Origin of the sequence: Sphingomonas paeninsulae, from assembly GCF_003660165.1 — a bacterium.
GTDB classification, from domain to species: Bacteria; Pseudomonadota; Alphaproteobacteria; order Sphingomonadales; family Sphingomonadaceae; genus Sphingomonas_O; species Sphingomonas_O paeninsulae.
The window spans coordinates 230,341-288,011 of sequence record NZ_CP032828.1; the positions used below are offsets into that span (position 1 = coordinate 230,341).

The following is a 57,671-nucleotide window of genomic DNA, read 5'->3' on the forward strand; positions in this document are numbered from 1 at the left end:
TGATCACCGGCTAATTGTCTTACATCTGTCCATGATTTAAGAGTTCTGAATCACTGATTGTATGGCACCATGTATTTAGGGGGACATGTTGCAGCGTCTAATAATTTATGCCTGCTGTTTTATATGATACTATTATGGCCGGGCTTCCTCCTGCGAGAGGCAATGCCGCCGCGTCAGCACAATGGCGGGGCCGCCGTTCGCGAGCCGGCGATTTATCCTCGACGACTCTTCTGCGATCCGACGCCCGCCAATTCATGCATGTTTAACGGCTGCTCAAAATATGCTAAAACGATGTTGTCCGGATCATCATGCGCAAAGCTGGGGCCGAATTCGTGGCGAGAGGAGAGGATGGAGTGGACATCAAGGCGTTGAAGGGCTTCACGGCGATCGCGAACTGCCGGTCATTCACCCAAGCCGCGAAGCAGCTGTCGATCACGCAGCCCACGCTTTCGATACAACTGAAACGGCTCGAGGATAAGCTTGGCTTTCACCTTTTTCATCGCTCGAAAAAGGCAGCGGTGGAACTGACGAGCGAAGGACGAAAATTCCTGCTCGAGGCCCATCACGTGCTTCAGGCCTATGACCGTGCCGTCACCTATGGCCGGGAGATTCTTGCCAGCAAAAGCGGACAGCTGACGCTGGGCGCTGAATCCTTTTCGCTGCACAGACCGGAGCGCAACGAGCTGGTGTTCGAATATTTGCGCTCCTATCCGGAGATCAAATTCCGCGTGATCAACGATCAACCGTGCGAACTTTTTTCCCAGCTCGAGGAGGGCACGATCGACGTCATGCTGTGCACCCGTCCCGATTGCCGGGAGAATCTGGAGATGCTGAAGATCTGCGAATATGACCTCGGAATGTTTCTGCCGATCGAGACATGGTCGGGCGAGGGTACCACGATTGATTTGCGTTCGCTCAGCGGCTCCAAGGTCCTGAACGTGAACAGCCGCTATCATCTGCCGTGGACATCCCGTCTATGCCAGTTTTTCAGCCAGTTCGGGATCGAGATCATCTCCCCACCCGAAGAGGGATATGAAGCGGTCGTGCGCTTCTCACAGATGCTCAGACTGCCGATGCTGACATTGGATCTGCCACCGCGGTTCAACGAAACACCCGCCGATATGGTGCACTGCACGTTCGACGGTGTCGCGCTGCCCATCGAGTGGTACCTGATCAAGAAGAAAATGACTCGCAGCAGGGCACTCGACAAATTATGGGCCATGGGCACGAAAATCGCCGATAACAGCGAAGCCGATCTGGTGCTGGCGCGATAGACTTACCTGAACAACTGACCGGCTGAGGCCGGTAGGATCAGGCGGAGGGGCTGAAGCTTTGTTTGGGGTATGTCGATCCAGATAACGCATGATGATGTCATCGGTGATGTCGCCGGACATTGTTGAAAAAGAGCCCTCAGCCAGAAGCGCTGTTCCCAGTAGCGCTTGCGAATATGCTCGAACTCCTGCTCAATATTGCGCGAAGAACGGCCCTTGGCGCGCCGGACGAAGTCGCTGACCGAGACGTGTGGGGGATTTCGACGAACATTTGGACGTGGTCGCTCGGACGCCATCTTCTGTCGGACGGCCAAGGCTTCGTCATCGGCCGCGCCTTGGCGAGGCGCCCGCATCAGGCGTTGCGCGCCATGCCTACCTTATAGCGAATCCCTATAAAAGCCTCCAAGAATAGCATTAGACTGGCATGTCGATTGCCCATAGCGAATTATTGACAAACTCGATTGGTATTCGTTCGCCTTTTGAGCGCATACAATATCAGTTCGTAAAAACGAAGAAATGAGGAGGGGATTTTGAGCGCTAGTACGCAAAATGGCCACGATATAGTATCCGTTCGCACTATAGCCAATGATATCAGCGCCGCGTTTCCCCTGATTTGCTCTGCCATGCGCAAGAGCTTTGGTATTGGCGGAAGCGTCACGCCATCCCGTGCCACAATGGCCATCTCCATTGCCGCCGCTACGCTGTCGGTTGCCGATCCCCTTTTTGCGCAGGCCAAGACCGGCGAGGCCGCTGGCGGTATCGAGGAGATCGTCGTTACCGCCCAGAAGCGCTCGGAACGCCTCCAGGATGTTCCCATCGCCATCACCGCGATCACGAGCAGCCAGATCACCGCGCAACATGCCGGCAGCTCCTATGACCTGACCGCCGTGGTGCCGGCACTGAATTTCGGCAAGGTGGTCGCCTTCGCCACCCCCTATATCCGTGGGATCGGCACATCGAGCGTGACGGCGGGGGACGAGCCCAGCGTGGCGACCTATGTCGACGGTGTTTACATGGGGTCCACCCTGACGGCCGCGCTGCCGTTTAACAATATCGATCAGATCGAAGTGCTGAAAGGGCCCCAGGGCACATTATACGGCCGCAACGCGATGGGCGGCCTGATCAGCATCAAGACGAAAGCGCCCTCGGACGTCCTGACCGGTTCCGGTAGCGTCACCGTTTCGAACTACTCGACGATAGAGACGGACGGCTACCTGTCCGCCCCGCTTGGACAGGGCGTCGCCGCGAGCATCGCCGTCAATTTTCGTAACCAGGACAAGGGTTATTTCCATAACGATTTCCTCGGCAATGACGTCGGCAAGGACGAATCTTTTTCGGTTCGCTCGAAATGGTTGTTCACCTTGTCCGAAGCGACGTCGATCACTCTGGCTGCCGATTACGCCAAGTCGCACCAGACCGTCGGTGCCGCCGCGTCGAATTATCCCGGGAGCATTCCCGCAGCCTCGCTGCCGCCGGCGAACGGGCAGTTCACGGATCGTCCGCGTCACATAACGACCTTCTTCAATCCGCGCTTCAATGTGAAGACCTATGGCGGATCGGCAACGCTACGCAGCGATATCGGCTTTGCGGACCTAGTCTCCATAACGAGCTATCGCAGGACGGTTCTCCATGAGACGCTGTCTGGCAACGGCACGAGCGCGGACGGCGCGGCTGCGGTCACGACGCCAGAGATCGGAACCGTGGCGCTGGCGTCGCTATATTATACGGTTCGCCAGAACACCCCCTATTTCGCGACGCAGGAACTGCAAATACTGTCGAAGGACAACGGTAAGCTGAAATGGATTCTGGGCGCCTTCGGGCAGCTCAGCAAAGACGAATATGCGCCGCTGCGCGTGGGTTTCACCTTCGGGCAGCCGATATTGTATCAACTTTCCTCAACCAAGACGAAGGCCCTCGGGCTCTATGGCCAGGCGACCTATGAGTTGACGCCGGCCTTTTCGCTGACCGGCGGCCTCCGTTACAATCTGGAGCATCGCAGCGCGGCGGGATCGCTCTTCCTGAGCCCGACCCCCGTCGGCGCTCCCGCGGCCGTGATGTCCAAAGGCAAGACATTCCGCGGCATTTCCTATCACGCGTCGGCGCAATATCGGTTCAGCCCCGAACTGATGGTTTATGCCTCGACCAGCAAGGGCTTCAAGAGCGGTGTCTTCAATATCACCAATGTCGATGCATCACCTGCTGTTAAGCCGGAAACATTGTATGCCTATGAAGCCGGCTTCAAGAGCAACCCCGCGGGCATCGCCCGGATCAACGGCTCGGTATATTACTATAAATACAAGAGCCTCCAGCAGCAGGTATCGCAATCCAATGGCCTCGTCGCGCTGGAGAACGCTGGCGGCGCGGACTTGCAAGGTGCCGAACTTGAAGGCGAATTGCGTCCGATGCGCGGATTGACGCTGCGTTCGGGCATTTCCTACGAGCATTCGAAGTACACGAAATTCGCCAATGCCTCGGTATTCGCCAACGCTCCGGGCGGCGGCTTTCTGGCTCTCAGCGAGGACGTGTCGGGCAATCCGTTAGTCCGGGCGCCTAAGCTCACATTTAATGCCGGCGGTACATTGGACGTTCCGCTCCCCGAGAATTTCGGAAAGCTCTCCTTGAACGGGAATCTCTACCATACGAGCAGGTTTCCATGGGAGCCGGGCAACCGCTACCGGCAAGATGGCTACACCACGATCGACGCGTCCCTCGGCTGGACGGACGAATCGTCTAACTTCCGCGCGAACCTGTGGGTGAGGAACCTCACCGACAAGGTCTATTATCAGGGTTCCCTGCCGTCGCAGCGGTTTATCTGGGTGTCCAACGCGCCACCGCGGACATTCGGCCTGACCCTCGGATTCACATACTAGGGCTCCGACGCGCGCGACTGGCCACGATCGGCACCCCTGGCACCCCTGACAGAGCGAAGGGTTCCTCTCCTGCCCTCACCGCTCTCCTGAAGGCCGCTGGGGCATGATCCAGCCCTTTACGCCTCCTGACTTCTTCCTCGCCTAGCCAGCGGCGGTTGCGCCGCCCCTGTGACGCAGAAGGCGGCACGAAACGAAGGTGCATCGGCCATAAGCCGGCGATAGCCGTAAGACCGTATGTCCGCCTCGTGGCTGAGGTTGGTTCGTCCTACGCTGGTGATCCGAGGGTCGCTCGGGTGGGCCGAGCCTATCCTCACACGAGGAGAACGAACCGTGGGACAGCTTACAGAAGTTTTCATCGGAATCGATGTCGCAAAAGCGCGGAATGCCATCGCGGTTGCTGATGGCGAGCGCCGCGGTGAGGTGCGTTTCGTTGGCGAGGTCGATGCTTCACTGGATGCAATGCGACGGATCCTTCAGCGGATCGCAGGGAAATACGATGTCGTGCATTGCTGCTATGAGGCTGGACCGACCGGATACGGGCTTTATCGCCTGATCACCGAGCTCGGCCATTCGTGCATGGTAGTGGCGCCCTCGTTGATTCCGAAGCGGGCGGGCGACCGGGTGAAGACGGACCGTCGCGATGCGGCAATGCTCGCTCGTCTGCTCGCGCCGGCGATCTGACAGCGGTATGGGTTCCCGATGCAGGTCATGAAGCGATGCGCGATCTCGTACGAGCCCGTGCCGCTTCGGTTGAGGCCCAACGCGTTCACCGGCAACAGGTCGGCGCGTTCATGCTGAAGCATGGTCGCATCTTTCCATGCAAGACGACGTGGGGCGCCCGCCACTTCCGATGGCTTCAGGAGCAGCGCTTCGATCATCCCGCTCATCAGATCGCCCTGCAGGAACTGGTCGATGCGGTCCGGGTCGCGAAGGAACGGATAAAACGCATCGAAGCTGCGATCGAGGAGTTCATGGAAAGCTGGTCGCTGGCGCCTGTCGTTCGCGCGCTTCAGGCCCTTCGCGGCGTCGAACTCATCGTTGCAGTGACGTTCGTGACTGAGATCGGCGATACGCCAGCAAGGACCAGGCCGAGACCAGCGTCCTGTTCGAACTGATTGCGGAGCGCTATGAACGCCGCTCGCTGATTGTTACTTGCAACCAGCCATTTTCCGACTGGAACCTGCTTTTTCCAAATGCCGCCATGACGGTCGCCGCCATCGACCGGCTCGTTCACCATGCCACTATTCTCGAGTTCAACACCGAAAGTTACCGCCGCCGTTCCGCCGCCGCACGCGCCACCACATGATTGTCGTCGATGGTTGTCGTTGTCGCAGGCACCCCGATACGGCATGGTCACCGCCATGTTCGAACCCCATGACTTCTTCGTTCGCGCCAAGGTCCACATCATCGGCATCGCGCCCCCTGTCCGGCGCACCCTCGAACTGCCGATGGACCTTAACCTCGCCCAGCTCCACGAAGTCCTTCAGGCCAGCATTGGCTGGACCGACAGTCATCTCCACCAGTTCAATATCGGCGGCCTGACCTACGGCGCCCCCGAGTTCGACCAGGACGGTGTCATGGATCAGCAGACCTTCGAGGCCAGCAGCGTTCGCCTCGTCGATTTCGACTATCCCTATGAGGCACCCATCCTTGTCTTTTACCTCTATGACTTCGGCGACAGCTGGGAGCATATTCTCGAGTTGACCCGCCACCCGCGCGAAGCCGGCGTCAAATATCCCCGCTGCACCGCCGGTTTACGGTCCGCGCCTCCCGAGGATGTCGGCGGCACATCGGGATATTCTGACTTTCTTGAAGCGTGGCACGATCCCCAACACGAAGATCACAAAGACATGCGCCGCTGGGCCGGACGAAGCTTCAATCCAGAACGCTTCAATCTCGATGTCACTAACAAGGCAATCGCACGTGCCATCCGGCGATCACGCGGCAGCTATCGTTTCCGGCATGAAGAATAACCGGCCATCTCGATTGTCGTTACCCGGTTATCAAAATTGTCGTTGCACACGCAAGATAGAGTTTCAGATCGGTGACGAATCTATCAAAGCGATCATGGTGCACCCAATGGCCCGCTCGCTCATAGCTGGTAACGCTGGCGTTCCTGAAATAGTCGGCACGGCCATCTAGGCCCGGATGCCGCGCGAAGCTGCTTGCGCCGTGAACGAGCCAAACAGGACAGTTGATCTCTTGCCATAGTTCGTGAAGCTCATCGTCGGTGATGCCCATCGGGAGCGAGGACCGCACATAGTTGTCGAACTTCCAGGAATATGTGCCATCCTCGTTGCGATTCATGCCGTGGATCATGAGGTGGCGGGCCCGGTCAGCCTCGAGATGCGGATTTTCCTCGGTCATCCGCACGAAGGCCTGATCCATCGTAGCGTAGCGACGCGGTGTCCGGGCGCTGAGTGCACGCCGTTCATCGATCCAGTCTCGCCAGACTTCGGCAGGCGGATTGGCTGCTCTTTCCTCAAGGGGGGATATGCCCAGCCCTTCGATGACGGCGAGTCGGCGGACACGATCCGGATACAGACCTGCATAGCGTAGCGAAATGGCACCACCGAGCGAATGAGCGACGATCGAAACCGGTCCGTCGCTTGTTTGATGGATAAGCTGCGCGAGGTCGGACACGTAGTAGGGCATGGAATAACTTCCGTCTGGTGACCAGGCACTGTCTCCATGACCTCGCAAATCCGGGCAGATAACGTGCCAGTCCGAACGAAGCTCCTGTGCGATCCAATCCCAGTTGTGGGCGTGGTCTCTTCCGCCGTGGACGAGAATGACCAACGGGGCATCAGGATTGCCCCAATCAAGATAATGAAGCGCCAGGCGCTGCGATACGAAACGGTGGGATGTCGGTCCAAGATCGTTCATGCGGTCTGCCTGCGGTCGTTGACGTTGATGGCTGAGGTCATCCACTGTCACCGGTGACGCACAAGTGACAGTACTCATGCTCCGCATCCAGTATTGTAGCTGATAGTTGTCGTCGTAATAAGCTTGCAGTCCGTGTAGCAGGGGACAGTCGGGAAGTAGGATGTGCAGCGGTCGAACGGTTTGATTGTCCCAACGTTTCGCTCGCGCTGACCGCCGACAAAAGCGTCGTGGCGGATCCGCGTTGCGAACGAGTCAGATGTGGGGGATCCTCGAAAATACAACAGAGCAATCCATTCGATTTCAGGCCGCCAACTCTATTCGGCATAAACATCAGCAGCCCACTTGGCGTCCGCTTGCCATGAGCACCGCAACGCGATCAGGCAATTAGACTGCGCGCTACGAGCAGCTTCATGACCTCGCTGGTACCTCCATAGATTTTTTGCGCGCGCACGTCGCCGTAGAGCCGAGCAATTCCATATTCTTCCATGAAACCATACCCGCCGTGTAGCTGCAAGCATTCGTCGACGATCTCGTTAATTGCCTGAGAACAATGCAGCTTGCACATCGCTGCTGTGGCGATATCAAGCTGATCGAGTACAAGGCGATCTAGACATGAATCGACAAAAGATCTCATACTTTCAAGTTTGGTCTTCGCTTCAGCAAGCTTAAATTGCGTATTTTGAAGGTCGAACAGTGTACCACCGAAGGCTTTACGAGCCGTCACGTGCGCAATGGTCTGATCCAGTGCATATTCCGCCAAACCAACACATCGGATCGCAATTGAAAGCCGTTCCCAAGGAAGTTGGGTCATTAGCTGCCGAAACCCTTGTCCTTCCTCTTGTCCGAGCAGGTTTTCCTGCGGTACGAACACGTCCTCAAAAAACAATTCGGACGTATCAGCGGCCTGTAAGCCTATCTTTTTCAACGGCTTCCCGCGGAGAAAGCCATCGGCGCCTTTTACTTCGACCATCAACAAAGAAATACCCCGGCTGCCCCCAGCCAGATCGGTTTTTGCTGCAACACAGACCAGATCTGCAGACTGCCCATTAGAGATAAATGTTTTTTGGCCGTTCAAGACGTATCCGCCCTGAACGGCATTCGCCACTGTCTTTAACTGCTTCAGGTCGGAACCCGCACCGGGTTCCGTCATGGCAATCGCTGCGACGGTCTGGCCACTACCCAGACCAGGGAGCCACCGGGCCTTTTGCTCCTCGGTTCCGTATGCCAGAATATAATGGCTTACGTAATTTTGGACGCTGATACCCCATGCAGCGTCGCCAGCGCGCCCTTGCTCAAGCAGTATCGCTGCCATGAACGCCTTACTGCCGCCGCCGCCAAATTCCTCCGGCATGGACGCTCCAAGCAGTCCAAGCTCTCCAGCTTTGTACCACAAGTTCCGGTCGATGCAGCCCTGTGCACGCCACCCCTCAAGATGGGGCACAAACTCCCGCTCGAAAAACCGTCGTGCAATGTCTTGAAAAGCCACGACATCGTCCGTCATCCAACGAGCACGATAGGGCTCTAATGTCATAACAAAATCTCCGCCCGGGTCAGTCGAGCCACCAAAATGCTTAATGAGCGTCCGGAATACCGTCACACCCAGTCATCCTAGTTAGACTCGTGCAGCGCCGATACGGCACTATTTTGTCCCTCGCAAACAGATTCGTCCGCTCATTCGTTTTCAGTGAGATAAGTTCTTGTGACCAACCTGGCAAATTTCGTATCATATGATCAGCCTGTTAAGCAGCGCGGACAGCGCTAACCTGAATCAGGACGTAAATTGCAAATAGCCTGCGGTCGACCGCTTCTCGATAGCCGAATGACAACAGCCTTGCCACGAAGACGCATCCCTCCCCCATGACGTTAAATGCTGGCGGAGGCGGCATCGAAAGCTTCGGCGTCGCTGGACTAACAGACTTCCACCACCTCCAAATAATGCGCGTTGCGGCCGAAACTTTATCGCGCGGTTACTGGACTTGGCGCCTTCCGCTGTACAGTGTGATGAGGCCCTTCAAAATGCACCATGCGTTTCGGCGGGCGCGATCAACGCCAGGACTCAATTGGCACCTTAAGCCCGATCACCTATAACCGGAAACGGTATGGCGGTTAGTCGTATGTCGCCTGGGCTCACATTCACGACGTGTACTAGCTTAAAACGCTCCCCGCTGGTCTCGATAGTTCATTTATACAATCAAACGCTTTCTGGATAGTTTTGGGGACGCAGGGCCGCGGATAACCTGAAACTGTCAGCGACCGACGACCGGAACCCTACAAAGCACTTGCCACCCGCCATCCGATTGACTAGATAGATAGCGTAGTTGGATAAGTGATTTTGGCGCCTGCTCGGAGAAGTAGGATAGGGGAGATTAGGATGAAGACGATTTTGTTGGCATCAGTTGCGGCTGTTGGAATTTCGACCAGTGCGGCCGCTCAAGACTCGGCGGTGGCAGGAACTCCCGTCGCGTCCGAAAGCCAGGTAGCTGACATAATCGTGACCGCCCGGCGGCGTGACGAAAGCCTGTCGAAGGTGCCAATCTCGATCGCCGTCTTATCGAGCGGAGCGCTCGAGACACAGGGGATACGGTCCGAACAAGATCTGCAGACGGCTGTGCCTGGTCTCCTCATACAACAATCGGGCAGTAGTAACTCGATTAATTACTCAATCCGTGGGCAGACAGTAGACCAATTTACTGGCTCGCCGCCAGCCGTGCTTCCATACATAAACGAATTTCAGGTCGATCCCGGCGCTGCCAGTTCCTTCTTCGATCTGGCAAATGTCCAGGTTCTCAAGGGGCCTCAGGGTACTTTGTTTGGTCGAAACACAACTGGCGGCGCCGTATTGTATACAACGGTACAGCCCACCGATAAATTAAATGGGTTCATATCCACCAGGATCGCGAATTTCGACGGACGACAAGTCACTTTTGGTCTGACGTTGCCGGTGGCACCGTTTGCGTCACTCCGATTGGCCGGCAACTACGGAGATGGTGGCGGGTACGTCAAAAATCTGGGGGCTTACGACGGTGTGCTCGGCGCAGGCGGTAACTTCGTACCACGCTCAGACCGTCTAGGGAATGACCGTAACAAGGCGATCCGCGCCACCCTTCTTTTGACCCCGACAGATGGCATCAAGAATACGACAATAGTTCAGGTTACATCCGACAAGGGGACAAGCGTTCCTGGCCTTCTGTATACATCCTGCGGATGCTCGCTTGATGCACCATTCGTAGCAGGCCAAACAGGACCGTTCTCAGGGCTGCCAGCTTACCTGGCCTGGCAGAAACGAACGAATACGGAAACATATTCCAACAGCACCTGGAAGTTTAAATCCAAGAGCCATTTTGTAAGTAATAACACCGAGATCAATCTGGGCGACAACTTGGTACTAAAGAATATTGTTGGCACGGCATACTATAACAAAAATTTTGAGGCGGATATCGACGCAACGCCTTGGCATATCTACGAGGCGGCCCAAGGATATCCTGCCAATCACATGGAGCATCGCCAATTCTCCGAGGAGCTTCAACTGCAAGGCAAGGCGTTCGACGGCAAGCTGCAATATGTGGCTGGGGTTTACTACTCCTACCTGCGCGATACCCAGGACGATCATCTTGTGGTGTACGGCGCAATACCCAGTCCCAGCATATATACCCTTAAGGATCAGTCCTACGCTGCCTTCGCGCAAGCAGCCTACAGTATTAGCAATCAGGTGCATTTAACCGGTGGGTTTCGGTACACTAAAGATGAAATCAAGGGTTTCGAATTACCGGGCAGCCAGTTCGCCCCAGGCGGAGCCGCATATTCTCCAACATATGACCAGAAACAATCGACCTCTTTTTCCAAACCTAGTTGGAACGTCAGTCTCGATTATCAGATAAAGCCGTCTTTGCTTCTCTACGTGACACAGCGAGGAAGCTGGCGCGCCGGTGGCTTTAATTTTTCAGCTCCGCCGGTCTCCACAGCGGGTAAGTTTGGTGGAAATCTCTTTCTTCCCGAAACCGCGAAGGATGTGGAGCTCGGTGCAAAATTCAACGGCAATATAAATGGAATGCGAGTTACGACCAATTTTTCGATTTATCGCCAATGGATCAACAATGTGCAACGTGCCACATTTATCTCCGTCCCCTTCCCTGCGGTGGTGACGAGCAACGTACCTAAAGCGCAGGTAACAGGGCAAGAGTTTGACTTCACGGTTTCGCCAGCGTCATGGTTGCACGTCGGCGGGCAGCTGTCGCACGTCAACGCCAAATTTACTGACCCCCTCGTGATCGCGTTCGGCCAGTCAATCCCTTACGGACCGTATGGCTTCTCGCCCAAGTGGTCTGGGTCCGCATTTTCTGAGATATCCCAGGAAATTGGTGATGGCAGCTCCGTTGCCTTGCGCGGCGACGTGTTCGCGCAATCCTCATTCTATTTCTCGAACGAGGCCAACACGTTTCTTCCAGGCACGAAAGTTGCAGGGTACGCCCTTGTTAATGGCAGGTTGAGTTGGAACAACATTCGGGGAACCGGCCTAGCTCTTGCTGTCTATGGAAAGAACCTTCTGGATAAGCGATATTTCGTCGGAGGCCTGGCTACAGGCGTCACTTTGGGGACCAACTCTGTCAATCCAGGAGTGCCACGTAGCTATGGGCTAGAACTGAAGTATGCATTTTGAACCGTCAGATACCCTTTCTTGTGACGACCTCGACAGGTTTAGGATCACGGAGTGCCATGCATTCAGAACGATCGGCTCCGGTCGTGCCCTTTGACACTGCGCCATCTATGACTTTTGAGTTTACCCGGCTGAATCGCGCTTTCTGCCGATCCAGATGCAAAGCTCTTCGAACGTCTGTTGTGCGAAGAGTGGTGCATCAATCCAAGAGGCTTATGGTTGCAAACCGCAAGGAGCGGATGGCGGGTTTGCCGCTTCGCCCGGTGCTATCTTTAAGGGTTCTCAAGAATGACTAGCGGAAGCGCGGATATGCCGGCCTGGATGGACGACGACCTCGTGATTTTTCGAGATGCCGTCGATCGCTTCATCGAGCGGGAATGCTTACCTCATCTTGAGGAATGGGATGCTGCCGGTGCGGTCCCACGCGAGATTTGGCGCAAGGCCGGTGAGGCGGGGCTGCTGATGGCGAGCGCACCCGCCGAGTATGGCGGCGGCGGAGCAAGCTTTGCCTATGATGTGGTCATCACCGAGCGGCTCAGTCGGTTCGGCGCTCACGGTTTTTCGATTCCGGTTCAAAACTGCATTTTCGCCCCCTATCTGGTTCACATTGGATCGGAGGAGCAAAAAAGGAAATGGATTCCGCGTTTTGCGTCAGGGGAATGGATTGGTGCAATCGCCATGTCCGAGCCAGGAGCAGGTTCAGATCTCAAGGCGCTCCGCTGTACCGCGGTTCGGGATGGTGACAGCTATATCATCAACGGGCAAAAAATATTCACAACGCTAGGAATGCAGGCCGATCTCCTGATGGTGGCGTGTCGCACAGGGGAGCAGGGAAGCGGCGGCATTTCGCTCTTTTTCGTCGAGACCAACGATTGTCCTGGATTCACCCGTGGACGCAAGCTCGATAAGATTGGGTTGAATGCCCATGCGACAGCTGAACTGTTTTTCGCAGACGTTCGAATCCCCGCGTCGAATTTGGTGGGAGAAGTCGAAGGTCAAGGCTTCACACAAATGATGTTCAATCTCGCTCAAGAACGGTTGATCGTCGCAATTGAGTCATCAGCAATGATCGAACGCGCCGTTGCTGAAACAGTCGCCTACGTCAAGGATCGCAAGGCTTTCGGCAAGACAGTGATGGATTTTCAGAACACCCAATTTGTTCTAGCCGACTGCAAAACCGAGAGCGTTGTCGGCAAAGCGTTTGTCAATCAATGTATCGAGGAGCATCTGCAGGGAACGCTGGATCCTGTGACCGCTGCGATGGCAAAGCTGTGGCTTAGCGAGACGCAGGGCAAGGTGATCGATCGCTGCCTGCAACTGTTCGGTGGTTATGGGTACATAAACGAGTATCCAATCGCCCACATGTACCGGGACTCGCGCGTGTCGCGAATCTACGGCGGAACGAGCGAAATCATGAGGTTGATTGTAGCGCGCTCGCTTCAGGCCAACGGCTAAGAGGATTAGAAATGAGCGATGTCATCAAGATGGAATTGGCTGCGGACGGTATATGCCGGATCGTCATGAATCGTCCGGAGCGCGGAAACGCCCAGAATAATGAACTGCTCTACGCGCTTGATGCTGCGCTGACGGAGGCGTCACGTGACGTATCGGTGCGGGTCATAATCTTGGCAGGCGAAGGGAAACATTTCAGCACCGGTCACGATCTCGGCGAGTTCGATCCGCTGCTCGAAGGCATTGACACGGTCGGCGTATGGGGCGGCTTCTCTATGCCGGCAATGGAAGGCTATATGGCCTTCGAGGAAGAAGCTTATTTCGGTCTCTGCTGGCGCTGGCGCAACATTCCCAAGCCTATCATCGCCGAAGTTCAGGGTAGGGTAATCGCCGGCGGCCTGATGCTGGCTTGGATCTGCGATCTCATCGTGGCAAGCGAGGATGCGACCTTTGCCGACCCAGTGGTGGCGGCAGGCCACAATGGCGTCGAATATTTCGCGCATCCATGGGAAGTCGGCGCACGGAAAGCCAAGGAGATGCTGTTCACCGGCCAGGGCATTTCCGCGTGGGCTGCAGAACGGTTGGGCATGGTGAACCGGGTGGTATCACTCGACCGTCTGACGGATGAAACGCTTGAGCTAGCCAAAATAATTGCCGAAAAACCCGTCATGGGCGTTCGGCTTGCCAAAATGTCTGTGAACCAAACGCAGGATGAGCAAGGCTTCTACAACGCGCTTCGCGCGGCAATGGGTCTGCAACATCTTTCACATGCGCAATCGTTTGCGGTGCACGGAAGCTCAGCCGATGAATCCGCCGCAGCGTTGATCCGCAAGACCTTAAAACTGCCCTTACTGCCTTGACATGCGAACGGCTGCTTTAAATGGACCCCGTCAAACGCTGACGGTGGACTTTGTCCTTAATCTAAAAACGCGTCGGCGCCAAACGAAAGTCGGGTTCGCTAGTGCGGCGTTAGCGCAAGCGATCCGCATCTGGAGGAAGCGTTCAAATTCCGTGCACGCCGTTCGTGATTTAGGACCGAGAGAATACTTCACCCCTCAAGTGAACGATGATCTCGGAATAGCCCTACCAGTTTTGACGCGACGGGAGGTGGCGTGGGATTTTCAGAATCTATCACCAGCACCGACGCAAAAATGCAATTTTAGCTGAGTTTGGAGTGAAAGATATGGACGTGGTCAGCAGATGCGAACGGACACAGACACCGGCCAATGTCGACATTGAGGCGTTGCGGGAAAGGTATCGCCAAGAGCGCGACAAGCGCGTGAGGCCGGAAGGCGACAACCAGTATATTGAGGTCTCGGAAGATTTTTCTGAATTCTTCGAAGTTGATCCATATTCGCCGGCGGTCGTACGCGATGCCATTGAAGAAGATACCGAGGTCGCCATTCTCGGCGGAGGATTTGCGGGCTTAATTGCGGGCGCGCGCCTTAAACAGGCTGGTATAAAGGATATCCGCATCATCGAGATGGGCGGAGACTTTGGTGGTACCTGGTATTGGAACCGTTACCCAGGCGTCCAATGTGATGTCGATGCGTATTGCTATCTGCCGCTTCTCGAGGAAGTAGGCTACATTCCGAAGGAGCGATATTCTTATGGCTCCGAGATTTTCGAACATTGTCGGCGGATTGGCCATCATTTCGGTCTTTATGACGGAGCCATGTTTGGGACGATGGCGCTGTCGCTGCGATGGGACGAACTGATTCAGCGCTGGCGGATAAAGACCAATCACGGCGATGACATCCGTGCCCGCTTCTTGGTAATGGCATCCGGTCGCTACAATCGACCTAAGTTGCCAGGCATCCCAGGCATCAAAGACTTCAAGAACCGCATTTTTCATACCGCGCGCTGGGATTATGAGTATACTGGCGGCGATGCTACCGGCGAGCTGCATAAGCTCGCAGACAAGCGAGTTGCGATAATCGGCACTGGCGCCACCGCCGTGCAGGTCGTTCCTTTCCTTGGTCAATATGCTAAGCATCTTCATGTTTTTCAGCGGACGCCCTCGTCGGTCGACGCGCGCGGCAACCGGAACACCGATCCAGACTGGGTGAAGACGCTGAAGCCAGGCTGGCAGGCCGAGCGACAGAAAAACTTCAACGCTGCCATATACGAAATGCTATCCCCAAATATGCCGGATATTGTTTGTGACGGGTGGACCGAACTCAATCGTAACATCCAAGCCGTTTTCGCCGATTCAGGCAACGCAGCGCCGTCATTAGATGAATACATGACGGTGCGCGAGCCGGAAGATTACAAAGTCATGGAGCGCATCCGCCAGCGTATTGGCTCCATCGTGGATGATCCCGAAACAGCGGAAAAGCTCAAGCCCTATTATCGATTCTTGTGCAAGCGACCCTGTTGGAACGATAACTATCTACCGACCTTCAATCGCCCTAACGTAACGCTGGTCGATGTTTCAGGATCGAGGGGTGTCGAACGGTTGACCGAAGACGGGATCGTCGCCAATGGGGTTGAATATAAAATCGACTGCCTCGTTTTGGCGAGCGGATTCGAAATTGCGACTGGGCTGAAGCGTCGGATTGGGATCGAAACGATCGAAGGTCGCGGCGGTCTGTCGCTCTACGACCATTGGGCGGGTGGCCCCAAGACTTTGCATGGCTTATCGACGCACGGCTTTCCTAATCTCTTCTTTGCAGGTTGGACCCAGGGCGGTGTATCGGCCAACGTCTCCGAGATGTACGACAATCAGGCGCGGCATTTCGCTTACATTATTAAGGAAACGCGCGCGCGCGGCGCAACGACTGTTCAACCGTCACAGGAAGCTCAGGATGCCTGGGTGGAGACGATGCAAGCAACTGAAGTCTCAAATAAAGATTTTCTCAGTCAGTGCACGCCGGGATACTTCAATAGCGAGGGCAGCAAGGTAATTAAAGACTCCCCGCTTGGTGAAGTTTACGGCCCCGGCTACCAAGCCTTCGTCCATCTTATAGAAACCTGGCGCAACAATGGCGATCTAAATGGGCTCATTCTCGAGAAATGAGCTCGGAAACGGTGAATTTTCCTATTCTTCTCAAGTCAAGAGTGGACCAAACCCATGACACCTTCAATTGAACATTTTGATATTATAATTCGCGGCGGCACTGTTATAGACGGCACCGGCAGGGAGCCTTTTGCAGCCGACGTCGGAATCCGCGACGGGCGCATCGCCACCGTAGGCGTGGTCAGCGGTACCGCAGGCGAGGAAATCGATGCGAAGGGCTGTATTGTAACGCCAGGTTTTATTGACGTGCACACTCATTATGACGGCCAGGCTATCTGGTCTGAGCGGATGCTGCCATCGTCAGCTCATGGGGTTACGACCGTGGTCATGGGCAATTGCGGCGTCGGCTTTGCGCCCTGTCGCCCGGGCGACCGCGATCTGCTGGTGAGCGCCATGGAAGGCGTCGAGGACATTCCTGAAGTGGTGATGACTGAAGGCTTGGACTGGAGCTGGGAATCCTTTCCTGAATTCCTTGATGTTGTGGACAGCAAGCCACATGACATCGACATAGCCGCATATCTCCCGCATTCTGCACTGCGCGTTTTCGTAATGGGGGAGCGCGGCGCCAACCGCGAAGATGCTACAGACGCCGACATCGAGCAGATGAAAAAGATAGTCGCCGAGGCCATGGCGGTTGGCGCGATGGGTTTTGCGACCTCGCGTGTGTCGATCCATCGCAGCATCGACGGTACGAATATCCCAAGCTTCGAAGCGAGTGAGCGTGAGCTCAGCGCTATCGCAGGTGAGGTTAGTAAGGCCGGCGGAATTGTTCAGCTCGTGCCCGAACTTCTCGAAGGCTCCGATCCGCAGGAGATTCGCAGACGGTTTGACCTGCTGCGCCGCATTTCCAGTCAACACTCGGTCTGCGTCAGTTTCACGCTCGCGCAGACAGACGACGCTCCCGATTACCTCACCAAAATTGGCGATTGGGTGGAGGAAGCCAATGCGAACGACGGCGCTACGCTCCGGCCGCAGATCTTTCCGCGGCCGGTGGGGATGATCATCGGCTTCGACCTATCCGCGACCCCTTTCGTGCTGTGTCCGACATACAAGTTGCTTGCGCATCTGCCGCTCGCCGAACGGATCGCCGAACTCCGCAAACCCGAAGTGCGCCAGAAAATCATCACCGAGGCCCCCGACGATCCGACATTGCCCACGATCGCAATAGCACGCACTTTCGAGCGCATGTTCGAAATGAGCGATCAGCCAAATTACGAACCCAATATGAACGACAGCGTTGCGGCAAGGGCGCGGCGAGAGGGACGAACGCCTGAAGAAGTGGCCTATGACCTTCTGATTGCGGACGACGGCCACGCGATGCTTTATGTGGCGCTGAGCAACTACGCAAAAGGATCGCTGGACGAGATTGGAGAGGCATTTATGCGCCCCGCATCGGTAATTGCGCTAGGCGACGGAGGGGCTCATTATGGCCTGATATGCGATGCCAGCTATACGACGTTCATGCTGACCCACTGGACGCGTGATCGGAAGGGAGCACGGCTTTCTCTTGCGAAGACAATCAAGGCCTTAAGCTCAATTCCGTCCGAGCTGATGGGCTTTTCTGACAGGGGCATTCTTGCGGAAGGCTTTAAAGCCGATGTCAACGTCATCGATTATGAAAAATTGGCGCTGTATCGCCCCGAAGTTCATTATGATCTCCCGGCAGGCGGGCGCCGTCTCAATCAGAAAGCTAGTGGCTATCGCGCGACAATTGTAAGCGGCGAGGTCATTGTTCGCTCTGATGCGCATACGGGCGCCCTGCCCGGTCGGCTTGTGCGCCATGCGCCGAGTGCTGAACTCCAGCCGGCATAGCGCCGGCGGGAACCTGTTTGTCGGGCCGCTTGGTAGCTCTGTCGCTTGCTACCAAGTTCAAGGGGATGCCATTGCGTGATCTTCAAAATGCTTGGCAAGCGCAGATTCGCGTCGAACTCCGCACTGCACTCCTATTGAGCTACCTGATGTGGTTGATTCGCAGATCGCTTAATATGTTGTAAAATTTAATAGACAGGTGCGCGGAGTTCTATAAACAGGTAGGATACGCCACTACAGTTTTTGCGAGAGAGGCAATCATGAGTGATAAATCGGCAGCAGCGTCCCCTGAAGAGACTATTGCTGATCTCTCGCGAAGATTGGCGGTCGTCGAGGATATCGAGGCGATTAAACAAATAACCTACAAGTATTGCACGGCGGCAGACAAATATGATGGCCGGCCAGGTGACTATGGTGCCAACGTAGCGGATTGTTTTACGAGTGATGGTGCTTGGGATGGCGGCGTCCTCGGTCGGTTTGAAGATCGCAAAGGACTAACGGGGTTTTGGGATTCCGAATTCCAAACGCGGATGACTCAAATGGCGTCGCACATGGCAATGAACCCGATCATCGCGGTAAACGGAGATGACGCGACAGGTGACTTTCATCTCTTGGCGCAACTGACTTTCAACGGCGAAGCGTTGTGGACCGCAGGTCGATATCACAACAGCTACCGGCGAACGGCCGACGGTTGGCGAATCAAGGAAATGAAATACGATCCCTGGATGTGGAGCAGGCACCTTGAGGGCTGGGCTCGAGAGCGTTTTCTCGAAGGTACATCAAGTTTAAAAGGTGATTGACGTCGAACGAAATTAGTTCGGCGGAGCAGAAACAGATTGAGCGGGGTACTGAGGAACGGTGCGCCGAGACCGTAAGTTGAAAGGTAATTCCTGTGGACAATCCGAAAATTACGATGGCTCAAGCGGATGTACCCTATGAGTCGTTCCACCCCGATCACGCGGTATACGCTGAAAAGCATGTGCCCGGGGCAAAGCGGAATGATGAGAAACGCTCATACGTCGATTTTGGGACAGAGCGACACGACGATAAGGAGCGCTATACGTCCTCTAAAGTGATGGCGCTCGAATGGGAAAAGATTTGGACCAAGACTTGGCTTCTCTGCGGTCATGAGAGCGATCTGCCGGAGGTCGGCTCATTCATGAAGATAGACTTTGGACCGGAATCTATTCTGGTTGTGCGCCAAAAGGACGAGAGCCTTAGGGCTATCTACAACGTCTGCCAGCATCGCGGCATGCAGCTAGAAAGCCGGGACTTCGGCACAAATGTCAAATTCAATTGCCCGTTCCACCTTTGGCAGTATGATCTTTCGGGAAAATGCATCAAGGTCACAGACCGTGAAAGTTTTCGCACTGAAGCCCTCGATCATAGTCTCGACATCGAGCAAGTTCGGGTGGAGACGTGGAAGGGCTGGGTTTTTATCTCAATGGACAGAGATGCTATCCCTTTACTTGATTATTTGGGTGAGGATCTTGTCACACGGCTTGAGGCATATCCTTTTGAGCACATGAAAAGAATGTCCGATAAGCGTCAAGAGTGGGATGCTAATTGGAAACTTGCCTTGGAAGCATTTATCGAAGGCTACCATCTACAGGGTTTGCATCCCGAGCTTATTCCCTTAGCTGATACTTATCGCATCCAACAGGACATTTTCCCAAATGGGCATAGCGTCGCGATATCGCGCTTTCTTATGCCGAGCGAGCAGTATGCTCATCGTCTAAAGGCGAAGATGACCGGCGAGCATCAGTTGTTTATGAGAGAAGCCGGCGTAGATCCTGCGACGTTTCAGGGGGCCCGGCCGATGTGCGAGAGATCATCATCAAGTCGAAGAGAACACATGCTGAAGCATCGGGCTATGATTTTAGCAAGTTAGACGATGAGCAGCTCATTGACGATTGGGTAGTCAAGTTTTTTCCGTCATGCACGTTCAATACGCATCCAGAAGGCGTCCTCGTTCAACGCTTTTTGCCCCATCCCACCGATCCGGAAAAGGTGGTTTATATCAGCCAGATCTGGGCTTTGCCGGATCGGGAACTGCCTAGTTACATGGGCGTCCCCAGCGACGCTGACCGATCCGGTAAGACGATAAGACGGCCGTCCTATCTCGAGAAGGGCGATCTGGAATCGTTAGGACCCGTGATAAGCCAAGATGCAACAACCATGCCTAAAATACAAAAGCGGCTACGATCGAAAGGCTACAAAGGTGCAATCTATTCAGAGCAGGAGATCGTTATTCGACAGTTTTATGCGGAATATGACCGTCACCTAAACGCATAAACTGACAAGCCATCGCGAAGACTGTGGACTGAACTAGGATCCACTTGGCTTTGTCGGCTCAGATAATCTCAGGGTGACCCGTTAGCACGGATTACCGCCTCTCGATCTTGGTAGACGCAGAGGTGCTTCTGGATGACGTCCGCTTAATGCGCCGCGATGCGCATGGCGGCGTCCGCGCCCGCCTCTTCGATAGGATTAGGACCATGCTTGCAGGCAAAACGATCATTATCACAGGCTCTGGGTCAGGGATTGGGCGCGCGGCGGCACTCCTTTTTGCGGAAGCTGGCGCTCGGCTTTTGCTGGCCGATCAAAATGAGAGTGGGGTCCAGGAGACCGCGGCGATGGTCACCGACGCGGGCGGCAAGGCGCTTGCCCGCAAAATCGACGTGAGCAAAGAGGTCGAGGTCGTTGCACTCGTGGAAGCGACCCTCGAAACCTATGGGCGCCTCGACGGCGCCTTCAACAATGCCGGCGTACAGATGATTAATAAGCTGGTCGAGGATCTGACGATCGAGGATTGGCACCGCGTCAACGACATCAACGCAACCGGCGTCTTTCTCTGCATGAAGCATCAGATCAAGGCGATGCGAAAGACGGGGGGCGGGGCCATCGTCAATACCGCGTCCGCCAACGCGTCGGTTGCACAGCCCTATTCAGGCGAGTATGTCGCCTCAAAGCACGCCGTGGTTGGTATTACGCGCGGCGCCGCGACGGAGGCCCTCGAGACCGGAGTGCGGGTCAACGCCGTTCTTCCCGGCATGATCAACACGCCGATGATCGCGGGTCTGCTCGAGAGCCCTGAATTCCGGCCGCGCTACGCCGCCGCCCTCGCGCGACACCCGATCGGTCGCTTTGGCGAGCCTGAGGACGTGGCCTACGTCGCACGCTTCCTCCTGTCAGACCAATCCGCCTTCGTGAACGGTGCCGCGATCGCGGTCGACGGGGGCTACACGGCTTGCTGACGGACGACATCAGGAGATGAGATATGATCAAGATGCTCTGCCGGGTGCCCCAATGGTGGGACCACTCACCCCGCGCCAATGTTGGAAATTCGTCCGCTACTGCAAGGGAATGGGCTCGCACATGGTAACGCGCTGATCGGCCGCCCGTTAGCTCCTGCCTTGACGCGGGCGCAGAAATAAATTTGGCATTAGGAGAGATGATTTGGAGAACGTCAGAGCTTTTGGGAATGGTGTGCTCCGGTCAGAGGGCGTAGTTGTTGATAACGATAACGTTGTTATCGGTGGGGGCCGGAATGGTACTCTTTATCAAGCAACGCCCGATGGAATGGTCACAGAGTTCTGCACGCTGCCTAGCGGATCCATTCCCAATGGCATTACAATGGATCGGCAGGGGAATATCATCTACTGCGATTTGGGCAAGCGTGCGATCATCAAGGTTGATCGGCTTGGAAGGCCCACAATGTTCGCGGACCGGGCCGGCGATATAGCTTTAACGCTTCCAAATTTTGCGACCTTCGATGAAGATGGAAATTTGTATGTTTCCATCTCTTCCGAATTGACCATAGAAACAGTATTCGATGAAATTATAAATCCCAAGCCCACCGGCTCATTGGTCAGGTTCAGACCCGACGGCCGAAGCGAGATCGTAGCCACCGGCCTATGGTTTGCCAATGGGCTCGCTATCAATCCTCAGGAGTCTGCGGTTTATGTTCTTCAATCCACACGCGGCGATTGCTTGCGTATTGCCATAAATAAGGATGGATCGTTTGGAAGTCCGGAGATTTACGCCAGCGGTTTTCCGTCGCATCCAGACGGAATGGCGTTCGCGCAGGACGGTACCTTATATGTCACACTTACCGGATATGGCAATGGTGGTGCGTTTAAGGCGGCCGATCAACAATTGATTACCATCGACTCTAATGGAATCTGGGCTCCGTTCATCGATGGTCCTATTGGTATTGACGGTAGCGAACTTCACGTTCCCACAAATTGCGCTTTCGGAGGCCCCGATATGCAGGACCTGTATATTGCCAACGTCGATGGCGACCATTTCAGCCATGTACGCACCGGCGTTTCGGGACACCCTCTCTATCATCAGCGCTAAGAAGACGTATTATTGCCGTGGCGGTGCGATGATATGTTGCTGATGCGGATCAATGCTGATCGAACCATGTTTGCCGCTGCTGAGAGCACATAAAGAAGGCTCCGTAGAGCCCTAATCGCCTCGCACCGTTGGGTTATTTCCTGAGGTGCGCGATAATAACAGTGCCCACGGACGATTGCCCAGGCGTTTGCCGCAAGAATCGGAGTTACATATATGATTCGCACGTCGACAAAGTTGCGCAATCTACTTGGCCAAGGCTTGGTTGTCGCACCTGGTTGTTTTGACCCGCTCTCTGCGCGCCTCGCGCAATTGGCCGGATTCGACGCGGCTTATCTGACGGGACTTGGAGTTGAAGCGTCACAGCTCGGCGCGCCCGATCTGGGGCTGTTGTCGATGAGCGAACTGGTAAGTCATGCCGCGCGTATGACGGCCGCAGTCGAAATACCAATCATTGCCGACATCGACACGGGTTTTGGCGGTGTTCTGAACATACAGCGCACAATTCGTGAAATGGAGCGCGCTGGCGTTGCTGGGATCCATCTCGAAGATCAGTCACTACCGAAACGCTGCCCTCTATTGGCGGGGCGTAAAATCGTTTCCCGCACCGAAGCGCTTGATCGTCTCAAAGCGGCACTCGACGCCCGCACTGATCAAGATTTCCTGATTATCGCAAGGTCGGACGCCGACACCATTTCGTTCGACGAGCTTGTCGAGCGCTGCAATCTCTACCTTGAGGCCGGTGCAGATATGGTAATGCCAATTACGATCTCAATCGAAGGTCAATCTTACTTCAGCCTGTCGCCTGGCGACCAAATGTCTTGGATCAGACAACTGTGCCGCTCGATCAACGGACCGATCATTGGGATGGGAGCGAGCCCACCCATCGGATATACCGCTGCGGACATGGGCGAGGCCGGATACGCTCTGATCATGTCATCGGCAAGCGCGCTGAGTGCGGCCGCGAATGCGATGGCAGCTCTCTTTCGTGAAATGAAGCTTACTGGGACGGATGCCGGCTTTTTCGCAGCAAACCCCGGGCCCTACCACGACCCGCTAGAGTTGATGCGCGCCGTGCGGCTCGATGAATATTTGCTTGCAGAGCAAAAGTATACGCCTCCCACTGCTGATCCGTCGACAAGCGGTAGCATTTTATTAGATTCGCACTCTAATTCGCAGATTTTCGGGAAAACGTAACCGATTGGTTTCGGCCGCCCGGTTCCGGCATGCTTGCCAAAGCCGGCAATTTCCCTCCGACCAACCATCATGACGAAAGCACGAACATGCTGAAGCAGGAAAATACCGGCGCGTTGAAAGATATTCGCGTCATCGAATTGGGCCAGCTGATCGCCGGCCCATTTTGCGGCCAGTTGCTGGGCGATATGGGTGCCGAGGTCATTAAGGTGGAGCCGCCAGGCCAGGGCGATCCGATGCGTGACTGGGGCCTTGGCGAGAAGAAATTGTGGTGGGAGATCATCGGACGTAACAAGAAATCGGTCTCGGCCAATCTGCGCGAGGCCGACGGGCAGGACATCGTCCGCAGGTTGGTCGCCCATGCGGACATCCTTATCGAGAATTTCAAGCCCGGTACGATGGAGAAATGGGGGCTCGGCCCCGATGTTCTGCAAGCGATAAATCCGCGGCTAATCATCGTGCGTGTGTCCGGCTACGGCCAGACCGGACCTTATGCGAGCCGCGCCGGCTATGGTGGGATCGGTGAAGCGATGGGTGGATGGCGCCATATCGTTGGCGACCCCGATCGTCCGCCATCGCGCATGGGCGTCTCGATCGGCGACAGCCTAGCGGCAACCTATGCCTGTATGGGCGCATTGGCCGCGTTGCATGCGCGGGAAGATAGCGGCAAGGGCCAGATCGTCGACAGCGCGCTGTATGAATCGGTGTTGCAAGTAATGGAATCGATGGTGCCTGAATATATGGTGTCGGGGATTGAGCGGAAACGAAGCGGATCTGTCCTTTCCGGGATCGCACCGTCGAACGTCTATCCCTGCAGCGATGGCGAGTATTTGATCGGCGCCAATCAGGATGGCGTGTTCGCCCGCCTCTGCAATGCCATGGGCCGGCCGGAACTGGCAACGGATGATCGTTATGCTAACCATATGGCGCGGGGACGGCACCAGCGCGAGCTGGACGTCCTGATCGCCGATTGGACGCGAACCCTGTCCATCGCCGATGTCGAAGCCGCAATGATCGAACATTCGGTGCCCGCCGGCAAGATCTACCGTGCGATGGAGATGCTCGACGACCCTCATTTCGCGGCGCGTGAGGCTTTGGTCGAGGTCGACAGCCCCCGCTGGGGCAGCTTTAAGATGCAGAACAGCTTTCCGCTGCTATCCGGCACACCGAGCGGCATTCGCAGCTTGGCGCCGGCCGAGATTGGGCAGGATAATGATACCATTTACGGCGAGCTGCTGGGGATGGATGCGGACGAACTCGCGCGGTTGAGGGAAAGCGGAGCCATCTAGAGCCACGAACTCCTTCCGGATCGGCTGGCCATGTTGACCTAATAATCAAATGGCCAACCGCAGCAATCAGCGCCGAAATCGGTAAGCTGTGACTGGATTGTGTCACCGCATAACCTCAATCCAGTTCATCACGATCCGGCAATAACGTCAGCTGAGTTTTCCATCCAAATTTAGCAACCCGCTCTTCACCATTTTTGTCGTTCATTCGGTGTATGCCTGCCAAAGCATTTGGATATCGGCTCAAACCTTAATGATTTGACTTCTTTTTGAATGGGTAAACCTCACCGTCAGGCTTATTTACGACTGTAGATGAGATGAAACGTTCAGCGTGAAAAAGAGAGTCACCAAAAAGTTTGTCAGTGAGGCACATGCGAAGAAAATGCTGTCCGACTTGAAATTCGCTTGTGACACCCAGACCGCCGTGTAGTTGAATCCCCAGTTCGCCAACCCTACGCACGGGCGCTCCCAACTGCATTTTCAGCGCCGAAGCCGCTGTTGACAGGTCTGCACCCGATGCCTCTGCTGCGATTGCTGCAAACACCAAAGACCGCGTCAGTTCTAGCGTCATTTTCATATCCGCCAACCGATGACGGAGCACTTGGAATTGCGAAAGCGGCCCACCAAACTGTTGACGGGTTTTTAAGTGCTCCACCGTAGCTTCGATAACAGCGCGCATACTTCCCAACGCCATCGCGCCGAGCGCAACGATTGATCGATTGAAGGCGTGTTCGATAATTGCAGTGATCTGCGTGTCAGCGATTAGCCTAGCCGGGCAATTATTCATAACAATATCAGCGGATGCCCAACCATCAGCCAAACGAGATACTGTCAATTGAACGTCACTGCTTTCGATCAAGAAAAGAGCCGGGACACCTCCGACGGGTTCAGCCACGACAAGAAGTTGCTCACCACCGCTTGCGCCGTGAACGGCGGATTTTGTACCATTCAGTCGGTAGTTTCCATCAGAGATTGCCGCTGTTGTCTTTACACTGTTCCCGATAGGCTGAACTGGCGCCTCTAAAAGTGCAAGTGCGAACCGTTTTTCGCCTGCCAGTAACGAGGTCAGTTCCGCAGTTCGCCCTGTCGAGGCAAGAATGTCTGCGCATAACACGGCGTTGGCGATCAACGGTTCTACAACCAAAGCTGCCCCCAACGGTTCGAGCAAGGCGAGTATATCGCCCGTGCTTCCCCCAATTCCACCGTTCTTTTCTGACAAACCGATTGCGAGCCAGCCCATCTCAACAAATTGCATCCAAATTGTCTCGTCCACCATTGGACCAGCGGCAATTCGCTTGCGACGGCTGGTATAATCATAGTGGTCTTCGACAAAGCGCAGCGCGCTCGCGCGTATCAAACGCTGTTCTTCGGAAAAACCGAAATCCATAATCATGAATCCAAAAGGGCGCGTGACAGCAAATTACGTTGGATCTCGTCGGAACCCGCGTAGATCGTAGCTGCACGCCGGAAACCTAGATACGACAATGCGGCAGCGGCATCCCTGGCAAATGGATGTGCAGGCGACAACATGATTGGTCCAAGGACATCAACCGCCAACTGCGCAACGGCTTGCTGCAACTCGGATCCGCGCACCTTCAGAATGGAAGCCATCTCATTTGCAGGACAGGACGGATCACCGGCGAGCACACGAAGAATCGACCAGCGCAATGCCTCCAGTTCGATAGCAATGTCCGCAAATCGCCGCTGGAACCACCCTGATTCGACAACCGGCGAGGATTCCACGCCAACTAGACTAGCCAGCGTAGCAATTGTATCAAGATCACGTCGAAGCTCCGGGACTTTTGCGCCGCCTGTACGTTCATGCTCCAGCATGTAGCGGGCATAGTCCCAGCCAGCGCCTTCGCAGCCGACTAAATTACCCAAAGGTACGAGAACGTCATCGAAAAATACCGTATTGACGTGATGCTGACCGTCAATCGTTTCAATAGGAGAGACCGCTATCCCCGGGGAGCGCATATCAATCAGAATCATAGATATTCCCTGCCGCGGCTTCGTCCCCGTCGAGGTGCGGACCAAAGCAAACATCCAGTCGGCATAATGGGCATGAGTGGTCCAGATTTTCTGACCAGTCACAACATATGCATCATTTTCTAAGCGAGCGGATGTAGTTAGCGCGGCGAGGTCTGAGCCTGCCCCCGGCTCGGAAAAGCCTTGGCACCAAGTAATCGTGCCGTTTGCCGTTCCCTTAAGAAACGAAGCACGTTGAGCATCGTTTCCAAAAGCAATTAGCGTCGGGCCTGCAAGCCGATGCCCTTGTGACGGGACGATTGGAGCGCCAGCTCGAGTGCACTCCATCTCAAATAAGAACCTTCGCACTGCCGACCAGCCCGTCCCGCCATGCTCGACCGGCCAATAAGGCACACACCACCCGCGGACGTCCAGCGCGGCCAGCCACCTACGCACCCTATCCTCGGCTGCATGTTCCCAGGCTGCGGTACCGCTGACCAGAATTCCAGTGCCAGCAAGACCTGTCAAAAATTGCTGCACTTCGGCAAGGAAGCGCTGGTCGTCAGTATTGATCGTGAAATCCAATTGCTTGCTTCCCGTTGTTTGATCTGGTGACAGCCACCCCGGTGTAAAAAATCAGGAGTGTCGTCGATGCCTGATGGTATCAATCCTTGCCAGCAGCCTTTGCCTTATCAATCGAGCCCATGAGTCCCTTCTCGCGAATGGCTAGGTATTGATGAGACATGTGACTCAACTGATGCGTATCGAAATGCGCACTTAGCATCGCGCGGAAGCCCTGCATGTCCATCTGGCGATTGAGCGATCGCTTAGTCAGCATAACGCTGAACGTACCCGCATTCTCCGCAATCCGCTCAGCCAGCTTGAGGGTCGCGGCTTCCAGTTCTGCGCGCGGAACCACGCGATTGACCATCCCCCATTGTTCGCCCTGTGCCGCAGTAACTCGCTCTCCGGTAAATAACATCTCTTTAGCTTTCCTCATCCCCAACACCCAAGGATGAATCAGCACCTCGACAGCTGCTGTCGACAGACTATGGACGACAGGATCTTGGAAATAAGCGTCATCAGCTGCCACCATAAGATCGCACATATTTGCAACCATGAACCCCCCCGCGATGCACGCGCCTTGTACTTGCGCAATAGTTGGCTTCGGGAAATCCCATATGTTTAAGCAATAACCAAGATAGTTTTTAACCTCGTATTCCCATCGCTGCTCGACCGAATACTGAGACCTACCCTGCCCTTCCTTGAGATCATGGCCTGCCGAAAAATGGTCGCCGGTTGCCGCTAAAATCACAACGCGAATAGATTCATCAGCTGCGCACTCGATGAGGGCTGCGTCAAGCTCGCTAAGTAAGGTTGTGTTTTCCGCATTCCGCTGGCGCGGCCGGTTATGAGAGATCCGTGCTACATGTCCGAGCCTCTCGAACAAGATATCATTGTATTCTGGCATAGACATTTCCAATCATTTCTTGGCACTCGCGATCTGCGAGGCCGCCTGGTGATACCGTTCGATCCGAGCCTCAGTTTTCCAAGTCTCGCCATCCAGGCAGTCTATTTCGCTCGATGTTTCACCGTTATGTTGGTTGACCCGATCAGGCACATTGATACCCGAAACGGCAGACATGTGCACTTTTGTTTCGACCCTCGATTGATGGAGCCTCGTTCGAAGCACCCCCGGATAGATTTTTCACACATCGATTACTGAGTGTGGTAAGGTATATATGTTCGAGGCGCAATGGGCTATATTTGTTGATGGTTGGGGCTCACGTGGCAAGCCGTTCGACGGATCAGAGGTAGGTTGAGCGATGTACTGAGAAACGATGCGTTGAGACCTCCAACATAAAGGAAATTTCTGTGGACAATTCGATAACACGATGGATCGATCGAATGTACACCATGAGCCGCTCCACCCCGATCGCGCGTTATACGCTGAAAAGCATGTGCCCGGCCGAAGGTGAATGATCAGAAACCCACATACGTAAATTTTGCGACAGAGCGACACGACGATAAGGAGCGCTATACATCCTCTAAGGTGGTGGCGCTCGAATGGAAAAAGATTTGGACCAAGACATGGCTTCTCTGCGGCCATGAGAGCGATCAGCCGGAGGTCAACTCATCATGAAGGTAGACTTTGGACCGGAATGTATTCTGAAGATGGAGACCATCGCGTGAGCCGCTCCAAGAGTTTAAGTGAGCAAGATAACCCGGCGAGGTAAGACGACGGGGTGTGCACACCAATGCAACTGATCGGCTGGACCTCCTGCGCAGTAGAGCTAAAACCCAAGCTGATGCAAGGTAATTTGACTCCGAATAAAGCTAAGCCTTAAGGACATTACTTGATGATTCAATATTCTGACCATAACCCGGTTCAGCAGGCGCTCGATCATCTCGAGATTCTCAATCTCTATGCAACCTATACTTATGCGGTCGATGAAATGGACATCGATGGCTTTGTCGAGTGCTTCACTTCGGATGCCACGATTGACTTGTCCAGCTTTGTGATCGCACGGCGCAGGTTCGGCGATGCAGTATTCGACCAATTCCTCGACGAACACGGTGTCGCGCGCGGACGCGAAAACTTGCGTAAGCTCGTGTCGACTGAACTGGGCTTCCACCATGCCTCGACTAACATCCGGATCGAATTTCCAGAGCCAGACAGCGCACGCGGCACCGCCTATTTCGTAGTGTTTACCAAGGATGAGGGCAGGATCGAGCATTATGGGCGCTATGAGGATGACCTTATGCGCTGCGAAGACGGCAAGTGGCGGTTTACGTCGCGCGTAGACGTGGCGATTTTCGAGCGCGATCGCGCCTTGTAGCACAAATTTCCGGCCTAGCCGTTTTCCGGACTCGCTTTCGCGCGGGTGAGCTTGTGCCGATGCGGCCAACCGTAGTCGGTCGGCTGGATGCGGGCTGATCAAGGGAACATGTTTCCAGGTAGCGGTGCAGCCGCGAGGATTACGTCTATGAAAGCCGAGGCACTGGTTCGAAACAAAGGGAGAGAGGCATATTTAAAGTCGTAGCGCTCCTAAAGCGCAAAGAGGGGATGTCTAGGCAGTTAATCATCGGTTATTATGAAATCGACGCATGCCAAGATCGGCGAGAAATACCCCACCGGCAACGCCATGAAGTATATCCGGCGTTTCTGCGTCCCCTGCCCCATCCGCTGGCGGCTCACGTGGAGACCACGGTGGACGACAGCACTATGACGCAATCATGGAAATGTGGTTCGATAATAAGGCGCAGTGGGCGGCGACGATGAATCTCTTCGCGGACCCCGGGGCTGCTAGACTCGTGATCGATGACAAATAGCAGTCATTTCAGCGCGTTGGCGATCAGGCCGCTGCTGATCCACAACCGTGCGCTACGGATGCCGGTCGGTTTCGATGAGAAAAGATTTTATCTCCCGTCCCGGTCGATTTCGAGATCCTCGGCTCTCACGATTTCACTTTAGATCATTGCCACGCCGCCGATAAGCTATGCGAGGTACTCACCAACCCAGACGCGAACGACCAGGGCGTCTATGTCAGACAAGCCCACTGCTACGCAGTCTATCAGCCCAACCCGCCATCGCAGCGGGCGCCTCTACGCTCGCTTCAATCCAGGCATATGTGTGGACCATGCGCTGTCTCGGCTGCCTGCCCGTCTTACGCTTACAAGTGCCGCGCCTGCGAAAACTCGCGGCTGCGGTGGCGGCACTGGCAATGTCGACCACCTCTGAATTCGTCGCTCTACCGTCGCCCAGGCCGAGGCGCGCTGCGTCGTCCGCACCGATGATGCGGCCAAAGGCAGGGTTTCATCATCACGTGGCGGCTTTCTCCAACAGCATCGGCTTGAGGAGAGCCTGCATCCAGGCCGGCAGTGTTGAGATACCATCGGCCAGATCGTCACGCAGCGACTTGTCTTATCTGGGATCAGACAACAGCGCGTCTCACCGGAACCCGCCAAGCCCAAATCGTTGGCAAGCCCCGGGGAACGATAGGTCAAACCATCAAAAACGAAACTTACCCTGCACCAAAATTTCGCGTGGCCTCTCTACCTGCGCAACCCAACTCTGTGGATTACCGCCGGGCATGTCTTGCGCCTCAGTAATATATATCTTGTTGGTGAGATTACGGCCAATTAACGAAAGCTCCCACGTTTCGTCCCGCGTATACAGCCTGGCGGCCGCGTTCAGGAGAAAGAAACCATCTTGTTTTGGTATCGGCGACAACACCGGATCGGTGAAGTAGGAGCTGGAGTAACGCGTATCGGCGCTAAGGCCCAGCATCAATGACCGGCTGATCGGCGTGTCGTAAGTTGCTCCGACACTGGCGACCCAATCGGGGGCGCGCGCCAGAGGTTTACCTGCGAGATCCTGCGTGACACCACCGACACAGCCTTGGGCGGCAGTCTGTTGTTGGTAGCAGGCTGAGGTCGGAAAGCTTACATAGCGGGCACGGTTGTAGGCAAGCGCGCTTCGCAGCGTGAGGTCGTGCGTCGCACGCCATTCGGCTGACGCTTCGACGCCTTTCGTTCGTGCCTTTCCGGCGTTTTTAATAAAGTAAGAAAAGGTCGTGTTTTCGAACGAGCTGAGCTGCAGATTGCTGAACGTGTAATAGTATCCGGTTAGCTCGATCCGTAGCGTTCGATCAAAAAGCTCAGCCTTGTAGCCTGCCTCGCCGCCTTTTGCCTTTTCTGGATTAAATTCGATATTCGCGGTTGTGTAGTTTTGGGCAAGAACCGCAGGATTGGCGAAGCCCCCAGCCTTATAGCCTGATTTATAAGCAATATATAGTGTCGAATCCTTGGTTGGATGCCAAGCGAGAGAGGCTTCTGGCGACCAGTTGGAATCTTTCTGTTTACCGATGATAGATTGTCCCGCAGGCAGAAGATCAATGATGGCGGGAGAGAACAACGGATTCACATAATCATTGCGTGTGTTCACCGATCGTCTGTCGGAACTAAACCGCACGCCGCCGGAAAGCTCAAGATTGTCAAGGATAGCCCATCGCAGTTGGCCGAACCCCGAATAGGTGGTTCCTTTGTTCACCGACGGATGGAGATAACTCAGATATCTACCGGTAGCTGGATCTTGGCCGACGAAAAAAAGCATCGAGTTCGCCGTGTTGCGCCGCTTATATTGCTCGTAATAACCCCCCAGCATGAAGTTCAGCGGGCCATCGAAGTTACTGGAGGCGCGCAACTCCTGCGTGTAGGTCTTATTGTTCTCTCCTGGGCTAGCAAAAATGTCCGGGAAGCTGGTGAAAGTGAAATTATCAAAAGCGATATATTTCAATTGGGTAAAACTTGAAACCGATGTCAGCGTAACATCGTTCAGCTTATAATTCATCGTCAATCCGCCGATGAAGACGTCGGTCCGGGTAAATTGACTGCCGTCCTGCGAGGCGAGCGGCCAGTTCTGAACAAGCTTGGGGCTAGCGCCGCCAATACTTCCGATGCGGTTCAGGCGACAGTCACCGGTGGGATCCGCCTGACCATATGTTGCCGGCACGCCGGCGCATAAGGTCTCCTCACCGCTGGTGTCCGAATCTCCGCGTTGTTTGCCGGCCAAGATGCGTAGCGTTGCGTCGAATTCGGGAGTGGGCTCATACTCCACTGTCAGGCGCCCAGTCACCTGATGCCCGTTTGGCGCGCGCTTGGACGATGCTCCCGGCAACGGGAAGCCAGGGCCGGCAATCGGCCAAACCGTTGCGGTCGATCTGTTGCGGACCCACCCCGCGATTTCACTAGTGCGCACGGCGAGCCGGGCCTTCAAGTTGCTGGTGATCGGCCCCGAGATGTAGGCCTCGACATAACGTTCATCAGCCACGAACTCATACCCGGCCATTATGCCAGCGTGAAAGCTATCGGTCGGACCAGAAGATTGCAAAGAAATCACACCGGCCGGCGAGTTTTTACCAAAGAACAACGCTTGTGGTCCCTTGAGCACCTCCACTTGAGCAATATCGAACATGCTGAAAATTGCGAGCCGCCCGCGGCTCTGCTGAACGCCATCAAGGTTGATCGGGACGCTACTCTCAAGTCCGACCTCGGCCGTTGAGGATCCGATGCCTCGGATAGTGAACCCCGTACCCTGCCCCCCTCCAGAAGGAGAGGTCACAATGACCTGTGGCGCGAGCTGACTGATCTTGCTCAAATCGCTTGCTGCGTAGCGATTAAGATCAGCTGCCCCAAGCGCGGTGACGGCGACGGGCACAGAGATGAGCGTCTCCGTTCGTTTACGTGCCGTGACAATGATATCGGTCAGCCCGCGATCGTCCCCGGTGGGAACAGACTGAGCATAACAAGCAACGCTCGGAGTCACGACCATTAGGACCGCAAATATCCGCGATGTGGTCAAAAGTGTCTTACGATGGAATAATACGTGCTTCATATGCGCCCCCCCCCCCCCTGTGGTCACGATTTTTTTGCCAGCGGCTATCTTCGAGTCTGCTGGTCGGACGCGAGCATAACGCACACGACAGACATATGCAACTTCGTTTAATAGCGTTAGCCGGTCATGCGAGCGTGGAGACTGAATGGGTGGCGCCATAGCGAGTTTCCCATAACTTTAGGCGGAATAGATCGCGCGTTTCTGACTACCTACCAAGCGTCGATTGGGTCAGCAGCCACTCGCAGCCCTGATGATATACGAAGTTTTATAAGTCTGGCGCACCGGAATAAAGACGCCTAACCCTCAGTTCGATCGTGCAACGGCATCGGTGGCGCGCATAACAGCTGGGAGAAGTTGATTTATGCCTTTGGGACAAAACGCCGAGCGCGGAGCGACGACCATGGATGAGGAATGGTCGTCGTTGTCATCCATGGTTCGTTTGCCAAAGACTGCGGAGGTCGTGGCCGGACGGATCCGCAAACGCATCATTCGAGGCGAGCTGAGCGATGGCGATTTCCTGCCGCCGGAAAATCAGCTGATGGCATCGTTCGCCGTGTCCAGGCCGACGCTACGGGAAGCTCTACGCATTCTTGAATCGGAGAATTTCATCAGCGTGATGCGCGGATCGCGCAGCGGCGCCAGGATCCATCGGCCACCGGTCGAAAATGCGGCAAGATACGCAGGATTTCTCCTGCAAATTGAAGGCACCACCGTTGCCGACGTCTATGAAGCTCGTCTTGCGATCGAACCTTACGTCGTTGGTAAGCTGGCGCGGTTGCAACCCGAAGGAGCAACGCAGCTTTTGCGCATGGAGGTAGAGCGACTGCGCAAAATGGTTCATGACGGCCGCTATCTCGAATTCATGGTTGCCATCGCCGACTTTCATAGGCTCCTCGTCGAGGTCAGCGGATTGAACACTCTATTGCTTCTTACAAGAATCCTGCAAGAAACAGTCGCCCGTTATCAAGTCAAGTTTTTCGAGATACATGAGATGTCAGATGAACTTCAACAACGGCGCGCATTTTCCGGACTTCGATCGTTTGACAAGGTTATTTCGTTAATTGACGCGGGGAAGGCGGTTGAAGCGGAAGCGCACTGGCACCTCCATCTGGTGAACGCAAATCTGTATTGGGTGCCCACGAGCCTCAAAGCAAAAGTCGTCGACGTACTTGACTAACTTGCCATCGCGTTGGTCCTAATTGCATAGACTGAGACAATCATCCAAGCCAAGCGGCATCTGCTGCCTCAGCATGTCAAGGATCCAGGGTGCGCGAATTGGCGACTTTCCTATGCTATGGAGAATGCATAATGACCGTTGTATCAGCGGCTCAAGAAAGTGAAGTTATACTACTTTGGCAGGTTGAAGGAACCGACTGGAATCTTCTTTGATTCTCATGTGTCAGTGTAGGCTGACGGATCACGTGCGGTGGCGGTGGACGAGAACTGGAGGATCGATCTGGAGCGATGGCTACAGCCGTTTTTAGTGGGGCTATCGCATCCAGCGCGGCGGCGGATGTGCCCATTGGTCTGTTCGGTCCTGGAGACCGCAAGAGCGTGCAGCCGATGGCAGCCTGTAGCGGCGAAGTCGGCTATGACCAACTTCATCGTTTTGTCGCGGCGGGCATGTGGGACAGCGCTCCTTTGGAGGCGGTTCTGTTGGCAAAAGCCAGCCGTCTGGTCGGCGGCGATGATGCATTTCTGGTCATCGACGACACAGCACTTCCGAAGAAAGGGCGCCACTCGGTGGGTGTCGCACCCCAATACGCGTCTTCGCTCGGTAAGACGTAGAACAGCCAGTCGCTGGTGTCGGTGACACTGGCATCCGGCGAAGTGCCGGTGATGGTAGGTCTCCGGTTGTTTTTGCCGGAAAGCCGGACAAGCGACCCGGATCGCATAACGCGCGCCCGGATACCGGTTGAACGACAGGTCGCTTTGTCGAAGCCCGAAATTGCAATCGAGGAGATCGACCGCGTCATCGCGTCTGGCGTTCGCTTCGGTTGCGTGCTTGCCGACGCGGGCTACGGATCCAGCGCACCCTTCTGCCATGCGCTGAGCGAGCGAGGTCTTCTTTGGGCGGTTGGCATGTCCCGGCGGCAGATGGTCTATCCAGTTGATGTCGTCATGATCTTCCCAACAGAGAAAGCCCGTAAGCCGCGAAAGCACCACATCCCGGATAAGTCGCCGGTCTCAGCCGAGGAGATGTTGGCCGGCGAAACGTGGCGGAAGCTAAGCTGGCGGCGTGGCACGAAGGGGCCGCTCGTCTGCCATTTTGCCGCCCGGCGCGTCCGCGTCGCCGACGGCCACAAACACCGTATTTTCGACAAGGGCGTCTCCAGAAAGCCTAGTGACAAAGTCCGAATTATAGGTGAGCGCAGATCGACCGGAGAGCGAAAATACTACATCTCGAACCTGCCTACTAATGCCTCGCTCAAAACATTGGCCGCCGCGGTCAAAGCCCGGTGGATTTGTGAGCAAGCCCATCAACAACTCAAAGAGGAACTCGGCCTCGATCATTTCGAAGGACGGTCCTGGACGGGATTACAACGACATAGCCTGATGACGAAGATTGCCTACGCCTTCCTCCAGTCCCGCCGCCTCAAGGCAGCGGGACGGAAAAAAAAGAGTCTCGGGCCCACCGCCGCAACCCAGCATGCCGGCGGTCAGGCAAGCCATTCTTGACCTCTCCGCACGACCGCCCCCGCGACGATGCCCTCCTTGCGAAAGGACTCTCGCGCCACGTGTTAAGCCTAATGTGCCGGAGAAGTGTTAGGTGCCGCACACATCATAACGCGATCGGAATCGAATTACTGTATTTTGAAGCGAATTGATGCGCCTATAACTCGCCCCTTTTCTAAAACCTGAAAAGGACCGCCGAAGGATGCCGGCAGGAAAATGCCGACCGTCGCGTTGCGGTGATTGGAGAGATTTTTACCATAGACGCTGACCGTCCATCGATCTCCAACCGTCAATCCGACTGAACCATCCAGCGACACGTAATTTGACGTGTAGCCTAAGTTATTGTCCAAAAATGCCTGCCGGTCCTTGTAACCGTAATTGACACGCGCGTAGCCGGTACCAATCGCCCCGAACTCGTGCTCATAGGTCGCGCCGCCCCCCAGCTGAAAGGTGAGACGCGCGTGAGATCCAGATGCCTATCTACATCGTTGATCACGCCATCGCCGCTGAGATCGGCGGTGAGCTTGTCATAATGTGCATCGACGATACCAACATACCCCGTCAGGGTTAAACCTTTCAACGGGCGCACGGTCGCCTCTGCCTCCGCACCCTGATAAGTGGCGTTGCCAACGTTGTCGGTGATTTGCCCGGTCCCGATGACTGGATCGACGAGGACGCGATCGCGCTGCAGATTGTGAATCTTTGAATGGAAAATTGCTAAATTCAGTCTGACGCGGCCTTGGTCGAGGTCGGTCTTCACGCCAAGTTCAAGCGCATACTGCTTCTCGTCTTGATACGGACCAGGGGGAATGCCGATCTTAGTGTTTCGAAAGCTGAAGCCACCACCGCGCAGACCAATCGACCAAGAACCATAAACCTGGGTGTCGCCGTCTGGCTTCCATTGAAACCCCACTTTTGGCGTAAAGCCATTTGAAGTGTTTTTGCCCGAGAAGTCATAATTACACATGAGGGTGCTGTGCACGGAAGCGAAGACACATGGCGGGCTTGTCGTCCCAATCGCGCCCCCGCCAAGCGTTGCGATACCCACGCGTTTCATTTCCTTGGTGTAGCGGGCGCCAAGATTGATCGTGAACGTATCGCTGAGATGCCAGTCAACCGCGCCGAAAATGCCATATGTGTGCTGCTTTTGGGTGCCGCCGTCGTTCAAGTACGTTGTGTAGACAAGCGGATTTGCGAGTGTACCCTGCTCTCGGGCCTCAAGAAACTGAATATTTTGAGTAAAATAGTAAGCACCGGTAGTGAGGTCAATTGCTCCAAATTTATTCGAATATCTCAGTTCATCGCTGAATTGACTCTGCTTGGTTCCCACAACGGCTTGAAAAAGGTGTGCCTTTAGGGAGTCAACTTCATAGCTCGACTCATAATCGACCGAGCGCCAGCCGGCGATATTGGTGAGGGTTCCGCTTCCGAGTTTAATGCTCGAGTCGACTGAAACACTGTTCCACTTACTCCAGGCGTAACTATCGCCACTATTCTCCATCTTAAAGCCGCTAGGGTATTTGGTGATGTTCTGGACTGGAATTCCTTGGTCGGAATCGAGATCGCCATGCTCGTAGCGCGCAGTTATGTCGATGGCATCATTCGGCGTAAATCGGAGCGCCAGCCGACCGACCCAAGTGCGCGAGCCGCCGATCGGATCTCCGCTAATCGCATCCTTGAACCATCCCTCATCCTTATTATAGTATCCGGCAACCTTAATCGCCAAAACGTCCTTGATGATCGGGCCGGAAATGACGGCTGAACCAGTGTAATTCAGGCCCGTTTCGATGGAGGCATTCGCGTCGACGTACAGGCTATTCTTGGGCGCGGTTGTCCGGACCAATATCGCCCCGCCAGTCACGTTTTTGCCGAAAAGTACGCCCTGCGGACCACGTAGCACCTCAATAGCTTCGGTATCGAAAAGGTCCGTGATCGCCCCAACGGTGAGGCCGACATATACGCCGTCAACGAACAAACCGACTTGCGGATCGACCGATGCAATCTGGCTGGTTGTACCGAGGCCACGCACGGCAAAGTTCATCGTACCCGGAGCGCTGGATGCATTGCCGAGCTGTACATTGGGTACTGAAACACTGAGGCTGTTAACGTTGCGAAGCTGAGAGCGCTCCAACTGCTGCTGGCCAAACGCCGTGATCGAGAGCGGCACCTGCTGCGCCGTGGTACCGACTTGCTTGGTCGCTGTTACGATGATGTCATTTTCTGCGCCCGCAGGACTTTCTGCCGCCGCTGCCTTTATATTCTGTGCATGGACATTCGTTGCAAGTCCCGTGGCGATAAGAAGCGCACAGACCCGACGATAATTGCTGCTCATAAAATCCTCCCCACCCTGTTATAAACATCGCGATTCAATCGCTTTTTAGTTTTCTTTGAATTTTACCTGACGTTGCATGTTTACTTGTTTTTGCGTTGGGACATCCGTCGCAGTACGGAACGGCGCCAGTTATAAGCGCCCAGCACCGCATTCAGACATCAATTACTAGGTGAGTTTAGGTATATATGTTAGTATTGCAAATTGCAACATGCTTTATTTGTTGAAAGCCGATAAACCGCCCGATAAGCTGAACAGAAGTAGCTGAGCAATCGATCACGCTTTGCGAAGCACGGCTGTCAGCAAGAGGCGAGCACAATGAAATTTAATGGAGCAGGCGCCCGTGCGCTCATTGGCGAGTTGCCGTACTTGCGTTTCGAAGCGCACTTTTTTACGAGAAATCTCGACGGCCTGACAATTTCCGAAACAAATCTGGCGCTCGACGACGTTCGGTCCGTGGCAGCATCCGCGAGATGCGACGGTGCAGGTCCTTTTGTGAGCCATGAAGACCACGCAACTGACTTTCTGTTGTTCGGAACCAAAACGAAACAGCTTTCATTGGCCGTGGGTCGCGGGTGATGACCAAACGCGAGGAATTAGCGGCGAACTGGCCAGTTGTGCTTGCTGCCTTCGTCGGAGTTATGACTGGCGCGTGGGCCTTTCCCGTGTTTATTTTGGGGCCGCTCATCAAACCGTTCGAGGCTGAATTTGCGTGGTCTCGAACAGGCATCGTTGCCTGCACAAGCTTCCTTGCAGCGGGTTTGGTGATCGCAACTCCGATCGCCGGCAGATTGGCCGATCGGATTGGCGTCCGCGTCGTGGCCTTGACGTCGATGGTGATGCTCGTGCTGTGCTTCGGCGTTATGTCGATGATTGGTGGTGCGCTCTGGCACCTTCAATTGCTCTATTTTTTCATGGGATTGCTGGGGGCGGGCTGCGGTGGCGTTGCATATACCCGTGCTATCGGAGGATGGTTTCGTAAAGCAAGGGGACTTGCCTTGGGTATTACGCTGACGGGAACTGGAGTTGCCAGTGCAGTAGCCCCCAACCTCGTTGAGTTTGTAAATGCAGCCGCGGGTTGGCGTTGGGTCTGCATCATAGTCGCAGGCATCACGCTGTTGGTGGGCCTTCCGATCGTATTCTTCGGCCTAAGGGAGCCCTTGCGTGTCGGCCAAGTTATTGAAACTGATGATAGTAATTGCCCTGTGAGTCTGATCGGTGCTACTCGCGCTGAGGCTTTGCGAGATCCCCGATTTTATATTCTCGCCGCCACGATAGGCATCTTCGGCCTCGTTATCAGTAGTCTGCTGGTTCATACGGTTCCTATGCTAATCGACATGGGCATGACACCCACGCGCGCAGCACAAATCGCCTCATTCAGCGGTATTTCGATAATCATCGGCCGGCTTTCAATCGGGTGGATGCTGGACCGCTATTCGCCAACGGCGGTCGGCATCGTAATATTTGTTCTGGGGTCAGTCGGTTGCCTGCTTTTCGTCCTGCTTGGAGCCGGAGCAGCTCTCATTACGGTTGCGGCAATTGGTTTTTTGGTCGGCGCCGAGATCGATCTTCTTTCTTTTATGGTACTGCGCTATTTTGGACTGCTTAACTATGGTGCGATTTATGGCATTCTCTTCGGCGTCTATAGCGGTGCAGGAATCATGGCACCGCTAGTTGCTGGCGGGCTGATCTGGTGGGGCGGTTACAACGCTCTATTTATAGGTGCTGCTTCGACGTTTCTGACAGCTGCCTTCTTATTCTTTGTGCTTGGCTTTATGCCGACTGGAAAGAATTGGGAGCTTTGAGACATGATTTCGAAAATTTGCGAGTTCACATCCATCGGCAGTAGCGTCGTTTATGCGTGGCCGAAAGCCGACCGACATTCTGCACCTCTCGGCAGAATCATGAATGGGCGCCTCACCATTTAGCCTAACCGCACTTAATATAAATATAAGCGAGAAACGGCTTGGCTTGGAATCAAGCGCTCGCCGCCTCTTCAAGCGCCCCAATTTCGAACTCATCAAGGTCTGGATCTTCATCCATTTCCGCAAAGAAACTTGCTGGCCCGAGAGAATAGTAAATCGGGACGCCCTCATCATCGAGAAAATAGCTCTGGCAACCTCCCGTGGCGAATATCGTTTCGCGGCCGCGTTCACGGTAGATGGCAATAATATTATCCGTAACGTCGGGTCGCGGAGAAATCGCAATCCGCTCCGTGCGTATCAGCTCGATGCATTTCATCACGAAGTTAGCCTGACGTTCGGAAATAAGGACGAGAGAAAGGTTGCTGACAGGGCTGAACGGACCTTCAAGCATGAAAAAGTTTGGCATATGCGGCACCGCGATCGTTCGATATGCAGTCGGTCGCTTGGCCCAGAGCTCTTCCAGCGTGTGCCCGCCCCGGCCGGTCATCGTCATCGGGCGGAGATATGCGAGCGGGTCGAAGCCGGTCGCATAAGCGAGAACATCAATTGAGTGAAGTTGGCCATCTTCGGTCACAATGCCGTCCGGGACAATCTTCTCTATCGCTGCGGTTACCAATTTGGCATCGGGGCGCTGAATCGCTTCATAGAAGCGAGGCGAAGTTACGAGCCGCTTACACCCGACTTCATAATTCGGGGTCAGCTTGCTACGAAGATCAGGATCGCGCACGGTAGCAAGATGGCCTTCGCAATTATTGACGAGCATGGCGCGAAGGCCCTCATCTTCTCCCATAATGCCACCGCAGACAAGTGCTTCGAGCTGTTGCCTCTTTACCTCGTAATGCCACTTAAGCAGGAAAGGATAGCGTCTGAGTCTCGCCTTGGTGCGTTCAGAATAACGGGCGTTCGCTACGTAGGCGACCCATTGCGGCGTGCGCTGAAACATCGAAATATTCGACACCTTACCAGCCAGCTCTGTGACGATTTGAACCGCGGTTGACCCCGTGCCAATTACGCCGACGGATTTTTCTCCCAAGTCGATTGAGTGGTCCCACTTGGTCGTATGGAAGCTTGCTCCAGCGAAGGTTTCCTTGCCCGGAATTTCTGGCATTATCGGAATATGCAAGACGCCCACCGCGGAAACGAGAACATCGGCGCTGTCGCTTTCACCGTTCGACAAAGACACGCGCCACACGCCATCAATCCATTTTGCATCAGTAACCGCAGTATTAAGGCGAACATGAGGCGTAATGCCGAACTTCTCCGCTGAGCGCTTGAAATAGTCGTGGATTTCGGCCCCAGGGGAGAATTCCCGCGTCCAGGTTGGATTGAGGTCGAAGGAGTAACAATAATGGAGTGATGGCACGTCGCAATGAAGGCCGGGATAGCTATTTTCTCGCCAGGTGCCGCCAACCGCATCGCCTTTTTCGTAAACAGTGAAATTGGTGATACCCGCTTCCTTGAGACGGATTCCCATCAAGATACCCGACATCCCTGCTCCGATTATCACAACGCGTATTGGCAACTTTTCAATCGCGTGCACAGCCATAATTGAGTATCCGATCGATAAAGACTAACTAGGTTAGATAGCGATTTTTCCAGACGCCGCAACGTAGGAGGGGATGGCCACAGCCAGAATTGAATTCTTACGCGGCATGTACGCGCGTATTTAGCATCCTAGATCATTTGATGACGCGATTGCTTTCTTCTGCACGAAGGTGCTGACGAATTACAAAGGGAGACAATCTGGTGCGCGAGCGAATCGCGGTCAGCGGGCAATGGCCGGATCGCGTATTGCGGACGCTTCCAGAAGATAGGAAGACACTTTCGATCCAAGCGACGAGCGGTGCGACGTTTGAAGTTGGGTAGACATGTGGGATGCAACGTGATTTGACTGATGGTAACGGATCACTCAAATTATATTGTATAACTAATCATGATCATTTCTGGCGCCCGTCGGGGGCGCGCCGGCCCCCAAATGGTTGGCATCAGACCAATTATAAAGACAAGCAGGATCGGTGATCCGGCCCCCAAAATGCTCATGCAGTTGAGCATATTTTAATGCAACGCTTTCAGATCGGTGTGCCTCGCGTGACCGGGATAAGAGCGCCGCTGATTGATCGTGCCGCAATTGATCCCAGAAACAGGATAACGTCTGCGATCGCGCGTGGCTGCACCCACTGATTGGTATCGGCGTCGGGCATGTTGACCCGGTTGGTCGGCGTGTCGATAATACTGGGCAGCACCGCATTCACAGTTATGTCACTACCGGCCAATTCGGCGGCTAGCGCTTCGGTCAGACGGTGTACTCCCGCCTTCGACGCAGCATAAGCACCCATCCCCGTCGCCGCCTGAATCGCCGCGCCCGCGCCAATATTGATAATGCGGCCGGCCGCGCTTTTCCGGAGTGTCGGCAGCGCCGCTTGGATGATGGTGACAGTGGAACGCAAATTCATCGCGAACATCTGTTCCCAACTGGCGATGCTGCCACCTTCAACGGTTTCCCAGGTAAAGCCGCCCGCAATGTTTACAAGCACATCGATACCGCCAAACGTTTCGGCGACCTCCGTAACGGCTTTTTCCGCAGCCGCATCGTCCGTTAGGTCAATGCATGCCAAATCAATACCGCCATCGATGCAATCCGGCGGAGATGGTGCGAAGTCGATCCGTGCGACCCTGTCGCCTTGGGCTGCGAATGCGGCAGCCACGTCCCGACCAAGAGCGCCGAAACCGCCCGTCACAATTATATTGCGTCCGCTCATGTGGCTTTGTCCCCATTTCCGCATCCCGTTATCGGCACAAACGGCGATAGCATCAAAGGCAGATAGGTAGCTACCTGTTACGATATAAGCTTGAAAGAAAACTTACTAATGATCATATCGTGCGCAACTGGCTACGAACGGGAACAATGGACGCGGCGCTCAGCCATGGTTTCGCACCGGCATTTCTTTTGAGATTCCCAAGCAAGGATATCATTAAAATTCTGCAGGCCCTTTTCTTCGTTACGCAAAGCACAAGGAGAATCAGTTGATGTTGACCGTCCTATTGATCGGCAGGATCAAGCCCGGTCGGGAGCTTGAGTTCGAGAAGAAGATTGCTGACTTGTTTCGCTTGGTTTCCGAAGAACCGGGATGTCATGGAGTGACCTGGGGTCTCACCGAGGTTCCGGGTCAATATGCACTCATCGAGCGATACGCCGATTCGGCTGCCCTGTTAGCGCATCGTACCTCTTCGCACATGAAGGAACATGGACCGTCGCTTTCTGAACTGTTTGATGGTAGCCCGACGATCGTCCGTTTTATCGAGAATGGCGACCTGCTTGCTTGAAACTGCGGCACGTTCCGCCTTTGGATCGGCTATCTCCAGCGTTGGTATCCGCCTGAAATCATGTGTACGTTAGGAGCGCCCGACATCCTTTAATATCTGCGGTGCACGTGTAGGCCCCGCGTAACGAGCGATACGGATGTTAGGTCTCTGAGTTCGAGCAGTCTGTGGATCTTAGCGATCAACGCGTTGTAGCGGCCACGTGGGGCGGGTTTGCTGCCTTTCTCGGCGCGAAAGTCGAGTAATTCGCCACCGTTTCAGGTCTTGCCCGGCAGTACGCAGCAATGACCTTACCCGGCGATAGAGTACCGCCCAGATGACCAGAGCTGTGAGGTCCTCCGTCGGCGCCTGCTCGTCGTCGGCCCCGCGCGGCGCTTTGCGCTGCGTCGATCAATGTTGCCCGAGCACCCGGCATACCCGCCGCTCTGACGCCGACAGTATCTGCCGCACATGATCGATACAGCGTCGCCGCCGCGCAGGGCTTAGAAGTTTCGCCGTGCGGCCTCGTGCAGGATAAGCTTGTCCAATGTCAGATCCGAGATCGCCCGGCGTAGCCGCCCATTCTCCTTCTCGCGATCCTTCATTCGCCGCCCCTGATTAGGCTTCAGGGCCACTATATTCTTGCGCCACCGATAGTATGGCTGCTCGCTGACCGCGATCCGGCGACAGGCCTCAGCAGTTGACGCACCCTGTGCCAGCACGATCTCCGCCTCACGCCGTTTGTGATAATCTTCTCCGGCTTGTGCTTCTTGAATGGCATTCCATGTCTACTTCTCAATCCAAAACAATAGAGATTTTGGACCAATCAGAAGGGGGCAGATCACGATATGTTTACCCCTTTTTGTTGTCCCAAATCAATAAGACATTGCCGCGATGGGAACAGCCCATGTCAACAGATGACAAAAAAGCCCAAAGAAAACTGGACGACGGATTTCTTTCATCTCCATGTTCCGGCTTTAGACATAGTTACCCGAATGATGACTCCCCGTGGACCGGCACCTCACAACGACGTTGTTGATCCGCTTAGCATGTCATTTTGCCTTTAGCCGGAAACTGACCAGTCTGCATCCGAGCTCATGCAGATTGGTTTAACTACTTTTCGGCTTTGAAACCTATTTGGTCGTGACGATGCGGGATCGATCGGTTGCGGCGTCGATCGGCACCCCTCGCTTCTTTCCGTTTCAGTTTCTATTTATGCATTGTCGGCGGCCCATCCATTCTTCAACATGTCGCGAAGTACACACCGCGTACCCGGGTCTGCCGTGCGGGCTCCGCCTGCCCAAGCCACAGCCAAGGCGCCCAGGAATATGTCATGTCCGGTCAAACCCTGGCGTGCAACGCCTTGCTTCTGCGCGGCCTGCAGAATTCTTTCGGTGGCATCGATCAAGGTCTGGCAGGTGGGAGCAAGCGGTGAGCTCGCGCGCGACCAGGCAGCGCGTAGCGTCTCGGACAGTCCGTCATAGACCAGCATCCAGTCCCCGAGGGCATCGATCCACCTGCTAAGCGCCTCACCGGCATCGCGCTCTTCGGCTTCGATGGTCGCCTGTTGCTGCTGCAATTCCGCATGATGCTGGTCTAGCAGCGTGGCCAGCAGTGCGTCCTTGTTGGCAAAATGCCGGTAGAGAGTTCCCGACCCGACGCCGGCCTGCTTGGCGATTCCATCCATCGACATCTCCGCGCCGGCGCTGGCGAAAACGTGTCGCGCTACCGCCAGGATATGTGTTCGATTGTGCTGAGCGTCCTTTCGGGTTCGCCGATTGCTGGATAATGCAGTCACCATAACCTTCGACCCTTGAAAACCGGGGAGTGCCTCCGTATCTGTTTTGAAAGCGGAGAGCTTCCCCATATAGGACGCTCGGCGAATAGGACCAGTAGCCGCCGCGCCGTAGCGTGACGCTGTAAGCGAGGAAGCACGATGGACCGCCAGATGATTATCGGCATGCATTTCGGGAATGGCTATGGCTCACAACCCGGCGCATGGCGGATGCCGGGAGTCGACCCCACGGGCTATACCAGTTTCGACAATCAGGTCCGCTACGCGCAAGCTGCCGAGCGTGGCAAGTTTCAGTTTCTATTCGTGCCCGACTTTCCGGCATTGAAAGGCGATATCGAGACCGAGGCTCCACAGATCACCATCGATCCGATGATGACGCTCGCCGCGGTCGCGCGGGGGACCGAACGGATCGGGATGGTCGCAACCGGTTCCACCACGTTTAACGAACCCTATAATCTCGCGCGCCAGTTCAAGGCGCTCGACCTGATGAGCCATGGCCGGGCGGGATGGAACGCGGTCCCGACCAGCGATCCCGCGATCGCAGCAAACTATGGACGCGATGTGCCGCGGCGTGCCGAGAAGTATCAGCGCCTTCACGAGTCCATTCAGATCGTCCAGGCGCTATGGGGCAGCTGGGAACAGGACGCATGGGTGCACGATGCGTCATCCGGGAGGTTCGCCGACCCGGCAAAGATCCGCCCGATCAATTTGCGGGGTCAGTATGTCGGCTCCAGCGGTCCGCTGCCGCTTCCGCCGTCCGAGCAAGGCCAGCCAGTGATCTTTCAGGCGGGCGGTGGCGATCAGGGGATGGAAGTTGCCGGTCGCTACGCCAGCGGCGTCATTGGCGCGGTTTACACGATCGAGGACGCTCGCGCCCAACGTACCGCGCTGCGCAACGCCGCCGAACGCGCGGGTCGCGACCCGGATGAGATCAAATTCTTTCCCGGCCTAATGACTACGATCGCGCCCGACCGGCGTGCCGGCTTGGATCGCCGGATCGCTGTGAGCGGGCATACGTTTCCGCAGCGTGTGGGATATCTTGGGCAGATGCTAGGGTTGCGCCTCGACGCGAACTGGCTCGACGAGCCATTGTCGCAAGCGCTGCTCGCCACGGCCCGTCCGTGGCCTCAGGATCCGCGATCGGCCCATGCGTTAAAGATCGCGCGTGAGGGTTGGAGCCTGCGTGATGTCTTGGCGCATGGCGTGATCGACTACCACCCCGTGATCGCGGGGCCAGCCGACGAGGCCGCCGATCACATGCAGGCTTGGTTCGAGGCCGGGGCGGCAGACGGGTTCTGGATATCGCCGGACGTCTATGAGGATGGCATCGATACGTTTGTCGACGGCGTCGTCCCGATCCTCCAGGAACGCGGGCTGTTCCATCGCGACTATGCGGGAACGACCCTGCGCGATCATCTCGATGCGCCTAGCCAGTATGGGCTTGATCCGCGCATCGCCGACTGAAGCCAAGTCATAAGGTTCGAGCAGGAATAACCATGAAGATAAGCATCATTGGCGCAGGTCACAGCGGCGGAAGGATCGTAAGCAAGCTTGCTGCCGCAGGACATGCGATCGAGCTGGTGACTGATAAGGGGCCGGACGGCATCCGCGAGTAGGCAGAAAGATCGGTGCGATACCGGTAACGATCGAGGACGCCATAAAAGATGTCGAAGCCATCATAGTATCGATCCCCTTCGTCAAGATCCCAGACTTGCAGGCTTTTGCCAGCGTGCAAGCGGATGTCGTGGTGATCGACACGTCCAGCTATTATCCGCAATTTGGCGTTCAGATCGCCGACGTCGATGCAGGCATGACGGAAAGCGTCTGGAAGATGGAGCAGCTCGGGTACCCGGGTGGTCAAGACGTTAAATGCAGCACGCGCCCATACCTTGACGGACAATGGCAAACCCGATGGTGACGGATCGCGATGCCGGTTTTCGGTGACGATGCGCGCGCCAAAGCGATCGCGAGTGGACTGGTCGAGGCGACTGGGTTCGATGTGCTGGACGCAGGTGATCTTGCAGGCCTCTGGCGGCGCCAGCCGGGCACGCCTGCCTATTGCACCGAGCTGACGCGGAACGCACTTCTGGTTGCGCTGACGTCGCGGATAAGGACCGTTCAGCGGACGACCGCGACGAAGCAATGAAAGGGTTCATGAGCGCAAGCAATCCGTTGAGCCAAAAAACGGTGATCGCTCTCAATCGCGAAATCACCGCAATGCTGGTCGTTAGCCAGCTTCCAGAGCATCACCGCCAGACGTTTATAATTACGTCTTCTGTCACGCGACTAATTTTCCCATAAATAATGGCATACCCTGTTCTGTTGGTTTCTGCCTCAGCGCACTGCGGCAAGCAGAAGAGATGATCGCCAGCAATTTCGGCCAGCCGTTTTTGCCATGTAAAGAGCTTTGTCGGCGGATGCCAGAAGAGCGCTGGGCATTTCTGCCGAGCCCCCGTCGCAAGCCAATGCCGTCGCAACCCCAACACTCACGGTCACGATTCCCCCGACGGATGGTCCATGCGGTATCGCGAGCCTTTCGACGACAGCGCGAACACGCTCGGCGATTGTGGCAGCCACGAAGGAGTCGGATCTGGGTAAGATAATAGCCAATTCTTCACCTCCGTATCTTGCCACTAAAACGTCCACACAATCGCTGTCCGAGCCCGAGCAAAGCGCAGCACCAATGCTTCGCAGACAATCATCGCCAGTTTGATGGCCATAAGCATCGTTAAACTTTTTAAAAAAATCTATGTCGATCAGAAGAAGCGACATCTGCGATTTTTCCTGAACGGTGCGATGCCATTCCGCGACTAATGCCTCATCAAAAGCACGTCGATTCGCGAGTCCGGTTAGCCCATCCTTCATGGCCATCGCCCGGAGCTCATCTTCGAGCGCCTTACGGTCGGATACGTCGCGCATGGTGACTGCACGGTCGCCGGGTGCACCATTTGCAGCATCGCCCATCAACCGGGAATTCAGCTCGATCCAGATCAATGAGCCGTCGCCACGAATAACCCGGATCGTCGCTGTAATGGCGTTGCCTTCACCGTTAATGACGCTGCGCGTTGCCGCAGCGATAATCGGAAGATCATCTGGGAATACAAATTCAGCAATATGGTGCCCTATTGTGTCTTCGACAGAACGCAGAAAAAGCTTTTTGCAAGATGGCGAGATATAAATAAAACGCATGTCGGCCCCAACCCAAGCAATCGCGTCCATGCATTGTGCGGCCAGAAGCTCGAGGTTAGGCAAGGCAGAGGGCTCTTGGGAAGACGATGTGTCCAAAGTTGCAGAGTCCTTTGCCATCACCAAACAGGGTTTAATGGCTCTGCGCTAAGACTGGCTAATTAAGCGTGTGGATCACATCCATATTGGATGAGTCTTATCCGAAGGAATTGCTGACGCGCGGCGTCCGATGTTCGTTCACGCAAGTGGTTTGGAACAGTCCTCCGGGTCCTAATGCCAAATTGGTAACTCAGCGCAAAAACCGCACGTCGCGAACGCCAAGGGTAGCGTGATTACCTAACTGTGTTTCGCCATCAGACACCCAGCAGTACCTGGTTTGGCCGCCGGATTACGATTGTAGGCAAGTGACATCCGTGGCGATTTCCAGCCCAGCGCAACCATGATCCCGGCGAGATCCTCGCAACTGGCGAACAGTTCCTGATTGAGCCCGACGCGGGTCGAGCGCGTACTGACGTTTTTGAGCAACCGAACCGGATCGTCTTTTGTAAGATCATCCAACGCGCCGCAGTCAAAGGCCCACTGCATTATCGAGCGATAAGTCGGCACAACGGACGCGGGTGAAGTGCCCTCTCCCACATCATAACCGATGCGCGCCGTCACGGCAGCCTGACAGCGTATCACGCAGGTTTTACGTCTCACGTCCGAAAACGCTCTCAATCTTTCTGCCGCGCACCGCCGCCCTCGCCTTGTAACGCCGGACGTTCACGCGCCGGAACACCAGTCTCGCGTTGATGTTGCCGGCTTCCAGCCAGGCGGCGATCGCCTGAACGGTGCGCGGGCTAGTGGAAGATCAGTGCCTTGTTGACGACGATCGTCGCGCGGCAACCATCTTCACGATGGCCCACGACAGATCGGCGACCGATCCTGCCAGCTCAAGCGCGCTCGTTTGCCATTCTGTCAGAGCGCTTTCAGTGATCGGCGCGGCGTCATTCATAGGCGATCTTATAGCGCACCTATAAAAAGCCGTCGAACGTCGACGTGTGATATGTCGAATTATTGCATGTCCACCTTCGATCGCCCGGAAGTCCGTACCGTTACCCAAATCTGGGATTGCAATGGGATTGCAACCACCCCTTTTTGGATTTTTTCAGGGACTATTTGCGCCCCCTTTTCCACGGTTTCCCCTGTACGAGTGAGCGCTTTCCTGGCCCTCCGAAGGCAGGGGTCACAGGTTCGAATCCTGTCGGGTGCACCATTCTTTTCAATGACTTAGCGAGAAACGAGTTTAGCGCAAGTTGATGCGGGTAGCACCGGGGTAGCACGCTCGTAAATTTTGATGATTGAATGGCTTTACTCTGGCGTCGGCAAAAACGCTGGCAATTTAGTCTCTCGCTACCACCTGTTTGAGAAGCGAAGCCACCAGCGCGGCATAAAGCGGAGCCTGGGCAACCGCTAGCCGGCTTGGGCGATGGCCCGGCGTTTATGGTGCTGCCTCACGTCCTTATATGAGTCGAAGAGAGCGGCAACCAGCGGCCCCTTAAACTCAACCGACCAATCGCACCCTTCCGCTCGATCGATCAAGCGTTGCAATATCCAAATTCGATCCTCTTTGGTTTCGGCGGGGATACGATAAAGCTGGCGCTCGGCGGTATTGACGGCGGCCTGTAATTCGCGCTGTCCGCCAATCACTTCGTTGCCTACCAACTCTTCTAAAGTATCTATCTTGGCAGAGACGTACCTAAAACTTGAATTCATGTTGTTCCCACTCTTCCACCGGCGAGCACATCTTCACCGTGAGTTCCAAGTATACTTATATCGATCCCGTTACAAGTCTCTCTGACAAGTCAGTCTCTGCATTTAGAAATACATTGGCAAATTCCGTCAGATCAGCGGAAATATTCTGTTTCCAAGTTTCCGTTGTCGATGGCAACGTTTGTTGCGGTGGAGAAATTCTAACAAAAGATAATCATCAATATATCCGTCGATTACTTGCGCTAAGACCAGTTGATTTGACGGATAAAACTTTATTTTAGGCACCGTAATTCGCGCTCCGTTTTGCGCGACGAATGCCTAAATTCTCAGTGCTCGACTCACTCAAGCACGAATCGGCGGCCTAAATGCGGAAGCGAACCCGCGGTGATTGATCGGGTTACGCCGCCTCAATTCGCGCGATCGTAGCTTCGAGATCATCGCGAGCCGCCTTCTCCTGAACAACCCGGATGGCGAAGGCATCGGAAGAGGCGCCACTGGCAATTGCGGCCGACAACGTAGCCGAGGACGCACCGTAGGCCGTGGCGAGCTGGTTGAGCATTGTTACCCGGTCGACAGGTGCTGCGACCACAGCGGCGGTTGGAGCAGGCGCGATGACAGGTTTCAGTGTCTCTGATCGAGGCGGGTCCGCAGCGGCCGCCGACGGACCATGTAAAAGCTCGGTGAGGGTCTTCGCCATTAAATCTGGCCTTTCAGTTCTGGAGTAATCCAATATCCATGGCCGTGTTCAATGAGAGGAGCCCTGCCCTCTCCGGAATATGGCTTCGGGTAAGTGGTTGCGTAGAGCATGGCTGCCGCGATGACTTGATCATCCGTCCTAAAATCGAGTGAAATCGCCTCAATGGCCGTAAGCGTTTCGGGACTAAGCGAAGACAATGGAGGTGTGGGGGTCAGATTCCAGCCGAAGCTGCCGAGCAATGCCTCAGCGGATCGCAGCGAAGGAAATTTTTCCACCCGATACGATTTCAAAGTCTGTCGAAGCACGCCTGAGCGTGATTCCAGGACGTCATACGTTGTCGCGGTTGCCATCATCAGCGAAAAAACTAATTTTGCTATCGGGTGAGCGTGCCTAGGAATTGTGATTTTCGACCGCCGTGGCGGCTTGGGCGCGGCTTTTTCCATGCCGCAATAATGCGGTTTTGGTAGCCTTTCGACGGGACGGGTTCGGTGGACGCGTTAGCGGCCCATGTTTGAGCGTGAGTGGCGGTGAATCTGAAGCCTGCTCCCAAAAGCGCCTGGGACAGCGGCGTCAGAAGTGTATTCCTGACACAAGCAATTAGGAAACCCTTAGCCTGCAGCTACTATATGACGATTATGGATAGAAGGCCTAAGCCGCAGATTGCACGCCCGCGTAGCCCATTTCAACACGTTGCCGGCCGCCTTGTCTGAGCACAGGATCGGTGATGAGACTTACCCGTTAAATGATATTGCAGCGAGACCATGGATTTTGGAGCAGAGCAATGACGATTGGGTTTGTGCTGACGCTATTTGAAGATGACGAAGAAACGCGGCGGGCTCACCAGCTTAGGCCAAACGACCTTGTGGCATGGGCCGACATCTCAGAAACCCGCGAACACCGCGCTTCGCGGGTGCATCGCATCGCCCAGTACCTTGCCACGGAAATGGTCTGCTTTCTCGACGAGCGTGACGGCCTCAAGGTCGGACCCTATCCGATGTATGAGCGTGGTAACCTTCAATGATCAGCTTTAGCGTCAATTCAAAGCTCAATAAAGAATCACGCTCTGAAGTATGGACTGGTATCCTTTTATTTGGATTGGGCATCCTGTTTGGCGGGGCAATTGAGAGCGACAGAAAAGAGAAGGTCGCGCTGGACTGAGCCGTCGATACCGTCCGGCAATGCGAGGCATCTTATCGGCTCGATGGCTATGAAAGCGTAGCCGATTGCCTGCGGGGTTCTATTGAACAAGCTGACGAAGAAAGAAAAGATGAGGCGCGCGCAGAGGGTCACGATCCACGGAAATGAAGTTTATCCGCTATCCATGTGCGCCAAAGGGCTTCGATTAGTCAGTGGGCGCGATAATAATGCCCTTATCGAAGATCTGAGGGAAGTCGTTCGTTTCCATGCACGGCAGCGGTAAGACGGACGCCAATGAGTCGGCAAGGACCATGCGAGATGAGTGAACCGTTCGGCCAATGGCTATTGAAGCAGCACCTGAGAGAAGGTTGGGTCGGGGATCTGGCGCGAGCGGGGAAGTCTGACCCGAAGTTTCCGAAATCAGGATCGCCAGAGGATGTCCGCGCGCGACTGCGCGAACTGATGGCCGAGGGAGACATGTTTGAAGCTGTCGATGACGCTGAGACTGACTGGCTGAGTTATTGAAAGCGGCAGCTTCCGCCCCAATAGCGGTCGTAAAACTCCATAGGCGGCCTGATTCATATTTACCGCCGGACTACGGCCCAAAGCGGTGCCGCAGCTTGGTCCCCACGAAGACGGCAAATGTGGCAGGAAGGCCGCCAATAAGGCATCCGGCCCCAACCCAAAACGCGAGCATCACTAGCATCACGACGAACATCCCAAGATCCTGCCAAGAAGCTATCCTCCAAGGTTCCATGAATATCACCCCAAGCCCATAAGAGAGGGTGAACTGCGCTCGAAAGCTGGGCGCTTGCTTTGACAACACGGCAGCGCCAACGATCCAACAAGCGGTGATAAGCGCAGCGAGCGGGATCAGGATGAAGCTGGAGAGGTCCATAGCAAGTGGGTAGCGTCAGCTTTGACAGTTCACCAGCACCAAAGCTGTCAGACTGCTCACCACCACTTTTCACCGTTCCTGCTTGGCGCACATTTAATGTCGGCAAGCGCCCCAAGGTCAGACATTCAGCCTGAATTGGCCCACGCCCGTCAGCGGTCGTTGGCCGACCTGACGGGAAACACCGGATTTTAGTCGTGCGCTAATGGCAATGCTTGGTGGGGAGCGGACGTTCGGCGTGTTCCGCTGCTCACACCCGCCACCCCAGACCATCAACACAGGAAAAAGAGCAAACGCAAATACGCCAGTCGCAAACGGGTAAAAGTCATAGAACCAACGCGCTCTACGCGACAGAACGACAGAACCTATCAGTAACAGCAGAAATAGCGCTGGTATCCCGGCATAGAGGACTATTTGCCCTGAGACGGGATAGCCGGGAACGTTCTGGGCTTTGATTCCGAAAAGACCATCAACTCCCGCAAATAGTAGAAAACCCCATGCGGATGCAATCAAGGTTGTTGGAAGATCGGACCAGCGCATGGTTCTGTGTCGAGCAATTCACGAAGGTCCGCAAGTGGGCGGAAGCTGCCATAACGGGAAACACCCGTTTGTCGTCGCAGCGCGTGCAAACAATTTCACAGATCGGATTTGATAGTCCATCCTGCCAGAAGGTTTGTTCCCGGGGGCGTGATGTTCGATCCAATTGGAGCTTTTAAAAAGCAGTTTGTCCCGTCCGGTGACGGCTATATTTATTATCCGTCCAAAAAAAGTGGCGGAAAACTCATTACGGCTACCGAGTTTGAGAAGCTAGTTGCCGACTGGACAATCATCGCTGGGCGAAAAGGTCAGTGGAAGGCCGTCGGCGTTATTGTTCTCGTTATTATGCTTTGGACCGCTGTTTCACAGTATTTCGACTTTTCGAGATTAACCGATCAAATACTTACTTATGGAATCGTAACTGCATTATCAGCGAAGCTGTTGTGGGCTAACTTCGCTCCCCGGCGTCTAGTTAGAAACAGAGATATAGTCGTTCCGCCACGCCGTTCATCTGAAGCGCGCCAGCAAGCTCGAAGCCTATTGAACTGGCCTTTCGTAATTTTCGGCACTCTTATCAGCGGCGGTATTTTTTTTAGTCACCTAAGCAATAGAGAGAACACGTTGCCATGGTGGGCATGGATTGTTGGTAGCGGAATCTTTTTCGCCTTATACCTGTGGATTAGTCTTCAAAAATTCAGAGACATAAACCATTGATGGCAAGATGCTCGGGCAACCAGAGGTGACGCCAAACACATGTTTGTCGCCGTCAGTGTCTGAAATTTGGTGTATTCCGGATCGGCAGCTTTCGGCCAACGTGAAGCGGGCATTGTAAACCGGGACTGTCTGCGCAACCTTCCTTTAAATGGTGATAGTAGGGGGTTTTATATGAACTTTGAGCCGGCACCATTTCGTAGAAATCGCATGCGAGCGATCTGTCCAAAGCCCATCACATCGATGATGCTTCTGATGACTTCAACTCTAGCGATGGCAGGGTGCCACGTACAGCCATTGGCAGAACGTTGGAATTCGTCGCGCATTTCTGCCTATGAACCTTTTAAAGCCGACATCAGCGGCTTTCCAAGCACTTCGGATAAGGCAAAACTTGTGCCGATCGCTGCATATATGCGCGAACGACTGATCTATCACCATGTCGATGCTCCGCACGCCAATGCCATCTTATGGCAATTCCATTTCTTTGCACCGGTCAAATTTCTAGAAGACGACTGCACAACATACATCGATTTATTGCACCAACAGACATACAAAAATGAAGACAAGCAAATAGGAAAAATGGCTGATTCGGCGAAAGACGTTTTTGACCGCTACGATCAATCAATACCATATTCGCAACTGGCAAGTGGAGCTTATGATAACACTCACAAAACGATAAACTCCAACACTCGCCAAGTGTTGCCCATGTTTGAAGATTTCAGGAACACCATACCACTTAACGTAAGTTTTGAGTTTCCGTTACATTTTAACAGTAAAGACGAGGAGCGTTATTTCGAAGAAAGCCGCATAATAGGCGATGAGATAAGAAATAATATCTATCGTCGTTTTCCGGAAAGCATGATGAGCTATCATATCCGAAACTTTATAATGAATGTATATAATGTGGGAATAAATGTGGACGGAAGAAATGCCGGTATAGCTACATCTGGCAGATTACAGGCTGCAAAATACGCACGAGGGTACTTTGGATATATTGAATATCTTTATCAAACCAACTCCGGCAAATCCTCCTGTAAAACATGATTATCGAAGTTACCTTGCACCATACTCAGCTTGATGATGACCATCCAATCCGCTGCAGCGTACCAGTAAGCGTAGAGCGCGGCACCTTGAACATGCGGCTAACCGATGCCTTGCTGGCTCCGCCAGCGAGCGCGGAGGTAATCTGATCCATCAAGGCCCCGTCGATCGTCGGGCGACGGCCACCGCGCCGTCCCCGCCTCTTTGCTGCAGCAAGTCCCGCCAGTACCCGCTCACGTGTCAGCGCCCGCTCGTACTGGGCCAGCGCGCCGAAGATCGAGAACAGCAACTCGCCGTGCGGTGTCGTCGTATCCATGTGCTCGGTAAGCGACCGGAAAAATACGCCCCGGTCCTTCAGGTCGGTGACGATCGTCAGCAGATGAGGCAACGACCGGCCCACCTAAACGTTGCCGGATCTGTCTCTGGTGTGACCCTTTTGAAGAATGATTTCTCTGGTGTCGGTAGCGACTATATATGGGGTTCGACCTACACTACTTTCGCGTCTTTCAACGCAGCTTCGGGTGGCACGTCAGTTGCCGTAAATCCCGGCATGTCCGCCCCAGCCTCGGTTGGCACCCTGCACACTTATGACGCAATTGCGTTAGCGGCAGGATTCGGGCCTCAACCGCTGCTTCTGCCATCTTGATTGGAGCGTCCACGGCTAGCTTCGGCGGAACTTCGGCGACTTATGACGCCTTCGGACGGGCTATCAACACCCCTCCAACTATCGGTGCCGGTGGCGGTTAATGGATCGATGCAAAGTGGCACAACCATAATGCTCCAGACTACTTCACGCCTGCAACATCACCGACTATCGACAGGTTATGAACGCGCCAAAGCTAAACTATAATCCCGCACTCGACGGCATTCGCGCCTTGGCTGCATCGGCAGTTCTCCTAGTCCATCTTAACCCCGCCTTTTTGCCAGGCGGTTGGATTGGCGTGGATGTTTTCTTTGTACTGAGCGGCTTTTTAATCACGCGGATATTGCAGCTTGAAATTGGGACAACGGGCAGCATCGACCTAAAGCGGTTTTATATCCGTCGTGCCATCCGCCTAGTGCCTGCTTTGTTGGCGATGGTGATGGTCGTCGTCATCGTCGCGAAGCTGATGGAAAAACAGATCATCACAGAGGCGATCCTATCGCTAACCTACACAATGAATTGGGCGCAGGCATTTGATATCGGACTGCCCGTCAAATATCTTGACCACACGTGGTCACTGGCCGTTGAAGAACAATTCTATCTTGTTTGGCCGATTGCCTTGTTGGCGCTGCGGTCGAAAAGGCCGTGGGCTTACGTTGCGGCACTGCTTGTAGCGTCGCTGTTTTGGCGTGGCGCGCTGATCCACAACGGCGCGACGTGGGCGCGGACCTATCATGGGTTCGATACCCACTCGGATACCTTGCTTATTGGGTCCTTGTTGGCGCTGTTCCCAATATCGCAGCGGGTGGTATCTGCGGCTCGATTGACCTCATGGATTCCCGCGACCCTATTGCTCATGTGTTGCTTTCCGATGTCGCCTGCTTGGACGAGCCGATTGAGTGGATCGAGCACGAGCGCGCGCACGCTTTCGCTGCGGATCAACAAACGTCCGAAGCGCTTGGTCCGCGTCCCGTAAAAGTCGCCGGTGCAAAAGGGTGTTGCGGCGAATATTGGGCCCAGTTCCATCGTGATGGTCGAGATCAAGGCGCGATCGGCAGCGCCATGAATGATTGTGAAACCATCTATATCAAGCTGCTCTTGCAATACGGCGAGGTCGTGTTCGACCGGTTCAATGCCGTGCGAGACCTGCATATCCATGTCAGGCAGCCTTTCTCATCGGCATCTCGGACCCATCCGATATGCCTGCGGCCGCAAGCTGCGCGATCGTATCGGCAGCGATATCGATACGCAGCGCACCGAGCATTGCTCCCTCGTGCTCTTTGAGAAGACCGAGCGGTCGGCACTGCCAGCCAAAGCTCATGATCTGCTGCATCCAGCCCCATTCGGCGATGCCGGTGTAGGTCGTAATCCCGTGCACAAGCGCGTGACGTGCGATTGCCGTCACCAGCTGGTCACGGACGATCCGGCGCGCGCTGGCGCGTAAACTCCGCGACAGGCAAAAGCGTGTGATTTCATACACGTCGGGACCCACCGGCATGTCGAAGTCACAAAGATCGGCAAACAACGTGTTCAGGAGTCCGGGCCGGACTGATGCGAGCAAACGTGCCGAACCGAGATGGCGGCCTTCGGTATCGGTCAGGATCAGATAGACGGCATGACGGTCGTCAAACTGATCGATCTCGAAACGCTCGGCGACGACAGGCAGTCTCCATTTGAGCAGGTCGATGAAAACCTGTTTGCGCGCTTCGAACATTGCCCGAAGCACCTCGCTCTGATGAATGTGATTGGATTCACTGACGGTAATCAACATGATGACCTCCCTTGTGGAGGCCTCAATCGAGCATGAAGCGCAATATCTTTGTATAGCTAGAAATAGCTATATCAGGTGCCGAAAATATCGCTGAAACTGATCGTGCCGTCG

General features: G+C 54.9%; 45 protein-coding genes and 7 pseudogenes (1 of these 52 running past the window's edge). 31 read left to right on the top strand and 21 right to left on the bottom strand.

Translation table 11 applies throughout. From position 1 onward, the window contains the following. Window positions 1-353: 353 nt before the first annotated feature. Window positions 354-1,274: a LysR family transcriptional regulator gene (locus D3Y57_RS02265; RefSeq protein WP_162986894.1), complete on the top strand. Its 921-nt coding sequence runs from the start codon at window positions 354-356 to the stop codon at window positions 1,272-1,274. Between the two features lie 37 nt (window positions 1,275-1,311). Here D3Y57_RS02265 and tnpA read toward each other — a convergent pair. Further along, window positions 1,312-1,554: pseudogene (tnpA, locus tag D3Y57_RS21495) on the bottom strand (IS200/IS605 family transposase); the annotation flags it as partial. 340 nt (window positions 1,555-1,894) lie between these two features. Here tnpA and D3Y57_RS02275 point away from each other — a divergent pair. The 4 genes and pseudogenes from D3Y57_RS02275 (at window position 1,895) to D3Y57_RS02290 (ending at window position 6,114) form a co-directional block, all read left to right on the top strand. After that, window positions 1,895-4,141, top strand: a complete 2,247-nt coding sequence (locus D3Y57_RS02275; protein WP_121150965.1) for a TonB-dependent receptor — start codon at window positions 1,895-1,897, stop codon at window positions 4,139-4,141. Window positions 4,142-4,471: 330 nt separating this feature from the next. After that, window positions 4,472-5,235 (top strand): annotated as a pseudogene (locus D3Y57_RS02280) (IS110 family RNA-guided transposase); the annotation flags it as partial. Beyond that, a pseudogene (locus D3Y57_RS02285) lies at window positions 5,202-5,447 on the top strand (ATP-binding protein); the annotation flags it as partial. The pseudogenes D3Y57_RS02280 and D3Y57_RS02285, both read left to right, overlap by 34 nt. 43 nt (window positions 5,448-5,490) lie before the next feature. Further along, window positions 5,491-6,114 carry a plasmid pRiA4b ORF-3 family protein gene (locus D3Y57_RS02290; protein WP_121150968.1) on the top strand — a complete coding sequence of 208 codons (624 nt, stop codon included), beginning with the start codon at window positions 5,491-5,493 and terminating at the stop codon, window positions 6,112-6,114. Window positions 6,115-6,133: 19 nt separating this feature from the next. On the opposite strand, the gene D3Y57_RS02295 is transcribed toward D3Y57_RS02290, so the two are convergent. Beyond that, a complete protein-coding gene (locus tag D3Y57_RS02295; protein WP_347400370.1) occupies window positions 6,134-7,105 on the bottom strand; it encodes an alpha/beta fold hydrolase in 972 nt (323 codons plus the stop codon). Window positions 7,106-7,403: 298 nt separating this feature from the next. Continuing rightward, a complete protein-coding gene (locus tag D3Y57_RS02300) occupies window positions 7,404-8,624 on the bottom strand; it encodes an acyl-CoA dehydrogenase family protein (protein ID WP_347400371.1) in 1,221 nt (406 codons plus the stop codon). 774 nt (window positions 8,625-9,398) lie between these two features. On the opposite strand from D3Y57_RS02300, the gene D3Y57_RS02305 reads away from it, so the two are divergent. The 12 genes from D3Y57_RS02305 to D3Y57_RS02360 all read left to right on the top strand — a co-directional run bounded on the left by D3Y57_RS02305 (window position 9,399) and on the right by D3Y57_RS02360 (window position 24,803). Then, window positions 9,399-11,684, top strand: coding sequence for a TonB-dependent receptor (locus D3Y57_RS02305; protein WP_121150975.1), 2,286 nt, complete (start codon window positions 9,399-9,401; stop codon window positions 11,682-11,684). A 318-nt stretch (window positions 11,685-12,002) separates the two neighbouring features. After that, entirely contained in the window at window positions 12,003-13,136 is a 1,134-nt protein-coding gene (locus tag D3Y57_RS02310; protein WP_239025796.1) for an acyl-CoA dehydrogenase family protein, read from the top strand. 11 nt (window positions 13,137-13,147) lie between these two features. After that, entirely contained in the window at window positions 13,148-13,993 is an 846-nt protein-coding gene (locus D3Y57_RS02315; protein WP_121150979.1) for an enoyl-CoA hydratase, read from the top strand. Window positions 13,994-14,316: 323 nt separating this feature from the next. After that, window positions 14,317-16,152, top strand: a complete 1,836-nt coding sequence (locus tag D3Y57_RS02320) for a flavin-containing monooxygenase (protein ID WP_121150981.1) — start codon at window positions 14,317-14,319, stop codon at window positions 16,150-16,152. A 54-nt stretch (window positions 16,153-16,206) separates the two neighbouring features. Beyond that, the gene (locus D3Y57_RS02325; RefSeq protein ID WP_121150984.1) at window positions 16,207-17,964 is read left to right on the top strand and encodes an N-acyl-D-amino-acid deacylase family protein; all 1,758 of its coding nucleotides are present in this window, start codon (window positions 16,207-16,209) and stop codon (window positions 17,962-17,964) included. A 257-nt stretch (window positions 17,965-18,221) separates the two neighbouring features. Beyond that, complete coding sequence (locus D3Y57_RS02330; RefSeq protein WP_121150986.1) at window positions 18,222-18,761, top strand: nuclear transport factor 2 family protein; 540 nt, start codon at window positions 18,222-18,224, stop codon at window positions 18,759-18,761. Window positions 18,762-18,853: 92 nt separating this feature from the next. Further along, window positions 18,854-19,852 carry an aromatic ring-hydroxylating oxygenase subunit alpha gene (locus D3Y57_RS02335; protein ID WP_162986895.1) on the top strand — a complete coding sequence of 333 codons (999 nt, stop codon included), beginning with the start codon at window positions 18,854-18,856 and terminating at the stop codon, window positions 19,850-19,852. Next, complete coding sequence (locus tag D3Y57_RS21500) at window positions 19,783-20,256, top strand: SRPBCC family protein (protein ID WP_162986896.1); 474 nt, start codon at window positions 19,783-19,785, stop codon at window positions 20,254-20,256. Before D3Y57_RS02335 ends, D3Y57_RS21500 begins: the two co-directional genes overlap by 70 nt. A gap of 203 nt (window positions 20,257-20,459) precedes the next feature. Continuing rightward, window positions 20,460-21,218, top strand: a complete 759-nt coding sequence (locus D3Y57_RS02345) for an SDR family NAD(P)-dependent oxidoreductase (protein WP_121152075.1) — start codon at window positions 20,460-20,462, stop codon at window positions 21,216-21,218. A gap of 202 nt (window positions 21,219-21,420) precedes the next feature. Continuing rightward, window positions 21,421-22,323, top strand: a complete 903-nt coding sequence (locus D3Y57_RS02350; RefSeq protein ID WP_162986897.1) for an SMP-30/gluconolactonase/LRE family protein — start codon at window positions 21,421-21,423, stop codon at window positions 22,321-22,323. Between the two features lie 213 nt (window positions 22,324-22,536). Then, window positions 22,537-23,517, top strand: a complete 981-nt coding sequence (locus tag D3Y57_RS02355; RefSeq protein ID WP_121150995.1) for an isocitrate lyase/PEP mutase family protein — start codon at window positions 22,537-22,539, stop codon at window positions 23,515-23,517. Window positions 23,518-23,603: 86 nt separating this feature from the next. Next, complete coding sequence (locus D3Y57_RS02360; protein WP_121152077.1) at window positions 23,604-24,803, top strand: CaiB/BaiF CoA transferase family protein; 1,200 nt, start codon at window positions 23,604-23,606, stop codon at window positions 24,801-24,803. Between the two features lie 247 nt (window positions 24,804-25,050). Here D3Y57_RS02360 and D3Y57_RS02365 read toward each other — a convergent pair whose 3' ends face one another. The 3 genes from D3Y57_RS02365 to D3Y57_RS02375 all read right to left on the bottom strand — a co-directional run bounded on the left by D3Y57_RS02365 (window position 25,051) and on the right by D3Y57_RS02375 (window position 28,239). Beyond that, window positions 25,051-26,187, bottom strand: coding sequence for an acyl-CoA dehydrogenase family protein (locus D3Y57_RS02365; protein WP_162986898.1), 1,137 nt, complete (start codon window positions 26,185-26,187; stop codon window positions 25,051-25,053). A gap of 2 nt (window positions 26,188-26,189) precedes the next feature. Continuing rightward, a complete protein-coding gene (locus D3Y57_RS02370; protein ID WP_121150999.1) occupies window positions 26,190-27,353 on the bottom strand; it encodes an acyl-CoA dehydrogenase family protein in 1,164 nt (387 codons plus the stop codon). A gap of 79 nt (window positions 27,354-27,432) precedes the next feature. Beyond that, the gene (locus D3Y57_RS02375; RefSeq protein ID WP_121152079.1) at window positions 27,433-28,239 is read right to left on the bottom strand and encodes an enoyl-CoA hydratase; all 807 of its coding nucleotides are present in this window, start codon (window positions 28,237-28,239) and stop codon (window positions 27,433-27,435) included. Between the two features lie 889 nt (window positions 28,240-29,128). Between D3Y57_RS02375 and D3Y57_RS02380 the strand changes: the two genes are divergently transcribed. Further along, a complete protein-coding gene (locus D3Y57_RS02380; protein ID WP_121151001.1) occupies window positions 29,129-29,608 on the top strand; it encodes a nuclear transport factor 2 family protein in 480 nt (159 codons plus the stop codon). A gap of 313 nt (window positions 29,609-29,921) precedes the next feature. Then, window positions 29,922-30,101 carry an EthD domain-containing protein gene (locus D3Y57_RS21505; protein WP_121151004.1) on the top strand — a complete coding sequence of 60 codons (180 nt, stop codon included), beginning with the start codon at window positions 29,922-29,924 and terminating at the stop codon, window positions 30,099-30,101. A gap of 679 nt (window positions 30,102-30,780) precedes the next feature. On the opposite strand, the gene D3Y57_RS02390 is transcribed toward D3Y57_RS21505, so the two are convergent. Beyond that, window positions 30,781-33,165: a TonB-dependent receptor gene (locus D3Y57_RS02390; protein ID WP_162986899.1), complete on the bottom strand. Its 2,385-nt coding sequence runs from the start codon at window positions 33,163-33,165 to the stop codon at window positions 30,781-30,783. 361 nt (window positions 33,166-33,526) lie between these two features. On the opposite strand from D3Y57_RS02390, the gene D3Y57_RS02395 reads away from it, so the two are divergent. Continuing rightward, window positions 33,527-34,342, top strand: coding sequence for a FadR/GntR family transcriptional regulator (locus tag D3Y57_RS02395; RefSeq protein ID WP_121151008.1), 816 nt, complete (start codon window positions 33,527-33,529; stop codon window positions 34,340-34,342). 249 nt (window positions 34,343-34,591) lie between these two features. Then, window positions 34,592-35,844, top strand: a pseudogene (locus D3Y57_RS02400) (IS701 family transposase). 331 nt (window positions 35,845-36,175) lie between these two features. Here D3Y57_RS02400 and D3Y57_RS02410 read toward each other — a convergent pair. Continuing rightward, the gene (locus D3Y57_RS02410) at window positions 36,176-38,173 is read right to left on the bottom strand and encodes a TonB-dependent receptor (RefSeq protein WP_121151012.1); all 1,998 of its coding nucleotides are present in this window, start codon (window positions 38,171-38,173) and stop codon (window positions 36,176-36,178) included. A 575-nt stretch (window positions 38,174-38,748) separates the two neighbouring features. Here D3Y57_RS02410 and D3Y57_RS02420 point away from each other — a divergent pair. Further along, window positions 38,749-39,975, top strand: a complete 1,227-nt coding sequence (locus D3Y57_RS02420; RefSeq protein ID WP_121151016.1) for an MFS transporter — start codon at window positions 38,749-38,751, stop codon at window positions 39,973-39,975. 172 nt (window positions 39,976-40,147) lie between these two features. Here the strand turns inward: D3Y57_RS02420 and D3Y57_RS02425 are convergent, their stop codons facing one another. Beyond that, window positions 40,148-41,584 (bottom strand): flavin-containing monooxygenase, encoded by a 1,437-nt coding sequence (locus D3Y57_RS02425; protein WP_162986900.1) that lies wholly within the window; start codon window positions 41,582-41,584, stop codon window positions 40,148-40,150. A 580-nt stretch (window positions 41,585-42,164) separates the two neighbouring features. Further along, a complete protein-coding gene (locus D3Y57_RS02430) occupies window positions 42,165-42,854 on the bottom strand; it encodes an SDR family NAD(P)-dependent oxidoreductase (RefSeq protein WP_121152081.1) in 690 nt (229 codons plus the stop codon). Window positions 42,855-43,122: 268 nt separating this feature from the next. Here D3Y57_RS02430 and D3Y57_RS02435 point away from each other — a divergent pair, with 268 nt between their 5' ends. Beyond that, window positions 43,123-43,419: a putative quinol monooxygenase gene (locus D3Y57_RS02435; protein WP_121151020.1), complete on the top strand. Its 297-nt coding sequence runs from the start codon at window positions 43,123-43,125 to the stop codon at window positions 43,417-43,419. A 219-nt stretch (window positions 43,420-43,638) separates the two neighbouring features. Here the strand turns inward: D3Y57_RS02435 and D3Y57_RS02440 are convergent. Both D3Y57_RS02440 and D3Y57_RS02445 read right to left on the bottom strand, forming a co-directional pair. Further along, window positions 43,639-44,176: pseudogene (locus D3Y57_RS02440) on the bottom strand (transposase); the annotation flags it as partial. Between the two features lie 432 nt (window positions 44,177-44,608). Next, entirely contained in the window at window positions 44,609-45,082 is a 474-nt protein-coding gene (locus tag D3Y57_RS02445; protein WP_239025797.1) for a TetR/AcrR family transcriptional regulator, read from the bottom strand. 249 nt (window positions 45,083-45,331) lie between these two features. Between D3Y57_RS02445 and D3Y57_RS02450 the strand changes: the two genes are divergently transcribed. Next, on the top strand, window positions 45,332-46,654 hold the full coding sequence (locus D3Y57_RS02450) for an NtaA/DmoA family FMN-dependent monooxygenase (protein ID WP_121151025.1): 1,323 nt from the start codon (window positions 45,332-45,334) through the stop codon (window positions 46,652-46,654). Window positions 46,655-46,712: 58 nt separating this feature from the next. Here D3Y57_RS02450 and D3Y57_RS21510 read toward each other — a convergent pair whose 3' ends face one another. Next, a complete protein-coding gene (locus D3Y57_RS21510; RefSeq protein WP_430738990.1) occupies window positions 46,713-47,051 on the bottom strand; it encodes a hypothetical protein in 339 nt (112 codons plus the stop codon). Between the two features lie 66 nt (window positions 47,052-47,117). Here D3Y57_RS21510 and D3Y57_RS21265 point away from each other — a divergent pair, with 66 nt between their 5' ends. Both D3Y57_RS21265 and D3Y57_RS21270 read left to right on the top strand, forming a co-directional pair. Beyond that, window positions 47,118-47,336 (top strand): NAD(P)-binding domain-containing protein, encoded by a 219-nt coding sequence (locus D3Y57_RS21265; RefSeq protein ID WP_347400374.1) that lies wholly within the window; start codon window positions 47,118-47,120, stop codon window positions 47,334-47,336. An 8-nt stretch (window positions 47,337-47,344) separates the two neighbouring features. Beyond that, a complete protein-coding gene (locus D3Y57_RS21270) occupies window positions 47,345-47,491 on the top strand; it encodes a hypothetical protein (RefSeq protein WP_347400375.1) in 147 nt (48 codons plus the stop codon). A gap of 33 nt (window positions 47,492-47,524) precedes the next feature. On the opposite strand, the gene D3Y57_RS02460 is transcribed toward D3Y57_RS21270, so the two are convergent. The 5 genes and pseudogenes from D3Y57_RS02460 to D3Y57_RS02480 all read right to left on the bottom strand — a co-directional run bounded on the left by D3Y57_RS02460 (window position 47,525) and on the right by D3Y57_RS02480 (window position 51,268). Beyond that, a complete protein-coding gene (locus D3Y57_RS02460) occupies window positions 47,525-48,442 on the bottom strand; it encodes a GGDEF domain-containing protein (RefSeq protein ID WP_239025798.1) in 918 nt (305 codons plus the stop codon). 270 nt (window positions 48,443-48,712) lie between these two features. Beyond that, window positions 48,713-49,217, bottom strand: a pseudogene (locus tag D3Y57_RS02465) (integrase); the annotation flags it as partial. A gap of 611 nt (window positions 49,218-49,828) precedes the next feature. Continuing rightward, a complete protein-coding gene (locus tag D3Y57_RS02470) occupies window positions 49,829-50,131 on the bottom strand; it encodes a hypothetical protein (protein ID WP_121151032.1) in 303 nt (100 codons plus the stop codon). 394 nt (window positions 50,132-50,525) lie between these two features. Continuing rightward, the gene (locus tag D3Y57_RS02475; RefSeq protein WP_121151035.1) at window positions 50,526-50,825 is read right to left on the bottom strand and encodes a hypothetical protein; all 300 of its coding nucleotides are present in this window, start codon (window positions 50,823-50,825) and stop codon (window positions 50,526-50,528) included. Beyond that, window positions 50,825-51,268: a hypothetical protein gene (locus D3Y57_RS02480; protein WP_121151037.1), complete on the bottom strand. Its 444-nt coding sequence runs from the start codon at window positions 51,266-51,268 to the stop codon at window positions 50,825-50,827. Before D3Y57_RS02480 ends, D3Y57_RS02475 begins: the two co-directional genes overlap by 1 nt. A gap of 338 nt (window positions 51,269-51,606) precedes the next feature. On the opposite strand from D3Y57_RS02480, the gene D3Y57_RS02485 reads away from it, so the two are divergent. The 4 genes from D3Y57_RS02485 to D3Y57_RS02515 all read left to right on the top strand — a co-directional run bounded on the left by D3Y57_RS02485 (window position 51,607) and on the right by D3Y57_RS02515 (window position 55,149). Next, window positions 51,607-51,846, top strand: coding sequence for a hypothetical protein (locus D3Y57_RS02485; RefSeq protein WP_121151039.1), 240 nt, complete (start codon window positions 51,607-51,609; stop codon window positions 51,844-51,846). A 434-nt stretch (window positions 51,847-52,280) separates the two neighbouring features. Continuing rightward, window positions 52,281-52,487 (top strand): YozE family protein, encoded by a 207-nt coding sequence (locus D3Y57_RS02495; protein ID WP_239025799.1) that lies wholly within the window; start codon window positions 52,281-52,283, stop codon window positions 52,485-52,487. 1,060 nt (window positions 52,488-53,547) lie between these two features. Further along, on the top strand, window positions 53,548-54,108 hold the full coding sequence (locus D3Y57_RS02510; protein WP_121151050.1) for a hypothetical protein: 561 nt from the start codon (window positions 53,548-53,550) through the stop codon (window positions 54,106-54,108). Between the two features lie 171 nt (window positions 54,109-54,279). Continuing rightward, window positions 54,280-55,149 carry a hypothetical protein gene (locus tag D3Y57_RS02515; protein WP_162986902.1) on the top strand — a complete coding sequence of 290 codons (870 nt, stop codon included), beginning with the start codon at window positions 54,280-54,282 and terminating at the stop codon, window positions 55,147-55,149. Between the two features lie 25 nt (window positions 55,150-55,174). Here D3Y57_RS02515 and D3Y57_RS02520 read toward each other — a convergent pair. After that, window positions 55,175-55,546, bottom strand: a pseudogene (locus D3Y57_RS02520) (recombinase family protein); the annotation flags it as partial. Window positions 55,547-55,970: 424 nt separating this feature from the next. On the opposite strand from D3Y57_RS02520, the gene D3Y57_RS02525 reads away from it, so the two are divergent. Further along, on the top strand, window positions 55,971-56,765 hold the full coding sequence (locus D3Y57_RS02525) for an acyltransferase family protein (protein ID WP_121151056.1): 795 nt from the start codon (window positions 55,971-55,973) through the stop codon (window positions 56,763-56,765). A 183-nt stretch (window positions 56,766-56,948) separates the two neighbouring features. On the opposite strand, the gene D3Y57_RS02530 is transcribed toward D3Y57_RS02525, so the two are convergent. Then, entirely contained in the window at window positions 56,949-57,560 is a 612-nt protein-coding gene (locus D3Y57_RS02530; protein ID WP_121151058.1) for an acyl-homoserine-lactone synthase, read from the bottom strand. 71 nt (window positions 57,561-57,631) lie between these two features. Continuing rightward, on the bottom strand, window positions 57,632-57,671 hold the final stretch of the coding sequence (locus D3Y57_RS02535) for a helix-turn-helix transcriptional regulator (RefSeq protein ID WP_121151059.1). 704 nt of this gene lie beyond the right edge of the window; the window shows 40 of its 744 coding nt (coding positions 705-744); its start codon lies off the right edge, out of view; it ends in the stop codon at window positions 57,632-57,634.

Coding starts and splice junctions, on each gene's coding strand:
- D3Y57_RS02275 (WP_121150965.1), top strand. CDS start 1,895: ATGCGCAAGAGCTTTGGTATTGGCGGAAGCGTCACGCCATCCCGTGCC.
- D3Y57_RS02290 (WP_121150968.1), top strand. CDS start 5,491: ATGGTCACCGCCATGTTCGAACCCCATGACTTCTTCGTTCGCGCCAAG.
- D3Y57_RS02295 (WP_347400370.1), bottom strand. CDS start 7,105: ATGAGTACTGTCACTTGTGCGTCACCGGTGACAGTGGATGACCTCAGC.
- D3Y57_RS02305 (WP_121150975.1), top strand. CDS start 9,399: ATGAAGACGATTTTGTTGGCATCAGTTGCGGCTGTTGGAATTTCGACC.
- D3Y57_RS02310 (WP_239025796.1), top strand. CDS start 12,003: ATGGACGACGACCTCGTGATTTTTCGAGATGCCGTCGATCGCTTCATC.
- D3Y57_RS02315 (WP_121150979.1), top strand. CDS start 13,148: ATGAGCGATGTCATCAAGATGGAATTGGCTGCGGACGGTATATGCCGG.
- D3Y57_RS02320 (WP_121150981.1), top strand. CDS start 14,317: ATGGACGTGGTCAGCAGATGCGAACGGACACAGACACCGGCCAATGTC.
- D3Y57_RS02325 (WP_121150984.1), top strand. CDS start 16,207: ATGACACCTTCAATTGAACATTTTGATATTATAATTCGCGGCGGCACT.
- D3Y57_RS02330 (WP_121150986.1), top strand. CDS start 18,222: ATGAGTGATAAATCGGCAGCAGCGTCCCCTGAAGAGACTATTGCTGAT.
- D3Y57_RS02345 (WP_121152075.1), top strand. CDS start 20,460: ATGCTTGCAGGCAAAACGATCATTATCACAGGCTCTGGGTCAGGGATT.
- D3Y57_RS02355 (WP_121150995.1), top strand. CDS start 22,537: ATGATTCGCACGTCGACAAAGTTGCGCAATCTACTTGGCCAAGGCTTG.
- D3Y57_RS02360 (WP_121152077.1), top strand. CDS start 23,604: ATGCTGAAGCAGGAAAATACCGGCGCGTTGAAAGATATTCGCGTCATC.
- D3Y57_RS02365 (WP_162986898.1), bottom strand. CDS start 26,187: ATGGATTTCGGTTTTTCCGAAGAACAGCGTTTGATACGCGCGAGCGCG.
- D3Y57_RS02375 (WP_121152079.1), bottom strand. CDS start 28,239: ATGCCAGAATACAATGATATCTTGTTCGAGAGGCTCGGACATGTAGCA.
- D3Y57_RS02380 (WP_121151001.1), top strand. CDS start 29,129: ATGATTCAATATTCTGACCATAACCCGGTTCAGCAGGCGCTCGATCAT.
- D3Y57_RS02390 (WP_162986899.1), bottom strand. CDS start 33,165: ATGAAGCACGTATTATTCCATCGTAAGACACTTTTGACCACATCGCGG.
- D3Y57_RS02395 (WP_121151008.1), top strand. CDS start 33,527: ATGCCTTTGGGACAAAACGCCGAGCGCGGAGCGACGACCATGGATGAG.
- D3Y57_RS02410 (WP_121151012.1), bottom strand. CDS start 38,173: ATGAGCAGCAATTATCGTCGGGTCTGTGCGCTTCTTATCGCCACGGGA.
- D3Y57_RS02420 (WP_121151016.1), top strand. CDS start 38,749: ATGACCAAACGCGAGGAATTAGCGGCGAACTGGCCAGTTGTGCTTGCT.
- D3Y57_RS02425 (WP_162986900.1), bottom strand. CDS start 41,584: ATGTCGGGTATCTTGATGGGAATCCGTCTCAAGGAAGCGGGTATCACC.
- D3Y57_RS02430 (WP_121152081.1), bottom strand. CDS start 42,854: ATGAGCGGACGCAATATAATTGTGACGGGCGGTTTCGGCGCTCTTGGT.
- D3Y57_RS02435 (WP_121151020.1), top strand. CDS start 43,123: ATGTTGACCGTCCTATTGATCGGCAGGATCAAGCCCGGTCGGGAGCTT.
- D3Y57_RS02445 (WP_239025797.1), bottom strand. CDS start 45,082: ATGGATGGAATCGCCAAGCAGGCCGGCGTCGGGTCGGGAACTCTCTAC.
- D3Y57_RS02450 (WP_121151025.1), top strand. CDS start 45,332: ATGGACCGCCAGATGATTATCGGCATGCATTTCGGGAATGGCTATGGC.
- D3Y57_RS21265 (WP_347400374.1), top strand. CDS start 47,118: ATGCCGGTTTTCGGTGACGATGCGCGCGCCAAAGCGATCGCGAGTGGA.
- D3Y57_RS21270 (WP_347400375.1), top strand. CDS start 47,345: ATGAGCGCAAGCAATCCGTTGAGCCAAAAAACGGTGATCGCTCTCAAT.
- D3Y57_RS02470 (WP_121151032.1), bottom strand. CDS start 50,131: ATGAATTCAAGTTTTAGGTACGTCTCTGCCAAGATAGATACTTTAGAA.
- D3Y57_RS02475 (WP_121151035.1), bottom strand. CDS start 50,825: ATGGCGAAGACCCTCACCGAGCTTTTACATGGTCCGTCGGCGGCCGCT.
- D3Y57_RS02480 (WP_121151037.1), bottom strand. CDS start 51,268: ATGGAAAAAGCCGCGCCCAAGCCGCCACGGCGGTCGAAAATCACAATT.
- D3Y57_RS02485 (WP_121151039.1), top strand. CDS start 51,607: ATGACGATTGGGTTTGTGCTGACGCTATTTGAAGATGACGAAGAAACG.
- D3Y57_RS02495 (WP_239025799.1), top strand. CDS start 52,281: ATGAGTGAACCGTTCGGCCAATGGCTATTGAAGCAGCACCTGAGAGAA.
- D3Y57_RS02510 (WP_121151050.1), top strand. CDS start 53,548: ATGTTCGATCCAATTGGAGCTTTTAAAAAGCAGTTTGTCCCGTCCGGT.
- D3Y57_RS02515 (WP_162986902.1), top strand. CDS start 54,280: ATGAACTTTGAGCCGGCACCATTTCGTAGAAATCGCATGCGAGCGATC.
- D3Y57_RS02525 (WP_121151056.1), top strand. CDS start 55,971: ATGAACGCGCCAAAGCTAAACTATAATCCCGCACTCGACGGCATTCGC.
- D3Y57_RS02530 (WP_121151058.1), bottom strand. CDS start 57,560: ATGTTGATTACCGTCAGTGAATCCAATCACATTCATCAGAGCGAGGTG.